Here is a 56434-nt window from a genome sequence, read left to right as displayed (position 1 = left end):
CTAGCTTTGCTATACTTGATTTACATTTCAAAAAGGAGATTGCCATGAGATCTTCACGCTGGTTACTCGCGTTTCTGTTGGCCGGAGCCGCCGCGCCCGCGCTGGCGGCACCTGACTCATGTGAACGTGTCAGGAGTGATATTCAACAAAAAATCATCAACAACGGCGTTGCCGAAAGCGCATTTTCACTGGATATCGTGCCAAACGATCAGGCGGACCAGCCAGGCGCTCAGGTTGTCGGCCACTGCGCCAACGACACCTTTAAAATTATCTATACCCGCAGCGACAACGCCCCTTCCAGCGACGCACAATAAAATCGTAGCTGTCATCAAATATTATCCCTGGTTTGACCAGGGATAATTCTTTCCTACTCCTTAATATGTATGATCCGCTCACCATTAGCCGGTATTTAATTTCACTTTGAAATTAATTAAACAAAATAATAATGGAGTGAGCGATGTCAACAACGGAATCTCCCGCCGGGATAAGCCGGCGGACGCTTATCAAATCCTCAGCCGCAGGCTCACTGGCCCTGGTCGCGGGGGGATTATCTCTTCCTTTTGCCTTACATCCTGCCGCCGCCGCAGTTTCATCCGCAAATCAGCCCGAAGACAAAGTCGTTTGGGGCGCCTGCTCCGTCAACTGCGGCAGCCGCTGCGCTTTACGTCTGCACGTGCGCGATGACGAAGTGTACTGGGTTGAAACGGATAACACCGGTGATGATGTGTATGGCGATCACCAGGTACGCGCCTGCCTGCGTGGGCGCTCGATCCGACGCCGAATCAATCATCCGGACCGCCTTAATTACCCCATGAAACGCGTAGGTAAACGCGGAGAAGGTAAATTTGAGCGCATCAGCTGGGATGAAGCGCTGGATACCATCACCAATAGCCTGAAAAAAGTGGTGCATGAATACGGTAACGAAGCGGTGTATATCAACTACACCTCCGGGATCGTCGGCGGCAATATTACCCGTTCCTCCCCCTACGCTTCGTTAGTTGCCCGCCTGATGAACTGCTATGGCGGTTTTCTCAGTCACTATGGCACCTACAGCACCGCTCAAATCGCGGCGGCGATGCCCTACACCTACGGGTCAAACGAAGGCAACAGCACCTCCGATATCGAAAACACCAAACTGGTGGTGATGTTCGGCAATAATCCAGCGGAAACGCGTATGAGCGGCGGCGGGATTACTTATTTTCTTGAACAAGCGCGTGAACGCTCAAATGCGCGCATGATCGTTATCGATCCTCGTTATACCGATACCGCCGCGGGCCGTGAAGATGAGTGGATCCCCATTCGCCCCGGTACCGATGCTGCGCTGGTGGCGGGAATTGCCTGGGTGTTGATTAACGAAAATCTGGTTGATCAGCCTTTCCTTGATAAATATTGCGTCGGTTACGACGAGAAAACACTACCAGAAGATGCGCCTGCGAACGGCCATTATAAGGCATATATTCTCGGCCAGGGCGAGGACGGTATCGCCAAAACCCCGGCGTGGGCCTCGCATATTACCGGCATTCCTGTCGATCGCATTATTAAGCTCGCCCGTGAAATTGGCACGGCTAAACCTGCGTATATTTGCCAGGGCTGGGGGCCACAGCGTCAGGCTAACGGCGAACAAACGTCCCGCGCGATCGCGATGCTTCCCATTCTTACCGGTAATGTGGGCATCAACGGTGGTAACAGCGGCGCGCGAGAATCAACCTACACCATTACCATCGAACGTATGCCATTGCCGGAAAACCCGGTGAAAACGCAAATCTCCTGCTTTAGCTGGACGGATGCCATCGACCACGGCCCGGAAATGACCGCCCTGCGCGATGGTGTACGTGGCAAAGAAAAACTTGATGTGCCTATCAAGTTCATCTGGAACTACGCGGGTAACACCATTACCAATCAGCATTCCGATATCAACCGCACCCATGACATTTTACAGGATGAGTCAAAGTGCGAAATGATTGTGGTTATCGAGAACTTTATGACCTCATCGGCGAAGTACGCCGATATTCTGCTGCCTGACCTGATGACCGTTGAACAGGAAGACATTATTCCCAACGATTACGCCGGGAATATGGGCTACCTGATTTTCATCCAGCCCGCCACCGCGCCAAAATTTGAGCGTAAACCTATCTACTGGATCACCAGCGAAGTCGCAAAGCGTCTGGGCCCGGATATCCACCAGCGCTTCACCGAAGGGCGCACTCAGGAAGAGTGGCTACGCTATCTTTACGCCAAAATGGAAGCCAAAGACCCTGCGCTACCCTCTTATAATGCGCTGAAAAAGATGGGGATCTATAAGCGTAAAGATCCGAACGGCCATTTTGTTGCGTATAAAGCCTTCCGCGACGATCCGCAAGCGAACCCGCTGAAAACGCCGTCCGGAAAAATTGAGATTTACTCCAGCCGTCTGGCGAAAATCGCCAACAGCTGGGAGCTGCAAAAAGATGAGGTCATCAGCCCGCTTCCCGTTTATGCCTCCACCTTCGAAGGTTGGGACGACCCGAAACGCAGCCAGTTCCCGCTTCAGCTGTTCGGTTTCCACTATAAAGCCCGCACGCACTCCAGCTACGGCAACGTGGATGTATTACAAGCCGCCTGCCGTCAGGAAGTGTGGATTAACCCGGTCGACGCGCAGCCGCGCGGGATCGCTAACGGCGATATGGTGCGCGTCTTTAACGATCGTGGTGAAGTGCGTCTTCCTGCAAAAGTCACCCCCACGCATTCTGCCTGGCGTCAGCGCCATGGGCCAGGGCGCGTGGCATGATGCCAATATGACGGGCGATAAAATCGACCACGGCGGCTGCGTCAACACCCTCACCACTCAGCGCCCCTCCCCGCTGGCGAAAGGTAATCCACAGCACACCAATCTGGTACAAGTCGAAAAGGTATAACGCGTTTTGCCCGAGTGTCTTTTGGCTCGGGCGTTTTAATTATGGAAAAGCAAATAAGTGAGTCACTATGAAAATCATCGCGCCTGAGGCGCTTATGACGGCGAAGATTAGCCGCCGAAATCTGGTGAAAACCTCCGCGATAGGCGGCCTGGCCGCCGCCAGCAGCGCCTTCACACTGCCATTTACCCGCATCGCAAATGCGGCGGATAAACTGGCGCCGGTGGAGGAAAAAGCAGTCTGGAGTTCGTGTACCGTAAACTGCGGCAGTCGCTGCCTGTTACGGCTTCACGTCAAAGACGACAGCGTTTATTGGGTGGAATCAGACACCACTGGCGAAGATATCTACGGCAACCATCAGGTTCGCGCCTGTCTGCGCGGGCGCTCGATTCGCCGCCGAATGAATCACCCGGATCGCCTGAAATACCCGATGAAACGCGTCGGTAAGCGTGGTGAAGGCAAATTCGAGCGTATTTCGTGGGATGAAGCGCTGGACACCATCGGCGATAACCTGAAACGCATTCTGAAAGATTACGGTAACGAAGCGGTGCACGTGCTCTACGGCACCGGCGTCGACGGCGGCAACATCACCAACTCTAACGTGCCTTATCGCCTGATGAACTCATGCGGCGGTTACCTGAGCCGTTACGGCAGCTACAGTACCGCACAAATCAGCGCCGCCATGAGCTACATGTTCGGCAGCAACGATGGCAATAGCCCGGACGATATCGCTAACACCAAACTGGTGGTGATGTTCGGCAACAACCCGGCGGAAACGCGCATGAGCGGCGGCGGCGTCACTTATTATGTGGAACAGGCGCGCGAACGCTCGAATGCCCGCATGATAGTCATCGACCCGCGCTATAACGACACCGCTGCCGGACGTGAAGATGAGTGGCTGCCGATTCGCCCTGGCACCGACGGCGCGCTGGCCGCGGCAATCGCCTGGGTGTTAATCACTGAAAACCTTGTCGACCAACCTTTCCTCGATAAATACTGCGTCGGCTACGACGAAAAAACACTGCCCGCCAGCGCCCCGCGTAATGCGCACTACAAAGCCTATATTCTGGGTGATGGCCCCGATGGCATCGCGAAAACGCCTGAATGGGCGGCGCAAATTACCAGCATTCCGGCGGATAAAATCATTAAGCTGGCGCGTGAAATCGGTAGCGCAAAACCGGCCTACATCTGCCAGGGCTGGGGGCCGCAGCGTCACTCAAACGGCGAGCAAAACGCCCGCGCCATCGCCATGCTGTCCATTTTAACGGGCAACGTCGGCATCAACGGCGGGAACTCCGGCGTGCGTGAAGGTACCTGGGATCTCGGCGTGGAGTGGTTCTCGATGCTCGATAACCCGGTGAAGACACAAATCTCTGTCTTCACCTGGCCGGACGCTATTGACCACGGCGAGAAGATGACCGCCATCCACGACGGCGTGCGCGGGAAAGATAAACTCGACGTGCCGATTAAGTTCATGTGGTGCTATGCCAGCAATACGCTTATCAACCAGAACGGTAATATCAGCCGCACCCATGAGATTTTGCAGGACGACAGCAAGTGCGAAATGATTGTCGGCATCGAACATTTCATGACGGCGTCGGCAAAATATTGCGACATTCTGCTGCCCGATCTCATGCCGACCGAGCAGGAAGATCTGATTTCTCATGAATCCGCCGGGAACATGGGTTACGTCATCCTCGGTCAACCGGCAACCAGCCGGAAGTTCGAACGTCGTCCGATTTATGAGATTCTTTCTGAAATCGCCAAACGTCTGGGCCCGGATGTGTATCAAACCTTCACCGAAGGCCGCTCGCAGCATGAATGGGTTCAGTATCTGCACGCCAAAACCAAAGAACGTAACCCGGAAATGCCGTCTTATGAGGAGATGAAAACTCTCGGCATCTTCAAGAAAAAATGTCCGGAAGAACACTATGTTGCCTTCCGCGATTTCCGTGAAAATCCGGCGGCGAATCCGCTGAAAACGCCATCAGGGAAAATCGAGATCTACTCTGAACGGCTGGCAGATATCGCTAAAACCTGGGAGCTGAAAGAGGATGAAATCATTCACCCGCTGCCGGCCTATGCGCCAGGCTTCGACGGCGTGAGCGACCCTGCACGGAAAACCTATCCGCTGCAGTTAACCGGTTTCCACTATAAAGCGCGTACCCACTCCAGCTACGGCAATATTGACGTGCTGCAACAGGCCTGCCCGCAGGAAATCTGGATCAACCCGGTCGATGCGCAGCCGCGCGGCATTGCTAATGGCGATACCGTTCGTGTCTCCAGCCAGCACGGCCAGATGCTAATCCCAGCGAAAGTCACGCCGCGCATTTTGCCAGGCGTCACCGCCATCGGACAAGGCGCATGGCTGAAAGCCGATATGTTCGGCGATCGTCTCGATCACGGCGGCAGTATCAACATTCTCACCTCTCACCGTCCATCACCGCTGGCGCAATGGCACTCTCAGTTGCTGATTCCCGTCGCCGTGAAAACGCTGTATCGATAATGTCCGTCGTGCCGGATAGTGGCGTAAAAACGCCTTATCCGGTCACTTTAATTGTGACAACGTCACTTCAAACAATGACTTTTAAGACTATTCTATATCCCCCCCGCAAACCGTTCTCCCGTATAGCCAACTCACTGATTTCGCTCAAAAGCTGCACAAAATAAATACCCCTATTTCTGGAATACCTGACCATGCATTGCTATAGGTCAAATGCGTCACTGTGAATATGACGCGTTAATAAAAACCTATAACAGGGAGAAACACAGCAATGCAGGCTTCCCCCCTTATGCGCTTTCTGGGCTTTACAGGCGCGATTGTTCTTGTTCTGGCGCTCCTCGCCTGGGGTATCGGACTGGACACGATAAAAGCCCGTCAGGTTGACCTGATCTATCTGGGTCAACAACACCTTAAACTCGTCTTTATCTCGATGTTTTTTGCCCTGCTGGTCGGCATTCCCAGCGGTATCCTGCTGAGTCGCCCTGCGGCGAAAGGGATTGCCGAATATGTGATGCAGATTTTCAACGTTGGTAACACGCTGCCGCCGCTGGCAGTACTGGCGCTGGCGATGGTTGTCATCGGGATTGGTGATATCCCTGCTATCGTGGCGCTTTTCCTCGCCTCGTTACTGCCAATTGTGCGTAACACCTACTCCGGCCTGAAGTCGGTCCCGCCTTCGCTGATTGAAGCGGCGAACGGTATTGGCATGACGAAGTTGCAACGGCTTTGGCAGGTCGAACTGCCTAACGCCTGGCCGGTGATGCTGTCAGGGATTCGCATCGCAACCGCTATCAACGTCGGTACGGCCCCGCTCGCCTTCCTGATCGGTGCCAGCAGCTACGGCGAACTGATTTTCCCGGGTATCTACCTTAACGACTTCCCAACCCTGATTTTAGGCGCAACGGCCACCGCCCTGTTTGCCCTGATTCTTGATTCTCTGCTCGCCTGGCTTGGACGCGTGCTTAGCCCCCATACAGCCTGAACATAAGGAGCGTGACATGACTTTTAAAAAACAGCTGCTGGGGTGGTTTAGTGCCACGTTACTGTTTGCCGGAACCGTACAGGCCGCGCCGATTACCCTGGCCACCAAAAGTTTTACCGAACAGCATATTTTATCGGCGATGACCGTGCAGTATCTGCAAAAGAAAGGGTTCCAGGTACAGCCGCAAACCAATATCGCGACCGTTATCTCGCGTAACGCGATGATCAACAAACAGATTGATATGACGTGGGAGTACACCGGTACCTCACTGATTATCTTTAATCACATCAACAAACGAATGAGCCCGCAGGAGTCTTACGACACGGTAAAACGGCTGGATGCCAAACTGGGCCTGGTGTGGCTTAAACCAGCGGATATGAACAACACCTATGCCTTCGCCATGCAGCGTAAGCGCGCGGAAGCAGAAGGCATTACCACCATGTCGCAAATGGTGGAGAAGATTGAGCATATCCGCCAGACCGACCCGGATAAAAACTGGCGTCTGGGGCTGGACCTCGAATTCGCCGGGCGCAGTGACGGCATGAAACCGTTGCAGGAAGCCTACAACATGCCGCTTGATCGCCCGCAGATCCGCCAGATGGACCCAGGTCTGGTCTATAACGCGGTACGAGATGGTTTTGTCGATGCCGGGCTTATCTACACCACCGATGGTCGCGTGAAAGGCTTCGACCTGAAAGTGCTGGAGGATGACAAAGGTTTCTTCCCGAGTTACGCCGTGACGCCGGTGGTGCGTAAAGACGTGCTGGAGGCCAATCCGGGTCTTGAAGAGGCGCTGGATACCCTCTCCGGCCTGCTCAATAACGATGTGATCGCCACGCTCAACGCGCAGGTGGATATCGACCATCAAACCCCGCAGCAGGTGGCCCGTAAATTCCTGCAAGACAAAGGCATGCTGTAAGGAGCGCTTATGGACACGTTGCATTACATGATGGACAACGCAGGGTACCTTGCTACGCTCACCCTTCAGCACCTGTGGCTGGTGGCGCTGGCAGTGGGCCTTGCGATTATTATTGGCGTACCGCTCGGCATTCTCATCGTGCGCCATAAGTGGCTGGCGACGCCGGTACTGAGTGTCGCGACACTGCTGCTGACCATTCCGTCTATCGCCCTTTTTGGCCTCATGATCCCGCTATTTTCGCTGATCGGTCACGGGATTGGCGTATTGCCCGCCGTCACCGCCGTTTTTCTCTATTCACTGCTGCCGATTGTACGCAACACGCATACGGCGCTGGACGCCCTGCCGCCGGGCCTGCGTGAAGCAGGACGTGGGATCGGCATGACCTTCTGGCAGCGTCTGCGCTGGGTAGAAATTCCGATGGCATTACCGGTGATTTTCGGTGGTATTCGCACCGCCGTGGTGATGAACATTGGCGTGATGGCAATTGCGGCCGTCATTGGCGCAGGCGGGCTGGGATTACTGTTACTGAACGGCATCGGCGGAAGTGACATCCGCATGTTGATCGCTGGCGCACTGATGATTTGCTTACTGGCGATTGTGCTCGACTGGCTGCTGCATCGCCTGCAAATCGCTCTGACACCGAAGGGGATACGATAATGATAAAACTGGAAAACCTCACTAAACAATTTTCACAGAAAAACGGTCAACCGTTAAAGGCCGTTGATAACGTGAACCTGAATGTGCCAGAAGGCGAAATGTGCGTATTGCTGGGGCCGTCCGGCTGTGGCAAAACCACCACCCTGAAGATGATTAACCGCCTGATTAAACCGAGCAGCGGGACCATCCTCATCAACGGGCAAAATACCGATGAGATGGATACAGTAACGCTGCGTCGCAACATTGGCTATGTTATCCAGCAAATTGGTCTGTTCCCGAATATGACCATTGAAGAAAACATCACCGTGGTGCCACGCATGTTGGGCTGGGATAAATCCCGCTGCAAAACCCGTGCACAGGAACTGATGGAAATGGTGGCGCTGGATTCGAAAAAATTCCTTCATCGCTACCCCAAAGAGATGTCCGGCGGCCAGCAACAGCGTATTGGCGTGATCCGCGCGCTGGCGGCGGATCCGCCGGTGCTGCTGATGGATGAACCTTTCGGCGCAGTCGACCCCATCAACCGTGAAGTGATTCAGAACCAGTTCCTGGAGATGCAGCGAGCCCTGAAGAAAACGGTCATGCTGGTGAGTCATGATATCGATGAAGCACTGAAACTGGGCGACCGTATCGCGGTATTCCGACAGGGGCGTATTGTTCAGTGCGCCAGCCCGGATGAGTTGCTGGCGAAACCGGCTAATGAATTCGTCGGCTCATTTGTCGGCCAGGATCGCACGCTGAAGCGCCTGCTCCTGGTCTCGGCAGGCGATGTTACCGACCAGCAACCGACGATCACCGCCCGCAGTTCAACGCCGCTTGCCGAAGCGTTCGGTATTATGGATGACAACGACATTCGTGCACTGACCGTGGTGGATGAGGAAGGCAAACCGCTCGGATTTGTGAAGCGCCGCGAAGCGCGTCAGGCGAGCGGCGTATGTTCTGACTTGATTCACCCGTTCCGCGTCACCGGCAAGGCAGAAGATAACCTGCGCGTGGTGCTGTCGAAACTCTATGAGAGCAACACCAGCTGGATGCCGATTGTCGATGAGGACGGGCGCTATAACGGCGAGATATCGCAGGATTACATTGCCGATTACCTCAGCTCCGGACGTACGCGTCGGGCGCTGAATATTTATAGCGAGAACTAAGCCCTCACCCCGGCCCTCTCCCACAGGGAGAGGGAGAAAACCGCACACACTTAACCACTGGCACGAACGGTCCCCTCTCCCTGTGGGAGAGGGTTAGGGTGAGGGGGATCCGCACCCACAGCTTTTGCATCTCCCCTGCTTTCCCCGCAAAATAGCCGCCTGAACTTCTTTGTGTTGAAACCGCTCATGCAACGTCTTCACGCTTATCCCGATCTGCGCACCATGCTACGTCGTCTGCTGTTTGCCGCCATTACTGGCGTACTTGCCGCATTGGCCGTCGCAGGGTTTCGCCATGCCATGCTGTTTCTGGAGTGGCTTTTCCTCAGCAACGATACCGGCAGTCTCGTTAACGCCGCGACGGGGCTTTCCGCCTGGCGGCGCGTGCTGACGCCTGCACTCGGTGGATTTGCGGCGGGAATGCTCTTGTGGGGCTGGCAGCGACGGAATCAACAACGGCCTCACGCGCCCACGGACTACATGGAAGCGCTGCGCACCGACGGGCAATTTGATTATGGCGCCAGCCTGGTCAAATCCCTGGCATCGTTACTGGTGGTGGTCAGCGGCAGCGCCATTGGCCGTGAAGGTGCGATGATCCTGCTGGCGGCACTGGCGGCGTCGTGGTTTGCTCAACGATTTACCGCACACGACGAATGGAAATTGTGGATTGCCTGTGGTGCCGCCGCCGGGATGGCGAGCGCCTACCACGCACCGCTGGCAGGCAGCCTGTTTATCGCTGAAATTCTGTTTGGCACGCTGATTCTGGCCTCGCTTGGCCCGGTCGTGGTGTCTGCTGTTGTCGCGTTGCTGACCACACATATTATTGGTGGCGGCAGCGAACCTCTATACACCGTCAACCTACCGGCAACGCTCAGCGTAACAGCCTACGTGTTAATTATCGCCACCGGTCTGCTGGCGGGCGTATGTGGCCCGTTATTGATGTGGTTAATGAATGCCACGCACAACCTCTTTTTGCGCCTGAAACTCTCTCCGCCCTGGCAACTGGCGCTCGGCGGGTTGATTGTTGGCCTGCTGTCGCTACTGACGCCTGCGGTCTGGGGAAATGGCTACAGCGTGGTGCATGCCTCCTTGCTCTCTCCGCCGTTGCTTGCCGCTATTACAGGGATATTCATCTGTAAACTATTGGCGATCCTCGCCAGTAGCGGTTCCGGCGCACCGGGCGGTGTGTTTACGCCAACGCTGTTTCTGGGAATGGCAGTGGGTATGCTGTTTGCGCAGCTGTGTGGGATTTGGCTACCCGATCAGCCGTTAATGGCTGTCCTACTGGGGATGAGCGGAATGGCGACGCTGCTGGCGGCAACCACACATGCGCCGATCATGTCGACATTGATGATTTGTGAAATGACCGGGCAATATAGCGTTCTGCCCGGTTTATTGATTGCCTGCGTGCTGGCGTCAGTGCTGTCGCGAACCTTACGCCAGGATTCTATCTACCGTGAGCACACTACTCAGCATGGATAAGTCAATGTAATGGCTCAATTCACGTTGTTCAGGACGCGGCAGATACGGTAACTCACCTATCAGCGGCCCGGGCAGTTTTTTACTCAGCACATCAATGATTTCAGCATAATGCGCCAGACCGGGGTTGATGCGGTTCGCCACCCAGCCAATGAGCGGCAGGCCGTCGTTAGCGATGGCCTGAGCCGTCAGCAGCGCATGATTGATGCACCCTTCCTGAATCCCGACCACCATCACAACCGGCAATTGCTCCTGAACCACCCATTCAGAAAGCGGGCGCAGGTCATTCATCAGACTGCGCCAGCCGCCGGTCCCTTCAACGACCACGTTGTCCACTTTCTCGCTCAGGCTGGCGAGCCCGTTTGACAACAGTGTGTAGTTAATTGGGCAGCTGTGCGCGACGCTGCTCTCTTCTTCACTCAGGGCAATCGGGTTCACCGCATCGTACGGCAGTTCCAGCGATGACACGCTTTGCAGCACCAGCGCATCTTTGTTGCGTAACCCTTCAGGGGTCTCTTTGCTGCCTTTTGCCACAGGTTTGTACCCGGCTACTCGTTTCCCGCTGGCTGCCAGCGCCTGCAGTAGCGCACGGGAAACCACCGTCTTGCCGACAGAAGTATCAGTACCAGTAATAAAGAAACGGTTAAGCATTACTAACTCCACAGTTATGCCGGTGAAATATACAGACCAGTAATAATTTAAAGTGGTGAAAGTCTACGTGATGAACCAGAAACCCGGCTTGAGATAGCGCAATTTTTTGCGCGACAGTGAAAAAATGTTAACCCTGTAACAGTCGAATTAGCAGCGATCCGTTATAGAGCGCATCTTTGACCAGCGCCGCCCCGGCCATCGTGCCACGGTTTGAGAACTGAGTCTGTTCAACGGAGATATGCTTGCTGTAAGCCGGAAGTGACTGCTGACGAATACAGTCGCTGATCGCCGGGAAGAGGATATCGGCAGCCTGATTAAACGGCGAACCGATAAGTATTTTTTGTGGATTGAATAAATTCACCATGATGGCCAGGATGCGCCCGACGTTGGTGCCAACGCTGGTGATGATATCTTTTGCCAGTAAATCGCCCTTAACTGCCGCCAGACACAGCGACTCCACCGTCAGCGGCTGCTGATGCAGCATCGAACTCATCGACTGATGCATTCGCACCTGCGCCAGCTCCAGTACGCTCTCAACGCTGGCGATGGTTTCCAGGCAGCCGTGGTTACCGCAGTAACAACGTTTTCCGTAAGGATCGACCTGCGTATGGCCAATCTCCACCAGGCTACTGCTGCCCGCATGAAGCAGACGACCGTCGGTGATCACCCCCGCGCCCACGTTATGATCAATCACCACCTGAATGACATCCCGCGCCCCGCGTGATGCACCAAACAGCGCCTCAGCCATGGTCCATGCACTGATATCATGCTGAATATAAACAGGTACGCCCGTATGCGCCGCCAGGGTTTCCCCAAGCGGCATATCTTTCACATCCTCGTAAAAAGGCATCCGGTGAATGATTCCGCTTTCCGTATCAATGATTCCGGGAAGCGTAATGGCGATAGCCGTTAAACGCTCCAGCTTGCCCTGATGGCGAATAAAGAACTGATCGATTTGCGTGATAATGCGGTTCAAAAGCGGTTGTGGGTCCTGAAGCGCCAGTTCGAGACGCTCTTCGACCACCAGCTTACTGCTGAGATCGCGAAGCGCGAGGTGAATTTCCCCCCGGCTGATACGCAGCGCCAGATAGTGCCAGGCTTCCGTTTCCACCATCAAACCGACGGCTGGACGCCCCCTGCTGCCGGGTTCCTGAATTTCAGTTTCCTGCACCAGGTGCGCTTCGAGCATTTCACGTACAATTTTGGTAATACTGGCCGGTGCCAGTTGCGCCAGCCGGGAGAGGTCGATACGCGACACCGGGCCAAGCTGATCAATCAGGCGATACACCGCGCCCGCATTGGTCTGCTTTATTTGATCGATATGGCCTGGCTGACTGTCCGCTACCACCGTAGACTCCCTTTATTTTCGCGCTTCGAAATAATCTCAGGGCTATGGTGAAGGACTTCAATGGGGTACGCCAAATTTTTCCTTAGCCTTGTGATTCGCCGCACATTTTTTCATGCTTTTTCGTCAGAAGTGCTTATCTTTGCCGCAGCCAGTAGCTGTTGCTTAAAGCGCTGGGCAGCCTGACTAAGTTCATGATGTTTAGACCACACCAGCCACATTTCTGAAACGGCATCCTTTTCAATGATGGGCACCCAGCGCATTTCCATGAGCTGCACACGCCGAAACGACGCCGGGAGTATTGATACCCCGAGCCCGGACGCCACCAGGCCAATAATGGTCATCGCCTCGCCCACTTCCTGGGTCATACGCGGCGTCACATCATAGCGACGCAGCAAGCCCAGGATATCGTCATACAGGCCCGTTCCCACGTGTGGATCGAAGAAGACAAAAGGCTCATCAGCCAGCTCTGTCAGACTTACTGCCCGCTGATTCGCTAACGGATGCTCATGATGAATCATCGCCAGCAGCGGCTCATGCAGGATCACCTCCCACTCCAGCGTGTCAGGAAGCTGCGTATTTCGCATCAAACCGAGATCCAGCGAACCTTCGGTTAGCGGCGAAATCTGCTCACGGGTATTGGTTTCGCGCGTCTGGATATGGACATCGGGATAGCGACGACGAAAGGTCGAGAGCGTATCGGATACCGCCTTAATAAAGGGGGCCGATGAGGTAAAGCCAATATTCAACTCACCCGTTTCGCCATGATGCAAACGCCCTGCGCGGGCGGCGGCGTCTTCAACCAGCAGCATGATTTGGCGGCTATCGGCAAGAAACTGCTTTCCCGCCGCCGTGAGATTTACGCTGCGGTTGGTACGGGCAAACAGACGGGCGCCGATTTGCTGTTCAAGTATCTGAATTTGCTGACTTAGCGGCGGCTGAGAAATATTAAGCCGGGCAGCGGCGCGACCAAAATGGAGCTCTTCCGCTACCGCAATAAAGTAGCGCAGATGACGCAACTCGATATTCATATTTGTTACATATCAATTGAGATTATTAATATATTAGACAGAATATTCGCGTTTTCCTACTCTAATTATGTGACCTACATCTCTATTACCTTTTGTTTTTACGCAAGGATCTCCCCGTGAGCCGTACAACCACCGCAGACAACGAACCGGCTATCGACGTCCGCGACAATGCCCCATCCAGGCCGAACCAGTTTATTACTCGCGGCACACCTCAATTTATTCGGGTTACCCTCGCACTTTTCTCCGCCGGGCTGGCGACCTTTGCCCTGCTCTACTGCGTTCAGCCGATTCTGCCGGTACTGTCACATAAGTTTGGTATCTCGCCCGCGGGAAGCAGTATTTCTCTGTCAATTTCCACAGCGATGCTGGCGATAGGGCTGCTCTTTACCGGGCCGCTTTCCGATGCCATTGGCCGCAAACAGGTTATGGTAACGGCGCTGCTGCTGGCATCGTGTTGCTCTCTCCTCTCCACGATGATGACCAGCTGGCACGGCATTCTGATCATGCGCGCGCTGATTGGTTTATCACTCAGCGGCGTGGCGGCGGTTGGCATGACCTACCTCAGTGAAGAGATTCACCCGAGTTTCGTCGCCTTCTCTATGGGCCTCTATATTAGCGGCAACTCAATAGGCGGGATGAGCGGACGCCTGCTCACCGGGGTTTTCACCGACTTCTTCGGCTGGCGTATCGCTCTGGCGGTGATCAGCGCCTTCGCGCTGGCTTCAGCAATTATGTTCTGGAAGATCCTCCCTGAATCGCGCCATTTCCGCCCGTCCTCCCTGCGCCCGAAAACGCTGCTGCTCAATTTCCGTCTGCACTGGCACGATCGCGGCCTGCCGCTGCTGTTTGTCGAAGGCTTCCTGCTGATGGGCGCGTTCGTTACCTTGTTTAACTATATCGGCTACCGCCTGATGCTCTCGCCCTGGTCGCTGAATCAGGCCGTGGTTGGCCTGCTCTCCGTCGCTTATCTCACGGGAACCTGGAGTTCACCGAAAGCTGGCATGATGACGGCCCGCTACGGTCGCGGCCCGGTGATGATCTTTTTCACAGGCGTCATGCTGCTCGGCCTGCTGCTGACGCTCTTCTCGCCGCTGTGGGTCATCTTCCCCGGCATGTTACTGTTTTCCGCAGGCTTCTTTGCCGCGCACTCGGTTGCCAGTAGCTGGATAGGCCCACGTGCACGACGTGCCAGAGGTCAGGCATCATCGCTTTATCTCTTCAGCTACTACCTGGGTTCCAGCATCGCCGGTACGCTGGGCGGCGTGTTCTGGCATCGTTACGGCTGGAATGGCGTCGGCGCGTTTATCGCCCTACTGCTGGTTGCGGCATTACTGGTTGGAACGTTGCTGCATAAGCGATTGCATTGATGGCGACGGGCGCGAATTTTTTGCGCCCGCTTATCGCCCTGTGATAGATCTGAATCTATCGGCGCGTGTCGCCTTCTCTCTTATAGAAAACAGGGCACTATGGAAAACAAAAACTACCAACACCTCACCCGCACCTTCCAGCGTCTCTCCCGTTTTTCACACCTTTCCGCCATCGCGGGCTGGGATATGTTTGCCATGATGCCGCCAGGCGGCAGCAACGTGCGTAGCGAAGCGCTGGCTGAACTTGGCGTGTTGCAGCACCAGATTCTGACCGATAAGCAGGTTGGTGAATGGCTGCGCAACGCGGAACAGGAAAATCTTAACGATCTCGAACAGGCTAACCTGCGTGAAATGGCACGTCATTATCAGCAGGCGGCCCTGTTGCCGGAAAGCCTGGTAGAAGCGAAATCGCTGGCCGGTAGCCGCTGCGAGCACGCCTGGCGAACGCAGCGCCCGAATAACGACTGGCAGGGCTTCGCGGAAAATCTAAAAGACGTGGTTAAACTCAGCCGGGAAGAAGCGCGTATCCGTGCGCAGGCCAAAGGTTGCTCACCCTATGATGCCCTGCTGGATATTTTTGAGCCTGACATGACCAGCGCTCGTCTGGACGTGTTGTTTGGCGATCTCAAATCCTGGCTGCCAGAACTGTTAACCAGCGCGGTAGAAAAACAGGCCAGCAAAACGCTAATTGCCCCGCAAGGCCCGTTCCCGGTTGAAAATCAGCGCCAGTTGGGGCTGGAAACGATGAAGCGCCTCGGCTTTGATTTTAACGCCGGTCGTCTGGACGTCAGCGCGCATCCTTTCTGCGGCGGCGTACCGGAAGATGTCCGCATCACTACCCGTTATAACGAGCATGATCTGTTAAGCGCCTTGTTTGGCGTGATCCACGAAACCGGACATGCGCGCTATGAGCAGAATCTGCCGCGGAACTGGCTGGGTCAGCCCATTTCTCACGCTCGATCTACTGCCATTCACGAATCGCAAAGTCTCTTTTTTGAGATGCAACTGGCGCGCAGTGACGCCTTCCTTCAGCATCTGCTTCCGGCCGTTGTTGAACAGTTTGGCCCGCAGCCCGCTTTTGAGGCCTCAAACTTTGTTGCCTGGAATCAGCGCGTGAAACCGGGCTTTATCCGTATTGATGCCGATGAAGTGAGTTACCCGGCGCACGTAATCCTGCGTTACGAAATTGAACGCGCGTTGATTGATGGCGAGATTGAAGTGGATGATATTCCCGCCCTGTGGGATGAAAAAATGCGTCACTGGCTGGGGCTCTCGACGGAAGGGAACTACCGCGATGGTTGTATGCAGGATATTCACTGGACCGACGGCGGCTTCGGTTATTTCCCTTCCTACACGCTGGGCGCGATGTACGCCGCGCAATTGATGCATGCGGCGCGTAATGCAATGCCGGATCTCGAATCACGTATTGCCAGCGGTGATTTCAGCACGTTGTTCGAGTGGCTGCGTCAGAATATCTGGCAGCACGGTAGCCGCTTCGGAACCTCGCAGCTTATTCAGCAGGCGACTGGCGAAGACCTCAATAGCCGCTATTTCCGCGAACATCTAACCGCCCGCTATCTGTAATTCCTCTCACGCCGGGGGGCTCTCCTCCGGCGTTGTACATTCCGTTACACGCCGATACCAATCACTCACGGAAAGCCTGATAACTCAGGGATATAGTTCTTTCAACGGCCCCGCAGTGGGGTTGAATGAAAAAACCAATTCGAGGGTATGAGAATGAAAAAAGTATTAGCTCTGGTTGTTGCCGCTGCTATGGGTCTGTCATCTGCTGCATTCGCTGCTGAAACTACTGCTGCTCCGGCACCGGCTGCTACCGCAACCGCTAAAGCTGCACCGGCAAAAACCATGCATCACAAAAAACATCAGAAAGCCGCCGCAGAACAGAAAGCGCAGGCTGCAAAAAAACACCACAAAAAAGCGGCTAAAACCGAAGCGACCAAACCGGTAGAACAGAAAGCGCAAGCTGCTAAGAAACATAAAAAACATGAAGCCGCAAAACCGGCTGCTGCTGAGCAGAAAGCCCAGGCAGCAAAAAAACATCATAAAAAAGCAGTAAAACACGAAGCCGCTAAACCAGCCGCTCAGCCTGCTGCCTAATCGTCACCGTTCGTATCGTTCCGATGACAAATCGGCGCTGTTTCAGCGCCGATTTTTTCCTGGAGAGCAATGATGTTGCGGCGCTATCGTTTCGAGCTCATCCTGGCTTTACTCATCGTCTGCGCACTGATCGCAACGCGATTTTTCCTTTACTGAGCGTAGTTCGCTGATTTTACTCCCCCTTTTCATTTGTCCCGTCTATAGTAATCACATTGGGTTTAACTTTTTATAATCATAATTACCCCACCAGAGAGTGATATGCGTAGAGCTGTTTTCGTTTTACTGGGATCGTTGAGCGCGCTGTCGATGGCTGTACATGCGGATGACGGCGATAGCGGCATGAGCGCGAAAGATGTCAAAACGCTGTTTTTCGGTCAGGACGATCGCACCCTTGTGACCGATTCAACAGACTCCCCCTGGGATGCTATCGGTCAACTGGAAACCGTCAGTGGTAACCTGTGCACCGCCACCCTCATTTCGCCCCATCTGGCGTTAACCGCCGGACATTGTTTGCTGACGCCTCCTAATGGCAAGCCGGATAAAGCGGTCGCGTTGCGTTTTGTGTCCCAGAAAGGCGTCTGGCGTTATGAAATTCACGGCATTGAAGGCCGTGTTGATCCTTCGCTTGGTAAACGCCTGAAACCCGATGGCGATGGCTGGATTGTTCCGTCTGCCGCCGCGCCGTGGGATTTTGGCTTAATTATTTTACGTTACCCGCCGGGAGGTATTACGCCGCTGCCGCTGTTCGAGGGCGATAAAGCCGCGCTCACCGCCGCATTGAAGGCCGCGGACCGTAAAGTGACACAATCGGGCTACCCGGAAGATCACCTTGATTCGCTGTACAGCCATCAAGACTGCGTGGTCACCGGATGGGCGCAAACGTCGGTGCTCTCGCATCAGTGCGATACGCTACCGGGCGATAGCGGTTCGCCATTAATGTTAAAGACCGATAACGGCTGGCAATTGATTGCGGTACAGAGTTCGGCACCAGGGCCGAAAGATCGCTGGCGCGCGGATAACCGGGCCATTTCGGTGACGGGTTTTCGTGATAAGCTGGAAGCACTGGCGACAGAGTAATCTTTGCGCCGGGTGGCGCTACGCTTACCTGGCCTACAACGCTTGCGCATTTCTTAGGCCTGATAAACGTAGCGCCCTGCCATCAGGCCATTTTAATCAGCACCATGCCGACTATCAGCAGACCGAGGCCCATCCAGCCTTTGTTATTCAGGCGTTGACCAAACAGGATCCAGCCCGCCGCCAGCGTAGCCATAATCCCGAAGGCCCCCCATAACGCATAGGCTACGGATAAATCAATACCTTTTACCGCCTGCGACAAGGCGCTAAACGCGGCCAGTACTGCGGAGATGGAAAGCACGCCATAGAATTTGCGGCGAAAACCGTCCGAGAACTTCAGAAAGATATTCGCGATAATTTCCAGTACGATTGCCAGCCCCAGCCAGGCGGCATGAACCCACTCAAACTGTTGCATGGTGAGCCTCCACCGGCTGAGATTTCACTTTGCGGGTACCGGATTTAATCAACACAATCCCCACCACCAGCGTCGCCAGACCGGCAATCTTCATCGCCGACAGGGCTTCATCAAACAACATGACGCTGAACAGCGTAATGAGCAAAATACCAATACCTTCCCACAAGGCATAGGCCACACCCAGCGCGATTTTTTTAACCGCGAAGGCGAGAAAAATATAAGAGATGGCAATCATTACCAGCATCAAAATAAAGCCAGCAGAACCGTGACTGACAGCGGCCCATTTCATAGACAGCGTGCCGATAATTTCAGCGACGATCGCAAGGGATAAAAGAATCCAGTAAAACATGTTATTTCTCCTGCTTGAGAATATATTCCGTTGCGGCTCACAGCGAGGTGCAAACCGTAAAATCCAGGTTGTAATGAGTCCTGACGGCGAGCGTCAGTTCAGGCAGAAGAAATAGACTAAAGCGCGTTGCGCCAGTGTTGCTCTGCACAGAGCAAGGAAGAGGTAGGTAAAGCTGTAGTGTGAGTAGAAATGGAAGTTTCGAACTGATTGTCCATAAAAATACAATTATCCGCGGTATTGCTTCTCTTCGTTGCGGAAAAAAATTGTCCTCGGTAGTTAAACACAGCTAATTTTTAGCACAACCTTCTGATTAACTCAAAATATTTTCAGATCTTTACCATAAATATTAGATCTAAGTGATTTCCTTCTCAGACCGTTCGCAATTATGATATTCAGGCTGGTTGTACACTTTTTCAGGAACCCTTATGGCTAAGCCCATCATTACGCTTAATGGATTAAAAATTGTCATCATGCTGGGCATGCTGGTCATCATTTTGACGGGTATTCGTTTTGCGGCGGATATCATCGTTCCCTTCGTGCTGGCGCTGTTTATCGCCGTGGTGCTTAACCCGGTCGTGCAGTTGATGACCCGCTGGCGCATTCCCCGCGTGCTGGCTATCTCTTTACTGATCTGCCTGATTATTATGGTTGCCGTCCTGCTGCTGGCGTCACTCGGCACTTCGCTTAATGAGCTGGCGCGCACATTGCCGCAGTACCGTTCGTCCCTACAGGTGCCGCTACAGAATATTCAGCCCTGGCTGGAGCGCTTTGGCGTGACAGTCTCGGCAGATGAGTTGATTAAATATATCGACCCCAACGCCGCGATGACCTTTGTCACCAGCCTGTTGACACAGCTCTCTAACGCGATGTCTTCGATTTTTCTTCTGTTGTTAACCGTGGTGTTTATGCTGCTGGAAGTGCCGCAGCTTCCGGCCAAACTCCAGCAACTGATGGTCAAACCGACAGAAGGAATGGCGGCGATCCAGCGGGCGATCGACAGCGTTTCACATTATCTGGTGCTGAAAACGGCAATAAGCCTGGTGACCGGCCTGGTGGCGTGGGGCATGCTCGAAGCGCTGGGCGTACGTTTCGCGTTTGTCTGGGGGCTGCTCGCCTTCGCGCTGAACTATATCCCTAACATCGGTTCCGTGCTGGCGGCGATCCCGCCGATTTTACAGGTGCTGGTTTTTGGCGGGTTTTATCAGGCGCTGATTGTGCTGGCAGGATATCTGCTGATCAACCTGCTGTTCGGTAATATCCTCGAACCGCGCATTATGGGACGCGGGCTCGGGCTGTCAACGCTGGTGGTCTTTCTGTCGTTGATCTTCTGGGGATGGTTGCTTGGGCCCGTGGGGATGCTGCTTTCGGTACCGCTCACCATTGTGGTCAAGATTGCCCTTGAGCAAACCATCGGCGGCAGGAGTATTGCCGTGCTGTTGAGCGATCTCAGCGATAAGTGACAATGTCACATAATGCTGCCGACATCTTGTCGGCAGCATTCCTTCTTTTACGTTCTCCCCGCTTTTGCCAGACTAAACCACATCCCAACCGCCAGCAGTAACAGCATCATCCCGGCACTGCTTAACGCGACGCTGTGCGAGAAGGTAAACGCGGTACGTGCGGCATTAATCGTGGCCTCGGCAAGCGTCGGCGTCAGGGTTTGCGCCGCTTTAACCGCTTCGCCAATCGACGACGAGGCGCGCGCCGCGATATCCCCCGTCAGCCCTTCCGGCAGAATAATCGACCCGGAAAAACTGCGGCTCAGCAGTAAGCCAAAGACGGCAATGCCTAACCCCGCGCCCAGTTCATACGCCATGGTTTCAATTGCCCCGGCGGCCGCCGCTTTTTCCTTCGGCGCTGCGGCCATAATCGCCGCCGTTGACGCCAGCAAGGCGCTGGCGGCGCTAAACCCGAGTAAGACCATCAGCCCCCACGCCTGCCACTGTTGTGTGCTGAAATCCAGCATCGACAGCCCGAGGAAGCTCAGTGCACTCAGTGCCATGCCGCTCGTTGCCACAGTACGCAGGCCAAGTCGCGCGACCAGCACACCCGCTATCGGGCCGCTGAAACCACTGGCCACCATCAGCGGCAGCATAAACTTCCCGGCTTCGAACGGCGTGAAACCATGTACAAACTGCAGTTCCTGCGCCATCAGCAGCTCAAAACCGACCAGCGCAATCATTGCCGTCATCGCCATCACCACGCCACTCAAAATAATGCGGTGGCTGAACAGACGCATATCGATCATCGGCTTCACCGCACGAAGCTGGATACGAACAAACATCGTTAATAACAGTGCGCCGGTGACGAACGCCCCGCCGATAATCCACGGCGTAACCAGCCCTTTCATCGCGGTTTTGGCGCTATACACCAGCAGCAGGATCGCCACAATCAGCATAATGGCGTGACTCAGGTTTAACGGCTGATCGCGTCGGCCTGGCTGCTGCGGCACGAAGCGCGCGGAAAGCGCCATCACCAGCAACACGATGGGGACGTTAATCAGGAATACCGAGCCCCAGTAGAAGTGCTCCAGCAACATGCCGCCAATCAATGGGCCAAAGGCTGCCCCACCGGAACCGACCGCAGCCCAGACGCCAAGCGCAATGTTACGATGACGCGCATCAATAAACAGCGTGCGGATCCCGGCAAGAGTCGCCGGAACGATCATTGCCGCACCAATCGCCAGTACGGCGCGCGCCGCAATCAGCCAACCTGCATCGGGCGCAAACGCGGCTGCCAGCGACGCCAGGCCAAACAATCCGCTGCCGAGCAACAGCAGGCGTTTAAAACCGATGCGGTCGCCCAGCGCCCCCATCGGCAGTACCATTCCCGCCATCACCAGCGAGTAGATATCAATGATCCACAGTAACTCGTTGCCGCTTGCCCCAAGCGTCATACTCAACGTCGGCGCCGCCACATGCAGCACCGTCGCATCGATGGCGACCGGAATATAGACCAGCACGATAATCACTAACGCTAACCACTGACGAAACATAATTCTCCCTCATTTATTAAAGTTGGACATCCGTCCAGAACGCGATCCTACGGAAAGTTGAACAACTGTCCAGCTTTTTGTTAAACTCGTTACGCGATTATTGAGGATGAAAAATTATGGGTTATCTGAGTAAGGACGAACGACGGGAAGAAATTATGCAGGCGGCGATGCGCGTGGCGCTGGCCGAAGGTTTTCCCGCCATGACCGTCAGGCGGATCGCCACGGAAGCCAACGTTGCCACAGGCCAGGTCCATCACCATTTTGCTTCGGCGGGCGAACTCAAAGCCCAGGCGTTTATTCGCTTAACCCGTACTCTGCTGGATGCTAATCCATTGCCAGAAAGCGCCACGTGGCGTGAACGTTTATGCTCGATGCTCGGCAGCGATGATGGCGGGTTTGAGCCCTATATTCGCCTCTGGCGGGAAGCGCAGCTGATTGCCGCGAAAGATCCTGATATCAAGGCGGCTTATATTTTCACTATGCATATCTGGCATGACGAAACCACGGCGATTATCCGCCAGGGCCACGCAGCGCAGGAGTTTACCCTGCGCGACAGCCCAGAGCACATCGCCTGGCGGCTGATTGCGCTGGTTTGCGGACTGGATGGCATGTACGCACTGGGAATGACGGATATTGATGACGACGCCTTTAACCGGCATGTGGACGCCGCGATCGCCCTGGAGCTGTTTTCACTACCGCGCACACACAATATCTGACATGCGCGTGGTATAGCGCGGTGAGAGCAGTTCCCGTTTCATCTGCCACGGCTGCGCGATACCCTGCCCGGCAAAATAGAGCGTCCCGCGCCCGCTCTTGTGATTAATGGCATCTAACACGCTCATTAACGCTTCGCTGTCCGCGCGCGGGGCATTGTCATCAAACAGATTCAGCTGCGCAACGCCCTGGCTGAAAAAATCCCCCAACATTACGCCCGCTTTCTGATAGCGTCGCCCTTCTTTCCAGATAACCTCCAGACAGCGCGTTGCGGCCTGAATAATATCGCGGCTATCCTGAGTAGGTGTCAGCAGTTTTACCGATGCACTATTGCCGTAGTAAGGCTGCCCGGCGGCAAACGGAGATGTTTTAATAAATGCCGAAATAAACCGGCAATACTGATGTTCAAGACGCAGCTTCTCTGCCGCCCGGCACGCATATTCACAAATGGCCTGACGCATATCGTCGTAATCCGTTACCGGCGCGCCAAAGGAACGGGAACTGATAATCTCCTGCTTCACCGGCACAAACTCTTCCAGTTCAAGACACGTCTCGCCGCGCAGCTCGCGCACCGTGCGTTCCAGTACCACGCTAAAATGTTTACGGATGAAGCGAATATCTGTATCCGCGAGATCCAGCACGGTATGAATACCCATCGCTTCCAGCTTTTTGCTGATCCGCCGGCCGATGCCCCACACTTCACTGACCGGGAATGCCGCCATCAGTTTACGCTGTTTTTCGAGGCTGGAGAGATCAACCACGCCGCCCGTTTGATGCTGCCATTTTTTTGCCGCATGGTTCGCCAGCTTGGCGAGGGTTTTGGTTTGCGCGATCCCCACCCCGACGGTTAAATGCATGTGTTGACTGATTGTTTCGCGAATTTCACGACCGAAATCGGTCAAATCACGGCAATTTCTGACACCAGTAAGATCGCAAAACGCTTCGTCGATACTGTAGATTTCCACTCTCGGAGCCAGCGCTTCCAGGGTCGTCATCACGCGTTCTGACATATCCGCGTAAAGCTCATAATTGCTGCTAAACGCTATCACGCCGTGACGGCGGAACTGCTCCTTTTGCTTAAAATAGGGTTCTCCCATCGCGACCAGTGACTTCGCCTCTGCGCTACGGGCAATGACGCAACCATCGTTATTCGACAGCACCACCACCGGTTTGCCTTTGAGATCCGGCCTGAACACCGTTTCGCAGGAGGCATAAAAACTGTTCACATCCACCAGCGCAAACATGATCAGCAGGCCGCTTTCACGATAAACGTCACCACGCCGAAGATATCCAGCGGCACATCTTCGTTGATGCGGATAGGCACATATGCCGGGTTACAGGGCACCAATTGGATGATCGGACGCAGTTGCAGGCGCTTGACGGTAAATTCGCCATCAACCGCGGCAATAACAATATCGCCATGCCCGGCAGTTCTGGCGCTATCGACCACCAGCAAGTCGCCATTGCCGATACCGGCGTCGATCATGGAATCACCCGCCGCGCGGACAAAATAGGTCGCACTGGGGTGCGCCACCATAAACTCGTTGAGATCGATACCGCGCTCAACGTAGTCGCGTGCCGGGCTGGGAAAACCACATGCCACTAAGTCACTGAAAAGAGGCGTAATTACGCTCTCGCGTTGTTCTGCAAGTTTGTACATCATAACTGTAAACACCACATACTGTATTTATATACAGTATTATGGATTTCAGGAATGAATCAAGCCACTTTTCACGGAGAAAGAAAAACGCGTTGAAGTGTAGAGGAATTTAATTTGCCCGCTATTTGCTGCCCTCAGGCGGAGCAGCAGGCGGCATGTACCAGTTCTCTTTGGCAACCATCACCGTCCTCTCAGGCTGCATCACAAAGTTTGGCGACATAATCTGCACGTTGAATTCGTTAAAGACATCCTGAATATTGCTAAACAGTGCGTTTCGGGCGGCGGCAAGGGACTGGCCCGGCTGCAATCGCACCTGAAGTTCATAGGCAATATACCAGTCCATCAGGCTCAACTGGCGCACCAGTGGCGCGATAGTCAGGTCAATCCCTTTTGCCCGTTTTGCCGCCAGTTCCAGCATCGCATGAACCTGACGCCAGGGCGTGTCGTAACCGATCGTCACACCCACGGTTAAGTTGATACCACCATCCGCACTCTGCACGCTAAGGTTAGTGATTTTCCCACTCACCACCACCGCGTTGGGAACGGTCACTACGTAATTTTCACGGGTGATAATTTTTGTCGCCAGCATACCGATTTCACTGACCAGACCTTCGTTATCCGCCACTCGAATGACATCGCCTTTGCGTAGCGCGCGTGAATAAATCAGCACTAACCCGCTCATGGCCTGGTTCATCACGCCCGCCGAGCCTGGCGTGAGCATTAACCCAAAGAAGACGCTAATCCCTTTAAAGGCAACACCATAACCGATAGCGCCCCGGTGACGCGATCACCGGGGCGTTTTGTCATTTCAGACCGGGATTAACATTGGCGATGACTATTTTTCGGCAATATTAATGACCACCCGGCGATCCGCAGACAAACAGGTGATCAGTTGATTACCCGACTGCCCGTCACAACGATTTCCGGTGACGGGTTCACTTTCACCTCGCCCTTCAGCTGAGATATTTTGTGCCGGGAATCCCTGGGCAATCAGTTCGTCGGCAACGGACTGGGCGCGACGTGCAGACAGCTGCTGGTTGTAATTGGCACTGCCAATACGATCGCTATAACCAACCACAACTGTCGTTTTATCATTGGCTGGCTGTACACCCGGCGCATGGTAAAGCTGATTGATTGCGGCTTTCCCTTGCGCAGAAAGCTGAGCTGAGTTGTAGCCAAACAGCACATCAGATTTGAGAGTAAACTGCTGTGGTTCAGGCGCAGGCAACGGTGCGGCAACCGGCGTATTAACAACAGATTCATCATCATGCTGACCAAAACGGTATGAAATACCTGCCGTTACCGAACTGACATCGCTGCTCACGCCAATCTGATTAGCATTCCCGACATTACTGACCCATTGATACTCTAAGCGCCCTGCCCAGTTTTTATTAAACGCATATTCCGTACCGACAGCCGCAAGCGGTCTGACGCCCGTTTCAAAGCGATTGTGCCCACCGATATCAGACTCTGCACGATACCCCATCGCCCCTGCCCGGCCATAAATATCCCATTTACTGGTTAACCCGTAACTGGCTTTAAGCGACATTTGTAAGCCCTGGCTTTTCATTTTCGCCCCGGACGCACCATGATTACCCTGAATTTGCATATTCCCCAGGTAATCATATCCGCCTTCGACCGCTAACCACGGTGTAATCTGATAACCGGTAAAGACGCCGCCGCCCACGTTATCACGATCAAAATCAAATTGATCGCCATTGTGCGCGTTATCGCCCTGTTCCTGATCGGTATGAGAGTCAAAATAGTGTGACCACCCAAATTTAGTGCCACCGTACCAGGTACCCGCATCCGCCGCTGCAAAAGCCGTTGAGGCCGTAAACGCATTGACGATAATCAGAGTAATGAGAGTCTTTTTCATATATATCCCGTTATGAGCTTGCTTAAATTAATGCTGTATCTGTTTAAGTGCGCTCACAATAAATCCAAAATCTCACTCTGATAATCTATTTATTGTTTATTTTTGGACAATGGCTCAACACGCCTCATCATTAAGATGCACAGGCTATCAAAAATTCTCCGGGAGATTATTAACCGCCGTCAGATAACCCCCTCTTTTAAATGAGATATATTCACCTTTACTCAATGCGGAAATAACGTTCAAAATGCTACTGCGCGATAAAAGCGTACGGTCCTGAATATACTCAAGGATAGAGGTGCGCATCCGCGTAGCATCGGGTAACAGAATCATCTCCAGTAAATGGCTTCGGATGACAGAGTATGTTCGCTGCTGCACCACCAGCGCATCCCGATAAAAAAGATATGCCGTATGGTAGGAAAGTAATGCCGCAACGTCCGCCCACAGACCTTCTTTAGTAAAAATCTCGGTAGCCTTTGTTGCATCGACGCGCAACATTGTCGATTCGGTTTCAACCCGGAAAATATGTCCACGAACCGGTTGGATCATTTCTGCGATGCCAAAAAGATGCGGATCATAGACGGTAACAATCAGCAAGCCATCTGACGCCCGCAATATAGAGAGCTCACCCTCCATAAAAATATAGAGTTGTTGCTTGCCTTTATGCGTCCATGTCATACGCTTGCGTGGCGGAATACTTACGCTTTCAGCGACAGGGGCCAGGGCTGCCGTCAAGCGTTGTATACTGGCCTCTGGTCGAACGGGAGACAATATATTCATTGTGATTCCTGATAATAATAATGACTGGAGTATAGCTTACCGCTATCTCAGTGCAATGCACTAAAAATGGCATTATCCCTTACGCTGCTGAAGGCGGGCAGAATTTATATTTAAACAAATTCAGTTCACCTTCAAATCCGTGTTCAACCTATACTGATGTAAATCTTTTTGTGATACCCGCCATTCCCTACCCCCGTCACAACACACTGACAAAATTTTCAGGCAGCAAAATACGATGAAAAAAAACATTCTATTATTAACCTGCATAGCCGTTATCTGCCCTACGCACGCCGCAGGATTATATCTTTATGAGATAGCCACTGAAGACACTGGCTTAGCTTCCGCCGGGCAAGCGGCTCGTGCGCAGGATGCTTCAACGCTCGCCACTAATCCCGCAGGAATGACACGATTACCCGACCGTATGGTTACTGGCGGCTTACAGATGCTTTATGGCGATGCAAATTACAGAATGGACAACGATGCCGGGCTACAGGGAAAAAGCCCGGGCAATATTATCGGATGGTTTCCAGGAGCCAGTGCATTTTATACGCAAAGAATAAATAACGATGTCACCGTCGGAATAGGTATGTACGGCAATTATGGTCTGGGGCTGGATTTTGGCAATTGGGCGGGTTCGCGTTTAATCAGTAAAAGTACATTACTCGGGCTGACCATTAGCCCTGCTGTGGCCTGGAAAGTGAATGACCGTCTTTCAGTTGGCCTGGCACCCGGCATCAATTACGGTTACCTCTCCCTGACGCGTCAGGTTGATGGCCAGGATGAAAACCAGGCTGACCACGACTGGGCGATGAATTATCGCCTTGGTATGTTGTTCGACATCACGAAACAAACTCGCGCGGGGCTAACGTGGCAAAGTAAGACCGACTACCATTTTTCAATTAACGCCACCGCCCGACTGCCACAGGCTGGTAATACCGCCGACTTCACACTGCCCATGTCTGCACAGGTTAATGCTCCGCAGCAGGTTATGTTTAGTCTGGTGCATGATGTTAATAGCCAATGGTCCGTTATGGGTAATCTTGGTTGGCAGGACTGGAGTGCCTACAACACTAATCAAATAGCCGTCAATGGCAACCCGGTTGAGCATAATAATCGACTAAAGGATACCTGGCATACCGCATTAGGCGTGCAATACAGGCCGAACGAAAAATGGCGACTGAATACCGGTGTCGCGTGGGACAGCAGCTTTTATCGCACACAAGGCGATACTGCGTTGACCATGCCATCAGGGCAGGCCTGGCGATGGGGTATTGGCGGGCAATATCAAATTACGCCGAACAGTAACATTGGTGTCGCAGTAGAGTACTTAAAAATGGCATCGGCAAAAGTCTCTACACCCGCCATCAAAGGGGAATTTACGCGTCCTTCAATTCTATTTTTAAGTGCTAACTACAGCTATACCTTTTAAAAGGTACAACGTTTATTTTTAAACAATCTAACGTTATGCCGTTTTTCTCGACAGTGATATTCTTATGGCTATTGAACACCTTAAACCAATTAACTCACACACTGAGATGGTTACTGACTTTCAATAACACGAAGGTATTGTAATCACTATTATTTATCAAAATAAACCATTCATTGAGGACATATGAAACTCAATAAAATTACAGGCTATATTGTTTTAACCAGTCTGCTATCAACATCACTATTTTCCTTTTCTGCCATGGCACAGGAAAATACTAAAGTGGCCACTGAATACACTAAAAGCGCAAATGAAGCGCTTTATAATCAATTACCCTTCTCTGACGCCACAGATTTTTCCAACGCGCATAAAGGGTTCATCGCTGCATTACCGTCAAATGTCATAACCGGTGACAAAGGAAACGTCGTATGGAATCCACAGCAATATGATTTCATCAAAGAAGGAACCAAAGCGCCTGACACGGTCAATCCCAGCCTCTGGCGCCAGGCCCAGTTAATAAATATTGGCGGTCTGTTTAACGTCACCGATGGCGTATATCAAATTCGTAATCTTGATCTCTCGAATATGACCATTATTGAGGGTAAAACCGGGATTACTGTTATCGACCCTCTCGTTTCGGCAGAAACAGCGAAAGTCGGGATGGATCTTTACTATAAAAATCGGGGCAAAAAACCGGTGGTTGCGGTGATATTTACCCATAGCCACGTTGACCATTATGGCGGTGTAAGAGGCGTCGTTAACGAAGCTGATGTTGCCAGCGGAAAGGTTAAAATCTATGCGCCAGCCGGCTTTATGAAAGAAGCCGTATCCGAAAACATTATGGCCGGGAATGCCATGAGCCGCAGGGCCAGCTATATGTACGGTAATCTTCTGAAGCCGGACGTTAAAGGTCAGGTTGGTGCAGGATTAGGCACCACGACATCAGCCGGTACAGTTACGCTGATTGAGCCAACAAATTATATTACTGAAACCGGACAACAGGAGAATATTGACGGCCTGATCTATGACTTTATGATGGCTCCCGGTTCTGAAGCGCCCTCTGAGATGTTGTGGTACGTAAAAGAGAAAAAAATGATTGAAGCTGCTGAGGATGTCACCCATACCCTGCATAATACCTACTCTTTACGCGGCGCCAAAATTCGTGATCCTCTGGCCTGGTCAAAATATATTAATGATGTTATCAACCGCTGGGGCGGTGATGCTGAGATTATCATCGCACAGCATCACTGGCCGACATGGGGTAATAATAACGTCGTTAATCTGATGAAAAGCCAGCGTGATATGTACCGTTATATCAACGATCAGACATTACGCCTGGCAAATAAAGGGCTTACGCGTGATGAAATTGCCGATAACTTTAAACTCCCTTCCGGGTTAGCTAATTCCTGGGCAAGCCGTGGCTATTACGGTTCCGTTAGCCATGATGTGAAAGCCACCTATGTATTTTATCTTGGCTGGTTTGATGGCAACCCGGCAACCCTCGATGAATTACCGCCTGAAGCCTCGGCGAAAAAGTTTGTTGAGTATATGGGCGGTGCCGATGCGATTATGCAGAAAGCGAAAGCCGATTATGCGCAGGGTCATTATCGCTGGGTGGCACAGGTCACCAGCAAAATAGTCTTTGCCAACCCAGATAATCAGGCGGCCCGTCATCTGGAAGCGGATGCCCTGGAGCAACTGGGTTATCAAGCCGAATCAGGCCCGTGGCGTAACTTCTACCTCACCGGCGCGCAGGAGTTGCGTAACGGTGTGGTGAAAGGCCCAACGCCAAATACCGCCAGCCCGGATACGGTGCGGGCAATGTCCCCGGAGATGTTCTTTGATTATCTCGCGGTCCATATTAATGGTGAAAAAGCCGCCAATGCGAAAGCCATTTTCAATGTCGATTTAGGAAACGATGGCGGTAAATATAAACTGGAGCTTGAAAACGGGGTGCTGAATCATACAGCGAACGTACAGGCAGATAATGCGGATGCGACGATTACACTGAATCGCACGACGCTGAATAAAATTATTCTGCAAGAAGAGACGCTGAAGCAAGCCCAGACGAAGGGTGAAGTGAATATTACGGGAGACAGTACAAAACTCGATCAGATGCTAAGTTATATGGATAAATTCGAGTTCTGGTTCAATATTGTGACACCATAAAATCGAACGCCTTCTGTCATTGCCTGGCAGAAGGCGTTCTACGACTATTTACTGCTGCGGCGGGAGACATAATCCCGTTGCGTTTCGCCGGTATAAATCTGGCGCGGACGGTAGATAGTCAGCGGGGACTGATGCATCTCGTTCCAGTGTGCCACCCAACCCAGCGTACGGCCCACCGCAGCCACCACCACAAACATGGAAGATGGCAGGCCCATCGCTTTCAGGATCACCGCCGTGTAGAAATCTACGCTCGGCGACAGTCCATTTTCAACAAACCAGGGATCGGTCAACGCCACCTCTTCGAGGGCCATCGCAACCTGTAGCAGGCTGTCAGACATGCCCTGCTCCTTCAGCACACGATGACAGGTATCGCGCAGGATCGTCGCACGAGGATCAAGATTGCGGTAACGCGAGTTACCAAACCCCAAACGGCGGAACGCCTGCGGATCTCGCTTCGCATTGCGAAGGAACGCCGGTACCTGATCGACCGTTTCAATCTCTTCCAGCATGCGCATGCTGGCTTCATTCGCACCACCGTGCATCGGGCCCCACAACGAGGCCAGTCCTGCCGCCACGCAGGCGAACAGATTCGCTCCCGATGACCCCGCCGCGCGAACCGTTGTGGTCGACGCGCACTGGCCGTGATCGGCGTGCAGCACCAGAATCTGGTTCATCGCCTGTTCAATCACCGGATTAAGCTGATATTTCTCCGCGGGTATCGCAAACAGCATGTGCAGGAAATTGCCCGCATAGGAGAGATCGTTACGCGGGTATTGCGCGGGTTGTTCGATGCTAAATTTATAGCTCATTGCCGCCAGTGTCGGCATTTTTGACAGTAATCGCGTCGCCGCCAGCGCCCGGTGTTCAGGGTTTTCCACATCCAGCACATCGTGATAGAACGCCGCCAGCGCCCCCACCATGGCGCACATCAGCGCCATCGGATGCGAGTCGCGACGAAAACCGCTGCACATCTTTGACATCTGTTCATGCACAAGCGTATGTCGCGTAATGTTTTGCCGAAAGGCTTGATAACGGGATTCGTCCGGTGCATGGCCTTCCAGCAAAATGTAAGCCACTTCCAGAAAATCGCACTGACTGGCCAGTTGCTCAACCGGATAACCACGGTGTAGCAGAATGCTTTTATCCGTATCGATGTAGGAAATCGCTGACTGACAGCCCGCCGTGTTAGAAAAACCGGGATCAAAGCCGCATAAACCAGACTGGTTCAGCGCCCGAATGTCCATACCATCGTGCCCAAGCGTTGCTGACACGCGGTCCAGCATTACTGGCGCCTGCCCGTCCAAAGAAAGCGTTAGTGGTTTAGCACCCATCAGTAAGTATCCCCTGTGCAATACGAAGCCATAACCTGAGGTAATGTTTCAGGCAGAAAAACCAACATAACCAGAGCGATGGGGCGATTCTTTGATGTAAACGGCTAAAACGACGATAAAACGTGCGATGGATAAAAAACGGAGGTTTTTTATGGCTGCTTGTTCAAAAACTCAAAAAAAAGGGTGCATTGAAGATACCTGCCTGCACATGAGATTGGCGGGGATAACTCCCCGCCTTGTCTCTTACTGTTTAGAGTCACACGCGGTGAAAACAGCAACCTCCGTTTGGTTTGTCCGGAAGTGGACCTCACAGAGATCCTTCCGCATCGCCAACACCGCAAAAATCACGGTGATACAGATGATAACCAGGGCAATTAAGCCCGAACGCTGCCGTTTCATAGCCTGCTTCTCCTTGACCCGAGGGTCTGTAAGAGGCTAATCTTATGTTGCTAGGCATAGATATGGCCTCAGATTAATGTTTAACGTCTTGCCGGACGTTGAATATGTCTGGGGCTTTTTTCTATCTGCCTTTTGGCCAATGCCTGAGACAGATAGCCTCAAGCACCCGACGCAATATTACCTCTTCTTCTCTCTACTCCCGCAGTCTGAAAGCGGACCTGCCGTACTGTTCATTGGCGTTAATCCTGGCTTTCAACGCTGAAGAAACGGTTGAAGAACCAGCAATCAGGGAGATTCTGTGAAGATTACCGCTCGTTGCGATCCTGATATATAGACCTGTGTTATACATGCCGCGTTCAATTGAAGAATGTATCAGGAAGCGTTATGAAAAAATTTGCGATGATCTTTGCCATTATTCTGGCGACGGCAACCGTCAGCGGTTGCGCACCATGGTGGGGACCGGGTGGACACGGTGGCCCTGGCGGGCATGGTGGCCAACATTCAGGCGGACCAGGCAATGGTCAAGGTGGCCCAGGCGGTCGTTAATCAATATGATTGCCCAGCCCAATCGTTCTGGGGATTGCAAAATACACCGCCCGAAGGCGGTGTATGCCAGGTTTGTTAGTGATGTACTAATTCACCAGAGCTGTGTTTTGGCCCGAGCCGTCCCGCCTCTTTTAAGATTTCCTCAATGAGTTCCTCAAGGCACTCTTTGCCATGATGGTCGCATACCAGATGCACCTGCCGCGATATTTCTTCCGTCTGCATACCGTCACACAATGCCGATTTAAGCATCACCGCTGCCCAGCGTTTCGCTTCAGAGTGAGTTAACATAACCCCTCCCGATTCAGGATACCTTTCTAAGCGTAGCCCTCCGCATGCAAATAGCCAGCATGAGAATAATCACCAAGAGAAACAAATTATGTCAGATGAATTTATTCCTGATACATCAGTGCGGTCCACTCATATTAATTGCTTACATTGATTATTAATTAAAACTGGATTAGTCTGCATCAGAAAAATCGCAACTGGATAATAAGTAATGAAGAAGAAAATGATAGCTCTGTTTGTCATCAGCCTGGCCGGGTGTAGTGCAAATAGTGTACAAAGTAATGCGGCCCACGTCAGAGTGACAAATAATGAACCAGGCCGTGAGTGTAAATTTCTGGGCGATGTAACGGGAAGTCAGGGTAACTTCTTTACAGGTGGATGGACATCGAACAGTAATCTCGAAACTGGCGCGCGTAATGACCTGAAAAATAAAGCCGTAGATATGGGTGGCAATGTGGTGGCAATCATTACCCAGAGAGCGGGCCAAACAGGCAGTGCTTATGGTGGTACAGGTTCTTCTGAACAGACCAACGTAACATTATCCGGCAATGTTTATCGCTGCCCGGAATAATAGCCAGGCCCAGCAATGGGCCTTTAAATTAAGTGCTAATTTAATAATAAAACACCCTGCAATTCTCAATCTTCAGAAAATCCTTCAAAGAGAAAATTCTCATAATAATTTACACGCGAAAAATTAAACTAGAATTAATCTTGAGGTTTTCATCAACGTGAAATGGAGGATTGATCATTGTCTATTCAACACGACGAAAAAGGCCAAATTGTTATTGGAGAGGCTGCCCTCGCGCTTGCACTTAGCGAGAGAGAAATTAGTCTGAATACACTCATCATGCAGCTATCCCGGATGGAAGCTGGCTGCGTAACGAATGAGCGCATACAGTCTATCGTCAAAGCCAGAAACTGGCTGATGAGCTTCGAACATCCACAGGATGCCGCGGCATGTCTGCCCTACCTTAACAGTTAAGATTTACCGTCTTTATCTCGAGTAGAAGCATATTCATGGACGTAATCCGGTTTTCACCGGAAAACGGCGAAGACAACCTCAACGGTTACGCGTAAGCGTTTTCCGGCTGGAATATCTGTCAGGGATGACACCTCATTAACTTTATACAGTTATTCTCATCATTAAGCTGACACGACCATATTAATCAGATTTTTCCTGCGAAAGCATACCTCTCATTAATCTACACTGAATATTTATACTTGCGAAAATATTTAATTCCGTCCTGATAACCAGGAGACCAAATGGCTGATTTAAATGAACGCATTGAAACCCTTGAGAAAACGCTTGCTGATCTAAGGCTTGATCTTCAGGCATCCGGGATTGCTATCACCGTATTAACGCATGTAATTAATAAGATGAGTGGCGACCCAGGCTACGTAGCAAGTCTGTATGAGGAAAAAAATAGTTCGGCTCCTTTGGTTAAGTTTAACCATCCGGAGCAGGATGGTTATGAGGAAAAACTTACGGACAAAGTGCTGGCGCTGATTGCTAAAACACAATGATTCAGATATCTATAAAGGAAATGGCTGAATAAAATCAGCCATTTCCCTGCCCTTAATGCTTCACCATCACATGCCGCACGACCGTATAATCTTCCAGCCCATACAGCGACATATCCTTGCCGTATCCCGACAGTTTCTGCCCTCCGTGCGGCATTTCACTTACCAGCATAAAGTGGGTGTTGACCCAGGTGCAGCCATATTGCAACCGTGCGCTGACGCGATGCGCGCGGCCGACATCCTGCGTCCACACGGAGGACGCCAGCCCATACTGTGAGTCGTTCGCCCACGCCAGCACCTGGGCTTCATCATCAAATGCGGTCACACTCACCACCGGGCCGAAAACTTCACGCTGTACAATGTCATCCTGCTGCCTTGCGCCCGCTAACAGCGTTGGCAGAAAGTAATACCCTTTCCTCTCCGCTTTTTGACCGCCGGCGATCACCTTGACGTGGGGCAGCGCTTTCGCTTTGTCTACCGCCGCGCTAACACGTTCAAGGTGGGCAATCGAACTCAGTGGCCCCAGTTCAGTACTCTCATCATTCGGATCGCCGATTTTCAGGCTGGACACTGCCGCGCCGAGTTTTTCGACTAACCGCTCATAGATCCCTTTCTGCGCATAGATGCGACAAGCGGCGGTACAATCCTGTCCGGCATTGTAGAAACCGAAGGTGCGCACGCCCTCAACCACGGCATCAATATCCGCATCATCAAAGACAATCACCGGCGCTTTCCCGCCCAGTTCCATATGCGTGCGTTTTACCGAGGATGCAGTATGCGCAATAATATGCTCCCCGGTAGCGATTGAACCGGTCAGTGACACCATACGAACTTTAGGGTGTCCAGTCAGCGGGTCGCCGACGGTTTTCCCTCGCCCAAACAGCACGTTCAACACGCCTGCCGGGAAGATATCTTTCGCCAGTTCAGCCAGCGCCAGCGCGGTGAGCGGCGTGATCTCGGACGGTTTGATCACCACGCAGTTGCCTGCCGCCAGCGCCGGAGCCAGTTTCCAGGCCGCCATCATCAGCGGATAGTTCCACGGGGCAATAGAGGCAACAACACCGACCGGATCGCGTCGGATCATGGACGTGTGCCCTTCCAGATATTCTCCCGCCGCCAGGCCATTGAGACAGCGTGCCGCACCGGCAAAGAAGCGGAAAACATCAACAATGGCCGGAATCTCATCATTGAGTACGCAGTGTAATGGTTTACCGCAGTTTAATGACTCCAGCTTTGCCAGCGTTTCGGCATGCGCTTCGATGGTATCCGCCAGCGTTAACAGGCATTCCGCACGGTGCTTCGGCGTGGTTTGCCCCCACTCAACGAAGGCACGGTCGGCCGCCTCCACGGCCGCGTTCACCTGCTGAGGAGACGCCTCGGCTATCTCCAGCAATACCGCGCCCGTTGCCGGGTTGTACACAGGCTGCGTTTCACCTTCACCCGCTACCAGCTCCCCATTAATCAATAAGTTATGTTGCATCGCTGTATCCTGTCTGATTGAGTTATTTACCACCGCTGGCCGCTGTCTCATCATCACGAGTCAGCCACCATGCCCCTAAAATTGGTATTGCTGTAATCATCATCACCAGAAGCGCCACAACATTGGTAACCGGAACATCACGCGGCCTGCCAAGCTGATTTAACAACCAAAGCGGCAACGTGCGCTCATGGCCTGCCGTAAAGGTCGTCACGATGATTTCATCAAACGACAGCGCGAAAGCCAACATTCCGCCCGCCAGCAGTGCGGAGCCCAGATTCGGCAGAATGACATAGCGGAAGGTTTGCCAACCGCTGGCCCCAAGATCCATCGACGCCTCGATCAGGCTCCAGGAGGTCCGGCGAAAACGCGCAATCACATTATTGAATACCACCACCACGCAAAACGTGGCGTGCCCTATCACTATCGTCAGCAAACCGGGTTCAAGCTCCACCGTTTTGAAGGCGCTGAGCAGCGCCAGGCCCGTCACAATACCCGGCAAAGCAATCGGTAACAGCAGCAGCAACGAAATAGCGTTTTTGCCAAAAAACTCACTGCGCCAGAGCGCAGCGGCGGCCAACGTTCCCAGAACCAGCGCGATAGCCGTCGATAACGAGGCAATTTTAAGTGACAGTGTCACCGCATCAAAGATATCGCTGCGCCCGGCGGCTTCACTAAACCAGCGTAGCGTGAGCCCTTGCGGCGGGAAGCTAAACGCGGCGTCCTCGGTGTTGAAGGCGTAGATAGCGATGATCAGCAGCGGGAAGTGAAGAAATATCACGCCGCCCCAGGCCGCGATACGAACGAACAACGGTGCGCGATTAAAGTGCATCGAAGGCTCCCAGGCGTTTCACAAACGCCAGATAAAGCGCGATCAGCACAATGGGGACCAGCGTAAACGCGGCGGCCATTGGCATATTGCCTATCGCCCCCTGCTGGGAATAGACCATGTTGCCGATAAAATAGCCCGGCGGCCCCACCAGCTGCGGAACGATAAAGTCGCCGAGCGTCAGTGAAAAGGTAAAGATGGAGCCTGCCGCCACGCCGGGAATCGCCAGCGGCAATACCACATAGCGAAACGTCTGACGCGGGTGCGCGCCCAAATCGGCGGAAGCCTGCATCAACGACGGCGGAAGACGCTCCAGCGCCGCCTGAATCGGCAGAATCATAAAGGGCAGCCAGATATAGACGAACACCAGAAAGCGCCCCAGCCCCGAGGTGGATAGCGTATTTCCGCCGACACCTGGCACGGTCAAAATCACGCTTAACACACCGCCGAGCCCCATATGGTTGAGAAACCACTGCGCCACGCCATCTTTCGCCAACAGCAGCGTCCAGGCATACGCCTTAACGATATAACTGGCCCACATCGGCAGCATCACGGCGATGTAGAAAAACGCCTTCATCTTGCCCGAGGTGTAGCGCGCCATGTACCACGCCATCGGAAATGCCAGAATGGCGCTGGCAATCGTCACCGCGATTGCCATGGTGAGCGTACGCAAAATGATGTCATAGTTGGCCGGGTTAAACAGCGCCTGAAGATTCGCCAGGGTGAGATCCGGCGTTACTGACATGGTGAAATCGTCGAAGGTATAGAACCCCTGCCACAACAGCGTCAGCAGCGATCCAAAGTAAACAACGCCGAACCACATCAACGGCCCCAGCAACACTAAAAAGAGCCCGAGCGCGGGTTTACGCCAGAACAGACCGGAAAGCCACGCGGAACCGGCGGAAGGGCTGGATTTGCTGATACTCATCTCCATTTACCTCCCTCCATCCAGTGGCACCATCGCGTCACGCGACCACGATGCCAGCACTGTCTGTCCGGTTTGCGGGCCGCCGGGAGTCAGTTCCGAAGAAAAGTTGGCTTCACTGACCAGCAGTTTTCCGCCGCCTTCCAGTCGCAGTTCAAAACGCGTGGCGGCCCCCTGATATTGCACCGACTGCACGACGCCGCGGGCCTGAATTTCCCCTGGCGTATTCAGACGAATATGTTCCGGTCGCAGCGACCAGTTGCCGCTCATTCCGCAAAGTGTTGTCGTCTGTTCAGAATCAAAGACGTTCGAGGTGCCGACAAACCCGGCGACAAACGGCGTGCGTGGGCGCAAATAGAGTTCTCGCGGCGTGTCCACCTGCTCAATCCGACCATTATTGAACACCGCGACCCGATCGGACATCGACAGCGCTTCGCCCTGATCGTGGGTGATAAAAATAAAGGTGATCCCAAGTTCCTGTTGCAGCTTTTTCAACTCAACCTGCATCTGTTCACGCAGTTTGAGATCCAGCGCGCCCAGCGGTTCATCCAGCAGCAGAACGCGCGGCTGATTGACCAGCGCACGCGCGATTGCCACACGTTGACGTTGTCCGCCGGAAAGCTGTGACGGTTTACGATCCCACGCAAATCCCAGGGCCACCTGGTCCAACGCCTCTCGCGCCCGGGCATGACGTGCTTTCTTCGCCATGCCTTTTACCATCAAGCCATACGCGACATTGTCGAGAATCGACATATGCGGAAACAGCGCGTAATCCTGGAACACGGTGTTCACATCACGCTCCCACGGCGGGAGCTCACTGGCCTGACGGCCAAAAATAGAAATCGTGCCGCCTGAAAGCTGTTCAAAACCGGCAATCAACCGCAGGCAGGTGGTTTTGCCAGAGCCCGAAGGCCCCAGCATCGAAAAGAACTCCCCGTCGTGGATAGCAATACTGACGCCATCCACCGCACGAACCTCACCATACAGACGGGAGACATCATGAAACTCTACTGCGTACGTCATGTTTCACTCCCGGGCGATCAGCGGCCACCCATAATGGCGATATAATCCTGCGTCCAGCGGCTGTAAGGCACATATTTCCCACCTTCCGCCACCGGCGTTTTCCAGAATGCAATTTTGTCGAAGAAGTTATAGCCGTTGGTTTCACAGCCTTTGTCGCCCAGCAGCGGGCTGGCTTTACAACCTTCTGCCACCACCGGCAGCGAGCCGAACCAGGCCGCCACGTCACCCTGAACTTTTGGCGTCAACGACCAGTTCATCCATTTGTACGCACAAACCGGATGTTTCGCCTCAGCATGAAGCATGGTGGTATCCGCCCAGCCAGTGACGCCTTCTTTCGGGAAAACCGTGGCAATCGGCTGGCCTTCGCCTTTCAGGCCGTTAGCCTGATACGGCCACGCGCTGGACGCCACCACGCCTTCGTTTTTAAAGTCGCTCATCTGGACGGTGGTGTCGTGCCAGTAGCGGTGGACTAACCCATGCTGATCGCGCAGTACTTTCAGCACCGCCTGATACTGTTCTTCGGTCAGTTGATAAGGATCGTCAATACCCAGCGCCGGTTGCGTGGCTTTCACAAACAACGCCGCATCGGCGATATAAATCGGGCCATCGTAGGCCTGAACGCGGCCCTGGTTGGATTTGCCATCCGACAGATTTTGTTTCACAAAGACAACGTTCCAGGAGTCCGGCGGCGTCGGGAATATTTTGGTGTTATACATCAGCAGGTTTGGCCCCCACTGATACGGCGTACCGTAGACTTTGCCACCGACGTTAAACCAGGCGCCTTTTTCCAGACGCGGATCGAGGGTTTTCCAGTTAGCGATCAGATTAGGGTTAATCGGCTGCACGCGTTTGCCCATAATCAGGCGCAGCGAGGCGTCGCCAGACGCGGTGACAAGGTCATAGCCGCCCTTCGCCATCAGGCTCACCATTTCATCTGACGTCGCGGCGGTTTTAACGTTAATTTTGCAGCCGCTCTCTTTTTCAAACTGGCTCACCCAATCGTACTGTTTATCCGTTTCGCCCCGTTCGATGTAACCCGGCCAGGCGATAATATCCAAACGCCCTTCTCCTTTATCGAGTGATTCAGGCGGTTCGGCGGCGTGCGCCACAGCGATAGTCATCCCGAGCGCGCACAGGCTGCTGCAGGCAAATTTCTTGCTCATAAAGATTTACTCCTGTCACAATGAAATTGAGCGGCAGCCGTGCCGTAAAAATATCTCCCTCATTTAAAATAGATGGCGTAACTCAAGGCCTCGCGGGCGCGCGAAGAAATTTGTGCAGGTTGTGACAAAGTACGCATTCCGCGTATCTGAACGGGTGACCTGCTTAGAATATGGATTATAGACAAGGAGTTAGGGCGTGATGCGGCTATGCGAATTTCCTATGACCGCGGCGGAATAAAATAACCCACGGCCATTGTTCAAACATAACGAAAATTAATTCAGAAGCTGACGAATGAGTTTACCGAGTATTTCCACTGCGCGATCTTCTCGCTCTCCCCAGCCCCACGCGGTATTAAAACGGAAAAAGGATGCCCAGTTATCGGTGGTGGAAAACATTTTGCCCGGTGCAATGCTGATGTGATGTTCAAGCGCCATTGCACTAAGCACGCCCGCATCAATTCCGGCGGGCAACTCCAGCCATAGGAAATAGCCGCTGTCGTTATGGTGAATTTTGACTTCCGGCGGCAGATGACGCAGCAACGCCTGCCACGCCTGCTGTTTACGCTCAGCCAGTTGGCGGCGCAGACGCCGCAAATGCGCGTCATATCGTTTGGTGGCGAGATAATCCACCAGCGCCATCTGCATCGGCGAGCTGGTTGAGAGCGTGCTCATCAACTGCAAATGCTGAATACGCCGGGCGTGCTTGCCTGCAGCCACCCAGCCAATCCGAAAACCCGGCACCAGACACTTGGAAAAAGAGCTACAGTGCAGCGTCATATCGTTGCGGTCCCACGCTTTCGCGGGGAGGGGTTTATCGCGACCAAAGTAGAGCTCGCTGTACACATCATCTTCGATCAGGGTTACATTGTGCGACGTCAGTAAAGTCACAAGCTGTGCCTTCTTCTCTGGAGATAGCGTGAAACCCAGCGGGTTCTGGCTGTTGGTCATCAGCCAGCAGGCTTTCACCGGATAATTTTGCAGCGCCTGCGCCAGCGCATCGAGATCGATCCCTTCTTTCACATCCGTCGCCACCGAAAGCGCTTTGAGTTTCAATCGCTCCAGCGCCTGCAATGCACCGTAGAAACAGGGGTTTTCAACGATCACCCAATCACCCGGCTCGGTCACCGCCTGCAGGCTGAGATTCAGCGCTTCAAGCGCCCCGGCGGTGATCACTATCTCATCAGGAGAAACGGTTATGCCCTGCAACGCATAACGTCGGGCGATGGCGTGACGCAGTTCATCATTGCCCGGTGGCAGGTTTTCAATCACGCTCATCGCCGTCGCGGTTTTACTTACCTGCGCCAGTGAGCGGTTTAACTGTGGCAGGGGAAACAGCCGTGGGTCAGGAAACGCCGAGGCAAAAGGCAACACAGACGCATCACGGCTGGCCTGTAACACCTCGAAAATGTAGGTGTTGATATCAACGGCTTCATCACGCATTACCTGCGCAGGCGGACGGCTGGGCCGTTGCACGACCGGACGCGGCGCAACGTAATAGCCAGATTGCGGACGGGCGATGATTCGTCCCTGACTTTCCAGCAACTGATAAGCGTGGCTCACGGTCATAAAACTCATGCCGCTGTTCACCACCTGCTCGCGCAGCGACGGCAACCTGTCGCCAGATTGCCAGACGCCATTCTCTATCTGATCCGTCATCTGTTGCGCAAGCCGCTGGTATTTTTTCATCGTTTTGTCCGATTTACGATTGAGCAACCTGCATCTTATAACAGTTTTACAAAAACTTCATTTTCGTGTAACTGTTATGAATAGTCCGAAAGTGCGTTTTTTCTGAAGTACGTATTAGACATAAACGCGACGAACAATAATCATGAGTATATTCGACTGCTACCCATCATGGGGAATGGTCAATTACCGCTGTAACAATAACACTGTGTGAAAGCGTACGGATTTGTAAAAAGTATTAAGAATCAGCCAGGAATGAAATCCAGACTGGAATAGATGCGCTGATGAGACAGGAATTATAGAGGACGGTAATATGGCGTTAAGGAGCGTTATGCAGGATCACACCTATTTATGCCCGGACTGCGACGAACCTATATTTAAACCGGGTACAGTCATTTACACCCCGGAAGAGATAAGCAACTGTCGCTGCCAGGAATGTGGCCGCGCGTACACGCCTGAAGATGTGATCAACCAGGCGCGTAAAGCTGCCGCAGACCTGCTACGCAACGCTCTGCACTACCACGAGTGAACGCCAATGCTGATGCTTAGCGCCAGTAAGTATGTCTTTTCTTGATTGGCCCACGGAATAACGAGGGAGCGGCTTTCTTACTGCGAGTCAATAACATAAGCAGCACACACATAAAGCTAATAAAACCTAAAAAAACGCCCTGACCTGCGGCGATCATTAGGTGCATTAAAGATGTATATTCAACGATCATATCAGCCAGACTTCTTTATACTCTTACTGCCCACTGCGTGTGGTTAAAAATTCAGCAAAAGAAAATGTGTAATTATCAGAAAAGGGGTTTATTAGCCGACGAAGGAAATGACACGTCGGTTAACCGGCGCAAATTATATGACAGGATGCAGTAAAAACGGAACTGCTAATTATGGCAATCGCGCGATGCGTCACAGGAAAAAGATTGCAAAATGTTAAGTAAAAACTCAATCGCCCATTTACCGCAATGCTGCAATTTTGTTAACTCATAACATCAGATTAGCCGCCGTTCCCTCGATAGCCCCTACCCATGCGCAGGAGAAACAAGAGGCAGGATGCCTCTATCAAGTCACCCAAAATGTGGACCGCCATCGAGGCCTCGAACCCCGTCCCTTCCAATCGAAAATCGTCTGCTCTTCCAGTTGAGCTAATGGCGGTTTGTACCTACATGCTAAACAACGAGCGGCAGAGTAATCCTCTCTACTTCAATGAAAGTTAAACAAAAATTTGGAACCGAAAAAACTTAACGTTCCTTACATTTCGCTCAGTCATTCGCACGACGAATCTCCTCCGGATGTATAACAGTTAACGCAACTGTTATCTAAAAACATCGCTTTGCTGTACATGTCACCGAATTGTTACGCACCTTACAATTTGACCGAACAAAAATTGATGCGGAGTTTTGCATGTTTGGTCTTGATGCGTTTCACCTGGCGCGAATACAGTTCGCCTTCACCGTCTCCTTTCACATTATCTTTCCCGCCATTACTATCGGGCTTGCAAGCTATCTGGCGGTGCTCGAAGGGTTATGGCTTAAAACCCGTCAACCGATCTGGCGCTCGCTCTACCATTTCTGGTCGAAGATTTTTGCCGTTAACTTTGGGATGGGCGTCGTTTCCGGGCTGGTAATGGCCTACCAGTTTGGCACTAACTGGAGCGGTTTCTCACAATTTGCAGGCAGTATTACCGGCCCGCTGCTGACCTATGAAGTATTAACTGCCTTTTTCCTCGAAGCAGGCTTCCTCGGCGTGATGCTTTTTGGCTGGAATAAAGTCGGGCCGGGATTACACTTCTTCGCCACCTGTATGGTGGCGCTGGGCACGCTTATCTCGACATTCTGGATCCTCGCGTCAAACAGCTGGATGCAAACACCGCAGGGCTTCGAAATAGTGAACGGTCAGGTAGTCCCGGTTGACTGGTTCGCGGTGGTCTTCAACCCTTCATTCCCCTATCGCCTGTTGCATATGACGGTGGCGGCTTTCCTGAGCAGCGCTCTGTTTGTCGGCGCGTCTGCGGCCTGGCATCTGCTGCGCGGTAATAACACGCCGGCTATCCGCACCATGTTTTCGATGGCCCTGTGGATGACGCTTATCGTCGCGCCCATTCAGGCCATGATTGGTGATATGCATGGTTTGAATACACTGAAACATCAGCCGGCAAAAATAGCCGCCATTGAAGGTCACTGGGAGAATCCGCCGGGCGAGCCTACGCCACTGCTGCTGTTTGGCTGGCCCGATATGGCGCAGGAGCGCACCCGCTATGGCCTTGAGATCCCCGCGTTGGGAAGCCTGATCCTCACCCATAGCCTCGACAAGCAGGTTCCGGCGCTGAAAGAGTTTGCCAAAGAGGACCGCCCTAACTCCACCATCGTCTTCTGGTCATTTCGCATTATGGCGGGTCTTGGCATGCTGATGCTGCTGTTAGGCGTGGCCGCGCTGTGGTTACGAAAAAAGCAGCGTATCTATGTTTCGCGCCCCTTCTTATGGTTTGCGCTGCTGATGGGGCCATCTGGTTTAATCGCCATACTGGCCGGATGGGTGACCACTGAAGTGGGGCGTCAGCCGTGGGTCGTTTATGGCCTACAGCGCACGGCGGATGCGGTTTCCGCGCACGGTGATTTGCATATGAGCATCAGTCTGCTGACGTTTTTTGTGGTCTACAGCTCGGTCTTCGGCGTCGGATACAGCTACATGGTGCGCCTGATCCGCAAAGGGCCGCAGGATTTCACCCCGCCTACTGATGGTACGCCTGCGCGTCCTCTTTCCGCGGCGATTACCCCCTCTCATTCACAGGAGCAGCACTGATGGGCGTCGACCTCTCTATTATCTGGTTTGTAATTATCGTCTTCGCCACCCTGATGTACATCGTGATGGATGGCTTTGATTTGGGGATCGGTATTTTGTTCCCGTTCACCCGTAACGCCGCCGACCGTGACGTGATGGTAAACAGCGTTGCCCCGGTGTGGGACGGCAACGAAACCTGGCTGGTGTTGGGCGGCGCGGCGTTGTTTGGTGCATTTCCGCTGGCCTATGCGGTGATCATCGACGCGCTGACTATCCCGTTATCGTTGATGCTGATCGGCCTGATTTTTCGCGGCGTGGCATTTGAATTTCGCTTTAACGCGACGCCATCGCATCGCCCTTTCTGGGATAACGCTTTTCTCTGTGGCTCAATTCTGGCGACGTTCAGCCAGGGCGTGGTGGTCGGTGCGGTACTGAACGGTTTTCCGGTGGTTAACCGTACCTTCGCCGGTGGCCCGTTCGACTGGCTGACGCCGTTTACGCTGTTCTGTGGAGTGGGCCTGGTCGTGGCCTACGCCCTGCTGGGCGCAACCTGGCTGGTCATGAAGAGTGAAGATCCATTGCAACGTATTATGCGCCGCCATGCTCGTGGGTTATTGATGGCACTGTTGGCGGTGGTTGCGGTGATTAGCGCGTGGACACCGCTGGCGCATCCAGCCATTGCGCAGCGCTGGTTTACGCTACCTAACCTGTGGTTCCTGTTACCGGTTCCGGTGCTGGTGATGGCCCTAAGCCTTGTCATCTGGCGCGCGCTGGCCCGCCCGGAATCCCATGCCCAGCCGTTTGTCTTAACGCTGGTACTGATTTTCCTCGGTTTTAGCGGGCTTGGGATCAGCATCTGGCCGCACATTATTCCGCCCGATATCACCCTGTGGCAGGCGGCTGCGCCGACGCAGAGTCAGGGCTTTATGCTGATTGGCTCCCTGCTGATTATTCCCATTATTCTGGTTTATACCTTCTGGAGCTACTACGTCTTCCGAGGGAAGGTTCAACATGGCGAGGGGTATCACTGATGCAAAAATCATGGCTTCAGCGGCTATTCTGGCTGGTCGCAATCTGGGGCGGCAGCGTATTAACGCTGGCAGTAGTGGGATATTTATTTCGTTTAATGATGACCGCCGCCGGATTTAAATCCGGATAATACGCTACAACAATGGCAATACAATGCCAGCGCAGCCGCGTTAATTCAGGCACAATCGGTCCCCTCTCCCTGTGGGAGAGGGTTACGCTGAGGAATGAGCGCTTACTTGCGCTTCGGCAACGTCTTCAGCAACTCTTCCGGGCTGACCGACCCGACCACGCTTCCCGGCAACGGCATTTTCAGGATGTGATTCTTGATTTTCCCGACGACGTGCATTTCACACGGGCGACAATCAAACTTCAGCGTCAGCACCTCATCACCGTGAACAAGCTGCATCGGCGTGGCGCGCCAGCTCTTAATTGACCCTTTCGCCTGTTTCGGGCACAAATTAAAGGCAAAACGCAGGCAGTGTTTGGTGATCATCACCGGCACATCGCCCTTCTCTTCATGCGCTTCATACGCCGCATCAATAAGCTTCACGCCAAAGGTCTGATAGAATTCGCGCGCTTTGTGGTTGTAGACGTTTGCCAGGAAACTAAGGTGCGTTTCCGGATACACCGGCGCTGGCGTACTGACCGGTTTACGGCTGCCGCGTTGATACGCCGCCAGTCGCGCCGTTTCAAGCATTTCTACAGTTTCACGACGCAGCTGATTCAGCACGCTGTTTGGGACAAACAACGCTTCCGCTAACTGCACGTCGGCGCGGCGCGGGTAATAGCGGGTCTGCCCCAGCTTGGCGATGCCGTCCTGCAACTGGCTCAACGCTTTCTCCGCATTGTTGGCCGGGGCGAATTCGCCATCCAGCGTATGGGTCACGCTGACGCCATCCTCGCTGGTCATGGTTAATACCAGTTGCTCCTGCCAGCCCGACAGTTCAACGTCCACACCGATGCGGCGCTCGCTGGAGGTTTTCAGCAACGCCTGCTGCCAGTTATGGTCAAGGTTACGGTTAAGGACGTGATTCGGACGCACCTTGTACAGTTCGGCAGGCATTTCGTTTGGCCAGACGCGATAACGGTTTGCACCGGTTTTCTCAACCGTATTCGCACGGAAGCCCACCACTTCGCGTTTAATCAGCACGTTCAGGCCATCGCCATTGGCTAACGGTTCGGTCACTTCCACGTCCAGGTGATCTTTGCTGACTTTCAGCACTTCACCGACCGGCAGACCAACGAACTTCGGCGAATCAAAAGCACCAATATCGCCTTTACGGGCGTTAACGAAATAGTCGGTGCTACCGCGATGGAACGTTTTATCGGTGGACGGAATAAAGAAATGCTCAGTACGCCCCGCTGAAGCACGCGCCAGGTCGCCACGTTCTTCGATAATCGCATCAAGCATCTGCCGATAATGGGCGGTGATATTTTTCACGTAGCTCATGTCTTTGTAGCGCCCTTCAATTTTGAAGGAGCGTACGCCCGCATCAATCAACGCGCCAAGGTTGGCGGTTTGATCGTTATCTTTCATCGACAGCAAATGTTTTTCGAACGCCACCACGCGCCCCTGATCGTCCTTCAGGGTATACGGCAGACGACAAGCCTGTGAGCAATCACCACGGTTGGCGCTGCGCCCGGTCTGGGCATGGGAGATATTGCACTGACCGGAATAGGCCACACACAGCGCGCCATGAATAAAGAATTCGATGGTTGCATCGGTGCTTTCATGGATTGCCTGAATCTGTTGCAGGTTCAGCTCGCGCGCCAGCACAATCTGACTGAAGCCCACATCAGAAAGGAATTTCGCTTTCTCAACGCTGCGAATATCGCACTGTGTACTGGCGTGCAACTCAATGGGCGGGATATCCAGCTGCAATATGCCCATATCCTGCACAATCAATGCATCCACGCCGGTCTCGTAGAGATCGGTAATCAGCTTCTGCGCGGGCTCCAGCTCATCATCATGAAGAATGGTATTAAGGGTGATAAAAATCTTCGCACCGTAGCGATGGGCGAAAGGCACCAGTTCGGCAATATCACTCAGGCTGTTGCTGGCATTATGGCGAGCACCAAAGCCAGGGCCGCCGATATAAACCGCGTCTGCACCGTGAAGAATGGCTTCGCGGGCAATCGCCGTATCTCGGGCCGGGCTCAGTAATTCAAGATGATGGTTTTGCAGGCGCATACTGTCGTTGTTATCCGTTGGGGTCAAAATGGCGGCTATTGTAGTCAGATCCTGGCGCAGACCAAACACTTTTCCACCCCGTCTGCGCGGTCAATTTCTCTTTTCCGGCAAAGTATCGAAGAATTAACTATTTCCACGCGCTCACCGGGCCGATTACAGTAGGCACGTATTCCGGATTTCCTCGTCACGTTATTGATGATTACTGTCTTTATGACGCACCGCAAGCTCGCTTGCGGTTTTTTCTTTTGGGTAGTGAATCAGCGAATGAAAATGCACGGGCTGGTCGCCACTGTTGCGATAAGCATGGGCTTCATCACCCGCGAAACGTAACCCTTCCCCTGGCGTCAGGCTGCGCCACACACCCGCCACGCACATATCGAGGGTACCGCTGATGGCAACGACGTGCTCAATGACACCTTTTTCATGCGGCGTCGATTCACTCAACGCGCCCGGAGCCAGCACGATGGAAAAATGATCGAAGCACAGTTCCGGGTCCCACGGAAAAACGGGCGTAACGACCATCGCCTGCTGCTGTGGATCAAACGCACCTGGGGCCTCAACCTGCGGTGGCGTAATAAAGACTGAAAACGGCACATTCAAGCCGGTGGCGATTTTCCATAGCGTCGCCACCGTGGGGCTGGATTCATTACGCTCGATTTGCCCAAGCATCGCTTTGGACACGCCTGTCTCTTCCGCCAGCCTCGACAGACTCCACTCGCGCTGCTGGCGCAGCATTTTCAGCGTGGCTGACAGATGTTGTGCAATATTCATATCACCTCTCCAGTGCAGAAACGGCTTTATTATATCAAAGGTTTACTGAACAGCCTGTGCTAATCATCACTACTTGTGCGTTATAGCGCACAGTGCTACAGTTCTTTTGGACGCTATAACGCACAAGAGGTCAATATGTTCACTCGTTTTTGCCCGTTCCCGACGCTGTTGGCCGGGTTTGTCGCGGTGCTGGTGGGCTACGCCAGCTCAGCGGCCATCATCTGGCAGGCTGCTGCCGCTGCCGGGGCAACTGCCACGCAAATCGCCGGATGGATGACGGCATTGGGGCTGGCAATGGGGATCAGCACGCTGGCGCTGACGCTATGGAAAAAAGCACCCATTTTAACGGCCTGGTCAACGCCCGGCGCGGCGCTACTGGTGGGCGGCTTAGAGGGCGCAACGCTCAACGAGGCGGTAGGGATTTTTATTTTCGCGAACGCGCTGATTGTACTGTGCGGGGTAACCGGGTTATTTGCCCGGCTAATGAAATGGGTTCCGCATTCACTGGCGGCGGCAATGCTGGCGGGGATCTTACTGCGTTTCGGGTTACAGGCGTTTTCCAGCCTGCAAAATCACCTTATCCTCTGCGGTAGCATGCTGCTTGCCTGGCTTCTCAGTAAAGTCTTCGCGCCACGTTATGCGGTCGTGGCCGCCTTGATAGTCGGTAGTCTGGTGGCCTGGCTGGGTGGTGAGCTGCAGTACAATACGCTTTCATTCGCCCTCGCTGCGCCTGAATTTATCCCGCCACATTTTTCTCCCGCGCTGCTGTTAAGCGTGGGTATCCCTTTTTTCCTGGTCACCATGGCCTCGCAGAATGCACCGGGATTTGCCACATTACAGGCTTCGGGCTATCACATTCCCGCCTCCCCGTTGATCGTTTTTACCGGGGCGCTGGCGTTACTGTTCGCGCCGTTCGGCGTTTACTCCGTTTGTATCGCCGCGATTACTGCGGCTATTTGCCAGAGCCCCGATGCCCATCCGCAAGCCGCGCAACGCTGGCGTGCCGCCGCCGCTGCTGGCGTATTTTATCTGTTGGCAGGCCTATTTGGCGGGTCGATCACGGCGTTGATGGCATCGCTTCCCGCCGCCTGGATTGAAATGCTGGCAGGGCTGGCACTCCTGGGAACCCTGAGCGGCAGCCTGTATCAGGCGCTGCAACAGGCCAATGAACGTGACGCGGCAATGGTTACTTTTTTGGTCACCGCCAGCGGGCTTTCGCTCGCCGGCGTCGGCTCAGCGTTCTGGGGATTAATACTGGGTGGCGCAAGTTATGCGCTGCTATCGCAGGTGCGACGCGCGTAGTTGCGATGGCGTAACGCCCTGCACGCGTTTAAAGCGATTGCTGAAATGGCTGGCCGAGCTAAATCCGCAGGCCAGCGCGATATCGGTCAGGGGCAATGCCGTATTCTGCACCAATTGCTCTGCGTGATGCATACGTCGTTGCATCACATACTGATGCGGCGCAAGGCCGGTTGACTGACGAAACATACGCGCAAAATGGTATTCGCTGAGCGCGGCCTGCGCAGCCAGATCCGCAAGCGTCAGCGGCTGCGACAAGTTGGCGTCTATCCACGCCAGCACATTGCGCAGCACCGACGGCGCAAGACCGCCGGTCACCGAGGGCAGTCGCCACTGAACAGAGGCGTAATTCTGGATAAGATGCGTCAGCAGCAGTGTACTGGCGCTGCTCAACGTCAACTGGTTCGCAGGTTGCTGCCAGTCGCAGCTCAGCAGGAACTGACGATAAAGCGCAGTGATTTTAGCGTCATCGGCAAAGGATTTTTCCTCAAGCTGAATGGCTACCGGGCTTCGGTCCCAGATCTGCTCGCCAATGCGTTTCAGATGCTGGTCTGTGCAATAAAGATGAACGAAAGAGAGGTCACCGCGAATATCCCACGTTGATTCACAGGATTGCGGCATCAGGCAGAAGCGATCCGGGCCCCCGCCGTTTTTCCAACCCTGCGGCGTTTTCTGATAACTTTCATAGCCATCCGCCACATAAAGGCTCAGCGTATGATGATCGCTTTCAACGGTGACAGTGTCACAATTATTATACCAGGCCGCAAGCTGGATACCTGAGTTAAGCACAACCGTTTCACGCAGCACGGCGTTCTGACTTTGCAGGCGTTCCAGAGTAGCGTAGGAATGTGTCATTGGCGGTCTGTATCACGATGATTCATAGACCTAGTCTATGTAGCGATGCCCATGATTGCCAGAGTTGTTCGACCCTGCTCACAAAAAATCCGCAAGAATTTGCAAGTCTGTGGCAAGACGCTGCAAGCGCCATCCAGCGAGCCCCGTCAAACTGGATTTTTCTGAGTCATTGAGGAACGCGCATGAACGCACTGCTCTACATATTGGTTGTCGCCATCTGGGGCACAACGTGGATCGCCATTTTTTTACAACAAGGCCCGGTACCGGCAACCGTGTCTATCTTCTGGCGCTTCGCAATCGCCAGCGTCACCATGCTGACGATTCTGCTCCTGACTCGCCGTCTGCGCCGCCTCGCCTTACGCGACCATCTTTTTTGCATCTTGCAGGGTTGCTGTGTATTCGGCTTTAACTTCTGGTGTTTTTACACCGCCGCAAGCTGGATTAACACCGGGCTGGAATCGGTGATTTTCTCTATGGCGGTGCTGTTTAACGCCATCAACAGTTTTCTCTTTTTTCGCCAGACGCCGCCAGGGCGCTTTTTCCTTGCGGCACTGCTGGGACTGGTCGGGATTATCACCCTGTTCTGGGACGATCTTCAGGTCTCCGGGCTCAGCAGTACGATGCTGCCGGGCATTCTGTTGAGCGCGCTTGGCACGTATGGCTTCTCGCTGGGGAATATGCTCAGCATCCGCCACCAGCGACGCGGGCTGGAAACGCTGACCACCAATGGCTGGGCGATGCTCTACGGCACGTTGATCATCGGCGCAATCGCTCTGTTACGCGGCGAAAGCTTTACGCCACAGTGGACCATGAGCTATCTCGGTGCCCTGTTCTACCTGGCTATTTTTGGCTCGGTGATTGCCTTTGGCGCTTACTTCACCCTGGTAGGCAGAATCGGTGCCAGCAACGCGGCGTACAGCACATTACTGTTTCCACTGGTCGCGCTGACGCTCTCGACGTTGTATGAAGGTTATCAGTGGCATGTCAACGCCATTATCGGGCTGGTACTGATTTTGGTCGGGAATCTGGTGATGTTTGCGCGAATACCCGCGTGGCTTTTGAGAACGCGCCTTAAAATGAAACAGGCGTAAAAAATCGGGTGGCCTGGGCCACCCGATTTCCGTTTATTTCATTGCCGGGTCAAATTTGACGGCATCCACCGCCATATCGTCGATAGTTTGCTTCAGGGTTTGCAGGGTCATCGGGGTATTCTCATTGTTGAGGTCTTTCCCTTCGCCTTTACGTACCACTTTCACCACCGGTTTATTGGTTGCCGCATCGATCAACTCGCCCTCGAAGAAGAGATGGGTATCCATGGTACGGTGACCCGTCGCCATTTGGGTACCCGCAACCACCAACGCGACAGGGACTACCTCATAGAACTGAAGCCCTTCGTTGCTGGAGTTTACCGCCGTAATCGCGCCGCGGAAAATCAGGCTATGCGGGCCAGGTTGGGTCACGATTTTTTTATGTTGAGAGACAGCCTGTTTAATCTGTTGATCGGTGTAGTTACGAATATCATCCAGCGCTTTCTGACCAATTTGGGTGCTGGGTTTTGGCGTCGGATAATAAGTCACCGGGTTATAGACAATACTGTCATAGTTTTTCGGATTGTAATTAGGATCCACCCAACGCAGGGTCGGTTTGCCCGTTGCGGAGGTGGTTTCCTGCAGATTCGAATAATCTTTTAAAAAGCCGGAATACTGCGTAGGTTCCGCGACTTTCGATGCACAACCAGACAGAGCAATAACACCGGCAAGGGCCGCAACTTTGAAGAACGTATGAGTACGCATGGGTTTGATCCTGATAGAGGTACGATTTCAAAAGAGTTATAGCAAAGGAATGAGCCCGGTGTTGTTGCAAAAATGGTTGTCGCTCGCAATTTATAGAAAAAAAATAATTAGTTAGCAGGCGAATAAAAAATTACCGGCGTAATTTTTAGCCGGTAATTTATGATATGAAAAAGCTAATAGTGGGACTTTTAGCCGTTATGCCGTTTTTTGCGCCAGCATCGTGGCAAAACGCAGTCTAATACGATTGCCATTGGCATCAGTACGGTGCAGTTCACCTGGATTCTCGTTATATTTAAGTAAGTTCCAGCCTGCATAGTAGTGACGAAGTTCATCAGTTTTAAACGCAAAAGGGAAACCCACGGTACAAGGATAGTCTTCAGTATCCATCGCTGCGACAATCAGGTTATATCCGCCGGGCTGCGTACAACGCTGCATATTCGCAATCAACCCAGGAATCGTTTCCGGTTGCAGGAACATCATCACTACGGTCGAAAGAATAAAGTCGTATTCCCCGTCAAAGCTCAGTGTGTTGAGATCTTTAATCGCCGATTGCACATTCTCCAGCCCTTCTTCACGACGGATCGATTCCAGGTTAGTGATGCTTGCCGGATTCTTATCCCATGCCGTAACGTCAAAACCGTTTGCAGCAAGGTAAAGCGTGTTACGCCCGTTACCGCAGCCGAGATCCAACGTTTTGCCAGGCTTAATCACTTTCGCCGCCTCCAGCACCTCGGAATGCGTACGGGTCAGACCATATTTTTCACTGAAGTAGTTTTCATCACGAATCGTCATCATCAATCCTTACTTTTCTCTAAAACAGAACGGTCGACACGGACCAGCAGTTTCCCCTGAAGCAATAACACCAGCGTGCGTATCAATAACAGGCCAATAATGAAATTGGTAAAGATAAACATCGGCAACGCCAGGTGATGGTAGAAACCGACGCCACTGGCATGGCCGAGATGCAGCGCCGTCGTGGCAAGCGCGGAGATACCAAACGAGAAACTCCAGAACGACGCATTAAAAGCCTGACGCAGATACCAGGGCATCAGGCGTAGCATAAACAGCAGTTGAAGCAGGCCATAACCAAACAGCATTTTGGCGAAGACATCCGCGTGCCCGCCGTTGACGCTCAGCCATGCGCTACAGGCCACCAGCGCCGGAGCAAGTTGAATACCCAAAGAGGTACGCAGCGGCACCGGTAATTCGCCACCGCTACGCAAGCGCTGAACGATAGCCGGTTCGAGCGTGATCCATGAAATTACGCCCGCCCCCAGAAACGCCAGCCCGGCGTCGTTAAAACCCAGCGCGCCGCAGGCCATGGTGCTGATAAAGTTATTCGCCACAGTCGGTAAATAAAGCCCCGGCGTGGTGGCGCCTTCGGGATGTTCTCCGCGCCACAGCCCCGCGGTTTGCCAGGCGGCGTAAGCCAGTTGCAGCGTCACCCCCACGGAAAACAGCACCAGCGCAATCGGCCTGTCCCACGGCGTGACGCCAATTGACACCAGCATCGTTGTTGCCGGAAACAGGCTGACAAAACTGCTGGCAATCGGATGTCGCATTTCATCGATAACGCTATGTGGAAAGTGTATCGCCCGGCTGATAAACGCCAGCGCCAGCAAGCTCCACATCACGATCGCCAGAATCACCAGACCGTCGCCAATCGCCCGGTTCACTGGCCAAATCGTGCTGGCATAACGCCAGGCAAACCCCATCCCGATGGTCCCCAACACCATGCCAAAATAGCCAGCGGGTAAATTCAACACCTTGCTCTCACACTTCGAATTCTTCATTTTGTTTATAATATCAACTAAATTTGAAGATGCATTTTAAAGTAATCTTTAAATGCCCGCTACCTGCAATATTTGCTACGTTTATCTTAGTGCGAAGCAATGAGAATAACCGATGAAAAAATACCGCCTTAGCGAACAGACCCGCACACACTCGTTTACGGAAAATGGCGATAAACGCAACGTTGTGGTGCGGCAAATCATTGCCCTGCGTGACTTTGCCGATGTCACCGCAGGCAGCGCGGGCGGTTGGATAGACGACGAAAGAGCGCTTAGTCAGCAAGGCGATTGTTGGATATACGATGAAAACAGTGTGGTATTTGCAGGCGCGTATATCGAAGGAAACGCCCGCCTGACGCAACCTTGCGAAGTCAGCCATCATGCGCAGATTCGCGGAGAGGCCTGGATCGATGGCAGTAAAATCACTCATTACGCTCGTATAAGTGACAATGTCACCGTACAGGCATCCATCGTTCGCGGATATTGTCACCTGTTTGGCAACGCGCGCATTTTACACCATAGCCAGGTGATTGCCGCCCGGGGACTGACGCCTGATAACGATCAAGTGCTTCAGATTTACGACCACGCGACGGTGAGCCGCTCGCGAATTGTTCACCAGGCACAAATTTATGGTGAAGCGATTGTGAATCATGCCTTTGTTGAACACCGGGCTGAGATCTTCGAACGCGCCCTGCTGGAAGGCAACGAAGAAAACGACGTCTGGGTCTGCGACTGCGCGAAAGTGTATGGCAACGCTCGGGTGGTAGCCGGGGCCGGAGAAGACGCCATCCCCACTCTACGCTACAGCTCGCAGGTAGCTGAAAACGCGGTCATTGAAGGTAATTGCCTGTTGAAACATCACGTGCGCGTCGGCGGTAACGCAGTACTCCAGGGCGGCCCGATTCTGCTTGACGATAACGTGTTGATTTACGGGCATGCGCGTATTCGCGGCGATGTGGTGATCGAGCATCATGTTGAGATTGAAGGTGATGCCGTCGTCGAAGCCTTTGGGGATGACGTGATTCATTTGCGCGGACGCGCGGTGATTCGCGGCGAGCAGCGGATTACGCGCACGCCGCTATTAGGATCACTTTGAGGCGTTGTCGATAATTCGTGCGTAAATATTTTGATCGTAATAATTACCGTTGAGAAATTCCGCCTGCTTCAGACAGCCTTCGAGGCTAAACCCGTTACGTAAGGCAACCTGATTGCTACGCGCGTTATCTACGCGGCATTTGATGACAAAGCGGCGTACCTCGCCGCGTTGCGCAAAGTAATCAATAAACGCCTGCAACGAGGCAGATAGAATACCTTTACCCTGCTCAGCCTCATCAAGCCAGTAACCGATGTAACCGGTCTAGTTGGTCGGTTCAATTTGATTAAACGACAGTACGCCCACCAGCGTTTCATGCTCGAAAATCATAAACATTTTCACGATGCCGCGCTGATGCAGCATCATATTGCCCAGCACATGCTGATGCGTATCCTGCTCGTGGGTGACCAGCAGCGGCCAGTTCATTGACGCAGAAAGCCAGTCTCTGTTTTTAATAACCAACTGATGCAGCGCCGGAACGTGGCTTTCATCGACGGCGTGGAGGCTCAATATATGGCTAACCGGGATAATCTCCTGCGAAGACATGGCGTTTCCTCAATAAAAAAGCCGGATGGTGCTTCGCTTATCCGGCCTACAGGTTACAGTTTTATTCGATTACTTCATCACGCGGTCGTCAACGTACTGACGTTTATCCGGCGCAGGCGGGAAATACTGATACAACCAGGTTTCACTGATAGCATCCCCCTGACAGCGCAGGAACATACGCATATCAACCGGGTCGGTTGAGTCGGAGGTCGGATACCAGTCAAAGAGAATACGGTAGCCGTCGAACGGTTCCACGTAGAGGATCTCAACCTGTTTGGCTTCCCCACTGGAGAGTGTAATGACCGGCTCGATACCTTTCGGCGCAGCCGCTTTCAGATCGCCGCCAACGAAATCGATAGCAAATCGACGTGACCATTTTTCCGGGTAATGCTCGCCCGGCGCCCAGCCTTCCGGGAAACTGCCCATACCGGTCCGGGTCGCCATCACGCGTGCCAGCGGTGAACGTACCGGCGGCATCGCGCTCCAGTAGAGGCGATAGCTGAAGTTAAGCGTATCGCCTGCTTTCACCGGTTTTTCCGGCTGCCAGAAGCAAACAAT

Annotated in this window: 54 protein-coding genes, 1 tRNA gene and 3 pseudogenes (1 of these 58 only partly in view); 28 read left to right on the top strand and 30 right to left on the bottom strand. The window is 53.2% G+C overall.

Annotated features, from left to right (window positions below; genetic code table 11):
* The first annotated feature begins 44 nt into the window (after nucleotides 1-44).
* The 8 genes and pseudogenes from NMC31_RS09190 to clcB all read left to right on the top strand — a co-directional run bounded on the left by NMC31_RS09190 (nucleotide 45) and on the right by clcB (nucleotide 10579).
* Nucleotides 45-314 (top strand): DUF1161 domain-containing protein, encoded by a 270-nt coding sequence (locus NMC31_RS09190; protein WP_253897712.1) that lies wholly within the window; start codon nucleotides 45-47, stop codon nucleotides 312-314.
* A 143-nt stretch (nucleotides 315-457) separates the two neighbouring features.
* Nucleotides 458-2894, top strand: a pseudogene (gene ynfE / locus NMC31_RS09185) (selenate/tellurate reductase subunit YnfE).
* Nucleotides 2895-2961: 67 nt separating this feature from the next.
* Nucleotides 2962-5397: a selenate/tellurate reductase subunit YnfF gene (gene ynfF / locus NMC31_RS09180; RefSeq protein WP_253897711.1), complete on the top strand. Its 2436-nt coding sequence runs from the start codon at nucleotides 2962-2964 to the stop codon at nucleotides 5395-5397.
* A 268-nt stretch (nucleotides 5398-5665) separates the two neighbouring features.
* Nucleotides 5666-6376, top strand: coding sequence for an osmoprotectant ABC transporter permease OsmY (gene osmY / locus NMC31_RS09175; RefSeq protein WP_253897710.1), 711 nt, complete (start codon nucleotides 5666-5668; stop codon nucleotides 6374-6376).
* 16 nt (nucleotides 6377-6392) lie between these two features.
* A complete protein-coding gene (osmX, locus tag NMC31_RS09170) occupies nucleotides 6393-7295 on the top strand; it encodes an osmoprotectant ABC transporter substrate-binding protein OsmX (protein WP_149463847.1) in 903 nt (300 codons plus the stop codon).
* Between the two features lie 9 nt (nucleotides 7296-7304).
* On the top strand, nucleotides 7305-7952 hold the full coding sequence (gene osmW, locus NMC31_RS09165; protein WP_015964466.1) for an osmoprotectant ABC transporter permease OsmW: 648 nt from the start codon (nucleotides 7305-7307) through the stop codon (nucleotides 7950-7952).
* A complete protein-coding gene (osmV, locus tag NMC31_RS09160; protein ID WP_253897709.1) occupies nucleotides 7952-9100 on the top strand; it encodes an osmoprotectant ABC transporter ATP-binding protein OsmV in 1149 nt (382 codons plus the stop codon). Before osmW ends, osmV begins: the two co-directional genes overlap by 1 nt.
* A 186-nt stretch (nucleotides 9101-9286) precedes the next feature.
* Nucleotides 9287-10579: a voltage-gated ClC-type chloride channel ClcB gene (clcB, locus tag NMC31_RS09155; protein WP_253897708.1), complete on the top strand. Its 1293-nt coding sequence runs from the start codon at nucleotides 9287-9289 to the stop codon at nucleotides 10577-10579.
* On the opposite strand, the gene bioD is transcribed toward clcB, so the two are convergent.
* From bioD to ynfL, 3 genes are all read right to left on the bottom strand, one after another.
* Nucleotides 10532-11227 carry a dethiobiotin synthase gene (gene bioD, locus NMC31_RS09150; protein WP_149463844.1) on the bottom strand — a complete coding sequence of 232 codons (696 nt, stop codon included), beginning with the start codon at nucleotides 11225-11227 and terminating at the stop codon, nucleotides 10532-10534. The two genes, clcB and bioD, sit on opposite strands and share 48 nt — an antisense overlap.
* 127 nt (nucleotides 11228-11354) lie before the next feature.
* Nucleotides 11355-12575, bottom strand: coding sequence for a sugar metabolism global transcriptional regulator Mlc (gene mlc / locus NMC31_RS09145; protein ID WP_253897707.1), 1221 nt, complete (start codon nucleotides 12573-12575; stop codon nucleotides 11355-11357).
* 110 nt (nucleotides 12576-12685) lie between these two features.
* On the bottom strand, nucleotides 12686-13603 hold the full coding sequence (gene ynfL / locus NMC31_RS09140; RefSeq protein WP_253897706.1) for a multidrug efflux transcriptional activator YnfL/SxtR(Kp): 918 nt from the start codon (nucleotides 13601-13603) through the stop codon (nucleotides 12686-12688).
* Nucleotides 13604-13719: 116 nt separating this feature from the next.
* On the opposite strand from ynfL, the gene ynfM reads away from it, so the two are divergent.
* The 5 genes from ynfM to NMC31_RS09120 all read left to right on the top strand — a co-directional run bounded on the left by ynfM (nucleotide 13720) and on the right by NMC31_RS09120 (nucleotide 18165).
* Nucleotides 13720-14970: a multidrug efflux MFS transporter YnfM/SxtP(Kp) gene (gene ynfM, locus NMC31_RS09135; protein ID WP_253897705.1), complete on the top strand. Its 1251-nt coding sequence runs from the start codon at nucleotides 13720-13722 to the stop codon at nucleotides 14968-14970.
* Between the two features lie 99 nt (nucleotides 14971-15069).
* A complete protein-coding gene (locus NMC31_RS09130) occupies nucleotides 15070-16554 on the top strand; it encodes a carboxypeptidase M32 (RefSeq protein ID WP_253897704.1) in 1485 nt (494 codons plus the stop codon).
* Between the two features lie 153 nt (nucleotides 16555-16707).
* Nucleotides 16708-17088, top strand: a complete 381-nt coding sequence (gene asr, locus NMC31_RS09125) for an acid resistance repetitive basic protein Asr (RefSeq protein WP_253897703.1) — start codon at nucleotides 16708-16710, stop codon at nucleotides 17086-17088.
* Nucleotides 17089-17157: 69 nt separating this feature from the next.
* Nucleotides 17158-17244: a small membrane protein YdgU gene (gene ydgU / locus NMC31_RS26365; protein WP_456154103.1), complete on the top strand. Its 87-nt coding sequence runs from the start codon at nucleotides 17158-17160 to the stop codon at nucleotides 17242-17244.
* A 102-nt stretch (nucleotides 17245-17346) separates the two neighbouring features.
* Nucleotides 17347-18165 (top strand): trypsin-like serine peptidase, encoded by an 819-nt coding sequence (locus NMC31_RS09120; RefSeq protein WP_253897702.1) that lies wholly within the window; start codon nucleotides 17347-17349, stop codon nucleotides 18163-18165.
* A gap of 82 nt (nucleotides 18166-18247) precedes the next feature.
* On the opposite strand, the gene mdtI is transcribed toward NMC31_RS09120, so the two are convergent.
* From mdtI to NMC31_RS26265, 3 genes are all read right to left on the bottom strand, one after another.
* Entirely contained in the window at nucleotides 18248-18577 is a 330-nt protein-coding gene (gene mdtI, locus NMC31_RS09115; RefSeq protein ID WP_108474202.1) for a multidrug/spermidine efflux SMR transporter subunit MdtI, read from the bottom strand.
* Nucleotides 18564-18926: a multidrug/spermidine efflux SMR transporter subunit MdtJ gene (gene mdtJ / locus NMC31_RS09110; protein WP_253897701.1), complete on the bottom strand. Its 363-nt coding sequence runs from the start codon at nucleotides 18924-18926 to the stop codon at nucleotides 18564-18566. The genes mdtI and mdtJ overlap by 14 nt, the downstream gene beginning before the upstream one ends.
* A 116-nt stretch (nucleotides 18927-19042) precedes the next feature.
* Nucleotides 19043-19141, bottom strand: a complete 99-nt coding sequence (locus NMC31_RS26265) for a protein YdgV (RefSeq protein WP_436649943.1) — start codon at nucleotides 19139-19141, stop codon at nucleotides 19043-19045.
* Nucleotides 19142-19351: 210 nt separating this feature from the next.
* Between NMC31_RS26265 and NMC31_RS09105 the strand changes: the two genes are divergently transcribed.
* Nucleotides 19352-20386 carry an AI-2E family transporter gene (locus NMC31_RS09105; protein ID WP_108474200.1) on the top strand — a complete coding sequence of 345 codons (1035 nt, stop codon included), beginning with the start codon at nucleotides 19352-19354 and terminating at the stop codon, nucleotides 20384-20386.
* Between the two features lie 47 nt (nucleotides 20387-20433).
* Here the strand turns inward: NMC31_RS09105 and NMC31_RS09100 are convergent, their stop codons facing one another.
* Entirely contained in the window at nucleotides 20434-21921 is a 1488-nt protein-coding gene (locus NMC31_RS09100; protein ID WP_253897700.1) for an MFS transporter, read from the bottom strand.
* Between the two features lie 116 nt (nucleotides 21922-22037).
* On the opposite strand from NMC31_RS09100, the gene NMC31_RS09095 reads away from it, so the two are divergent.
* Nucleotides 22038-22637 (top strand): TetR family transcriptional regulator, encoded by a 600-nt coding sequence (locus tag NMC31_RS09095; protein ID WP_253897699.1) that lies wholly within the window; start codon nucleotides 22038-22040, stop codon nucleotides 22635-22637.
* On the opposite strand, the gene NMC31_RS09090 is transcribed toward NMC31_RS09095, so the two are convergent.
* The 5 genes and pseudogenes from NMC31_RS09090 to NMC31_RS09070 form a co-directional block, all read right to left on the bottom strand.
* Entirely contained in the window at nucleotides 22614-23879 is a 1266-nt protein-coding gene (locus tag NMC31_RS09090) for a Y-family DNA polymerase (protein ID WP_253897698.1), read from the bottom strand. The genes NMC31_RS09095 and NMC31_RS09090 overlap by 24 nt on opposite strands.
* 2 nt (nucleotides 23880-23881) lie before the next feature.
* Nucleotides 23882-24298: a translesion error-prone DNA polymerase V autoproteolytic subunit gene (gene umuD / locus NMC31_RS09085; protein ID WP_149463832.1), complete on the bottom strand. Its 417-nt coding sequence runs from the start codon at nucleotides 24296-24298 to the stop codon at nucleotides 23882-23884.
* Nucleotides 24299-24416: 118 nt separating this feature from the next.
* A pseudogene (locus NMC31_RS09080) lies at nucleotides 24417-25052 on the bottom strand (mechanosensitive ion channel family protein); the annotation flags it as partial.
* 78 nt (nucleotides 25053-25130) lie between these two features.
* Complete coding sequence (gene ompA, locus NMC31_RS09075) at nucleotides 25131-26174, bottom strand: porin OmpA (RefSeq protein WP_253897697.1); 1044 nt, start codon at nucleotides 26172-26174, stop codon at nucleotides 25131-25133.
* Nucleotides 26175-26321: 147 nt separating this feature from the next.
* Nucleotides 26322-26951, bottom strand: a complete 630-nt coding sequence (locus tag NMC31_RS09070; protein ID WP_253897696.1) for a winged helix-turn-helix transcriptional regulator — start codon at nucleotides 26949-26951, stop codon at nucleotides 26322-26324.
* A 235-nt stretch (nucleotides 26952-27186) separates the two neighbouring features.
* Here NMC31_RS09070 and NMC31_RS09065 point away from each other — a divergent pair, with 235 nt between their 5' ends.
* Nucleotides 27187-28380 (top strand): OmpP1/FadL family transporter, encoded by a 1194-nt coding sequence (locus NMC31_RS09065; protein ID WP_253897695.1) that lies wholly within the window; start codon nucleotides 27187-27189, stop codon nucleotides 28378-28380.
* A 183-nt stretch (nucleotides 28381-28563) separates the two neighbouring features.
* A complete protein-coding gene (locus tag NMC31_RS09060; RefSeq protein ID WP_253897694.1) occupies nucleotides 28564-30546 on the top strand; it encodes an alkyl/aryl-sulfatase in 1983 nt (660 codons plus the stop codon).
* Between the two features lie 44 nt (nucleotides 30547-30590).
* Here NMC31_RS09060 and NMC31_RS09055 read toward each other — a convergent pair whose 3' ends face one another.
* A complete protein-coding gene (locus NMC31_RS09055; protein WP_253897693.1) occupies nucleotides 30591-31877 on the bottom strand; it encodes a citrate synthase in 1287 nt (428 codons plus the stop codon).
* 243 nt (nucleotides 31878-32120) lie between these two features.
* Nucleotides 32121-32276 carry a Hok/Gef family protein gene (locus NMC31_RS09050; RefSeq protein ID WP_149465145.1) on the bottom strand — a complete coding sequence of 52 codons (156 nt, stop codon included), beginning with the start codon at nucleotides 32274-32276 and terminating at the stop codon, nucleotides 32121-32123.
* Nucleotides 32277-32660: 384 nt separating this feature from the next.
* On the opposite strand from NMC31_RS09050, the gene NMC31_RS09045 reads away from it, so the two are divergent.
* The gene (locus tag NMC31_RS09045; protein WP_188016914.1) at nucleotides 32661-32822 is read left to right on the top strand and encodes a hypothetical protein; all 162 of its coding nucleotides are present in this window, start codon (nucleotides 32661-32663) and stop codon (nucleotides 32820-32822) included.
* Nucleotides 32823-32897: 75 nt separating this feature from the next.
* Here NMC31_RS09045 and NMC31_RS09040 read toward each other — a convergent pair whose 3' ends face one another.
* Nucleotides 32898-33110, bottom strand: coding sequence for a hypothetical protein (locus NMC31_RS09040; RefSeq protein ID WP_149465146.1), 213 nt, complete (start codon nucleotides 33108-33110; stop codon nucleotides 32898-32900).
* A 208-nt stretch (nucleotides 33111-33318) separates the two neighbouring features.
* On the opposite strand from NMC31_RS09040, the gene NMC31_RS09035 reads away from it, so the two are divergent.
* The 3 genes from NMC31_RS09035 to NMC31_RS09025 all read left to right on the top strand — a co-directional run bounded on the left by NMC31_RS09035 (nucleotide 33319) and on the right by NMC31_RS09025 (nucleotide 34631).
* Nucleotides 33319-33678, top strand: a complete 360-nt coding sequence (locus tag NMC31_RS09035; RefSeq protein ID WP_253897692.1) for a DUF4156 domain-containing protein — start codon at nucleotides 33319-33321, stop codon at nucleotides 33676-33678.
* A 177-nt stretch (nucleotides 33679-33855) separates the two neighbouring features.
* The gene (locus NMC31_RS09030; RefSeq protein WP_253897691.1) at nucleotides 33856-34089 is read left to right on the top strand and encodes a hypothetical protein; all 234 of its coding nucleotides are present in this window, start codon (nucleotides 33856-33858) and stop codon (nucleotides 34087-34089) included.
* A 281-nt stretch (nucleotides 34090-34370) separates the two neighbouring features.
* Complete coding sequence (locus tag NMC31_RS09025; protein WP_253897690.1) at nucleotides 34371-34631, top strand: hypothetical protein; 261 nt, start codon at nucleotides 34371-34373, stop codon at nucleotides 34629-34631.
* Nucleotides 34632-34683: 52 nt separating this feature from the next.
* Here NMC31_RS09025 and patD read toward each other — a convergent pair whose 3' ends face one another.
* From patD to NMC31_RS08995, 6 genes are all read right to left on the bottom strand, one after another.
* A complete protein-coding gene (gene patD, locus NMC31_RS09020; RefSeq protein WP_253897689.1) occupies nucleotides 34684-36108 on the bottom strand; it encodes an aminobutyraldehyde dehydrogenase in 1425 nt (474 codons plus the stop codon).
* Between the two features lie 22 nt (nucleotides 36109-36130).
* Nucleotides 36131-36937, bottom strand: a complete 807-nt coding sequence (locus NMC31_RS09015) for an ABC transporter permease (protein ID WP_253897688.1) — start codon at nucleotides 36935-36937, stop codon at nucleotides 36131-36133.
* Nucleotides 36927-37868 (bottom strand): ABC transporter permease, encoded by a 942-nt coding sequence (locus NMC31_RS09010; RefSeq protein WP_253897687.1) that lies wholly within the window; start codon nucleotides 37866-37868, stop codon nucleotides 36927-36929. Before NMC31_RS09010 ends, NMC31_RS09015 begins: the two co-directional genes overlap by 11 nt.
* On the bottom strand, nucleotides 37869-38882 hold the full coding sequence (locus NMC31_RS09005; RefSeq protein WP_253897686.1) for an ABC transporter ATP-binding protein: 1014 nt from the start codon (nucleotides 38880-38882) through the stop codon (nucleotides 37869-37871).
* A gap of 17 nt (nucleotides 38883-38899) precedes the next feature.
* Complete coding sequence (ydcS, locus tag NMC31_RS09000; protein WP_253897685.1) at nucleotides 38900-40045, bottom strand: putative ABC transporter substrate-binding protein YdcS; 1146 nt, start codon at nucleotides 40043-40045, stop codon at nucleotides 38900-38902.
* Nucleotides 40046-40318: 273 nt separating this feature from the next.
* Nucleotides 40319-41731: an aminotransferase-like domain-containing protein gene (locus NMC31_RS08995; RefSeq protein ID WP_149465155.1), complete on the bottom strand. Its 1413-nt coding sequence runs from the start codon at nucleotides 41729-41731 to the stop codon at nucleotides 40319-40321.
* A 328-nt stretch (nucleotides 41732-42059) separates the two neighbouring features.
* Here NMC31_RS08995 and NMC31_RS08990 point away from each other — a divergent pair, with 328 nt between their 5' ends.
* Nucleotides 42060-42257 (top strand): ECs_2282 family putative zinc-binding protein, encoded by a 198-nt coding sequence (locus tag NMC31_RS08990; protein ID WP_149465156.1) that lies wholly within the window; start codon nucleotides 42060-42062, stop codon nucleotides 42255-42257.
* Nucleotides 42258-42807: 550 nt separating this feature from the next.
* On the opposite strand, the gene NMC31_RS08985 is transcribed toward NMC31_RS08990, so the two are convergent.
* A tRNA-Glu gene (locus NMC31_RS08985) sits at nucleotides 42808-42883 on the bottom strand.
* Between the two features lie 249 nt (nucleotides 42884-43132).
* On the opposite strand from NMC31_RS08985, the gene NMC31_RS08980 reads away from it, so the two are divergent.
* Genes NMC31_RS08980 through NMC31_RS08970 form a run of 3 tightly spaced genes read left to right on the top strand, consistent with a single transcriptional unit; the run spans nucleotide 43133 to nucleotide 45668 of the window.
* The gene (locus tag NMC31_RS08980; RefSeq protein ID WP_253897684.1) at nucleotides 43133-44530 is read left to right on the top strand and encodes a cytochrome ubiquinol oxidase subunit I; all 1398 of its coding nucleotides are present in this window, start codon (nucleotides 43133-43135) and stop codon (nucleotides 44528-44530) included.
* On the top strand, nucleotides 44530-45540 hold the full coding sequence (gene cydB / locus NMC31_RS08975) for a cytochrome d ubiquinol oxidase subunit II (RefSeq protein WP_253897683.1): 1011 nt from the start codon (nucleotides 44530-44532) through the stop codon (nucleotides 45538-45540). Before NMC31_RS08980 ends, cydB begins: the two co-directional genes overlap by 1 nt.
* Nucleotides 45540-45668 carry a DUF2474 domain-containing protein gene (locus tag NMC31_RS08970; RefSeq protein WP_253897682.1) on the top strand — a complete coding sequence of 43 codons (129 nt, stop codon included), beginning with the start codon at nucleotides 45540-45542 and terminating at the stop codon, nucleotides 45666-45668. The genes cydB and NMC31_RS08970 overlap by 1 nt, the downstream gene beginning before the upstream one ends.
* Before the next feature lie 102 nt (nucleotides 45669-45770).
* On the opposite strand, the gene NMC31_RS08965 is transcribed toward NMC31_RS08970, so the two are convergent.
* Both NMC31_RS08965 and NMC31_RS08960 read right to left on the bottom strand, forming a co-directional pair.
* The gene (locus tag NMC31_RS08965) at nucleotides 45771-47729 is read right to left on the bottom strand and encodes a peptidase U32 family protein (protein WP_253897756.1); all 1959 of its coding nucleotides are present in this window, start codon (nucleotides 47727-47729) and stop codon (nucleotides 45771-45773) included.
* 189 nt (nucleotides 47730-47918) lie between these two features.
* Nucleotides 47919-48500, bottom strand: a complete 582-nt coding sequence (locus NMC31_RS08960; RefSeq protein WP_253897681.1) for a helix-turn-helix domain-containing protein — start codon at nucleotides 48498-48500, stop codon at nucleotides 47919-47921.
* 135 nt (nucleotides 48501-48635) lie between these two features.
* Here NMC31_RS08960 and NMC31_RS08955 point away from each other — a divergent pair, with 135 nt between their 5' ends.
* Nucleotides 48636-49802, top strand: coding sequence for a benzoate/H(+) symporter BenE family transporter (locus NMC31_RS08955; RefSeq protein ID WP_253897680.1), 1167 nt, complete (start codon nucleotides 48636-48638; stop codon nucleotides 49800-49802).
* Here NMC31_RS08955 and NMC31_RS08950 read toward each other — a convergent pair.
* A complete protein-coding gene (locus NMC31_RS08950) occupies nucleotides 49779-50654 on the bottom strand; it encodes an AraC family transcriptional regulator (RefSeq protein ID WP_253897679.1) in 876 nt (291 codons plus the stop codon). The two genes, NMC31_RS08955 and NMC31_RS08950, sit on opposite strands and share 24 nt — an antisense overlap.
* 182 nt (nucleotides 50655-50836) lie before the next feature.
* On the opposite strand from NMC31_RS08950, the gene NMC31_RS08945 reads away from it, so the two are divergent.
* Nucleotides 50837-51745 (top strand): DMT family transporter, encoded by a 909-nt coding sequence (locus NMC31_RS08945; RefSeq protein ID WP_253897678.1) that lies wholly within the window; start codon nucleotides 50837-50839, stop codon nucleotides 51743-51745.
* A 33-nt stretch (nucleotides 51746-51778) separates the two neighbouring features.
* Here NMC31_RS08945 and NMC31_RS08940 read toward each other — a convergent pair whose 3' ends face one another.
* The 3 genes from NMC31_RS08940 to tehA all read right to left on the bottom strand — a co-directional run bounded on the left by NMC31_RS08940 (nucleotide 51779) and on the right by tehA (nucleotide 54240).
* Nucleotides 51779-52447, bottom strand: a complete 669-nt coding sequence (locus NMC31_RS08940) for a DUF3313 domain-containing protein (protein WP_253897677.1) — start codon at nucleotides 52445-52447, stop codon at nucleotides 51779-51781.
* A gap of 195 nt (nucleotides 52448-52642) precedes the next feature.
* A complete protein-coding gene (gene tehB / locus NMC31_RS08935) occupies nucleotides 52643-53239 on the bottom strand; it encodes a tellurite resistance methyltransferase TehB (RefSeq protein ID WP_253897755.1) in 597 nt (198 codons plus the stop codon).
* 2 nt (nucleotides 53240-53241) lie between these two features.
* Nucleotides 53242-54240 carry a dicarboxylate transporter/tellurite-resistance protein TehA gene (gene tehA, locus NMC31_RS08930; RefSeq protein WP_253897676.1) on the bottom strand — a complete coding sequence of 333 codons (999 nt, stop codon included), beginning with the start codon at nucleotides 54238-54240 and terminating at the stop codon, nucleotides 53242-53244.
* A 112-nt stretch (nucleotides 54241-54352) separates the two neighbouring features.
* On the opposite strand from tehA, the gene ydcK reads away from it, so the two are divergent.
* Nucleotides 54353-55333, top strand: coding sequence for a YdcK family protein (ydcK, locus tag NMC31_RS08925; protein ID WP_253897675.1), 981 nt, complete (start codon nucleotides 54353-54355; stop codon nucleotides 55331-55333).
* Here the strand turns inward: ydcK and rimL are convergent.
* Together rimL and NMC31_RS08915 are read right to left on the bottom strand one after the other, a co-directional pair.
* Nucleotides 55325-55876: pseudogene (rimL, locus tag NMC31_RS08920) on the bottom strand (50S ribosomal protein L7/L12-serine acetyltransferase). The gene ydcK and the pseudogene rimL sit on opposite strands and share 9 nt — an antisense overlap.
* A gap of 69 nt (nucleotides 55877-55945) precedes the next feature.
* A protein-coding gene (locus NMC31_RS08915; protein WP_253897674.1) for a glucan biosynthesis protein D crosses the window boundary here: on the bottom strand, nucleotides 55946-56434 show its end. 1167 nt of this gene lie beyond the right edge of the window; the window shows 489 of its 1656 coding nt (coding positions 1168-1656); the start codon falls outside the window, past its right edge; it ends in the stop codon at nucleotides 55946-55948.

It is taken from the genome of Pseudocitrobacter vendiensis, assembly GCF_943590815.1.
GTDB classification, from domain to species: domain Bacteria; phylum Pseudomonadota; class Gammaproteobacteria; order Enterobacterales; family Enterobacteriaceae; genus Pseudocitrobacter; species Pseudocitrobacter vendiensis.
The sequence above is the reverse complement of the archived record's forward strand: the minus strand, read 5'-3'. Positions and strand labels throughout refer to the sequence as shown.

Excerpts from the sequence above, each read along its gene's own strand:
- osmY (WP_253897710.1), top strand. The coding sequence starts at position 5,666 with ATGCAGGCTTCCCCCCTTATGCGCTTTCTGGGCTTTACAGGCGCGATT.
- NMC31_RS08960 (WP_253897681.1), bottom strand. The coding sequence starts at position 48,500 with ATGAATATTGCACAACATCTGTCAGCCACGCTGAAAATGCTGCGCCAG.
- NMC31_RS08940 (WP_253897677.1), bottom strand. The coding sequence starts at position 52,447 with ATGCGTACTCATACGTTCTTCAAAGTTGCGGCCCTTGCCGGTGTTATT.
- NMC31_RS09090 (WP_253897698.1), bottom strand. The coding sequence starts at position 23,879 with ATGTTTGCGCTGGTGGATGTGAACAGTTTTTATGCCTCCTGCGAAACG.
- NMC31_RS09015 (WP_253897688.1), bottom strand. The coding sequence starts at position 36,937 with ATGCACTTTAATCGCGCACCGTTGTTCGTTCGTATCGCGGCCTGGGGC.
- NMC31_RS08965 (WP_253897756.1), bottom strand. The coding sequence starts at position 47,729 with ATGCGCCTGCAAAACCATCATCTTGAATTACTGAGCCCGGCCCGAGAT.
- NMC31_RS08995 (WP_149465155.1), bottom strand. The coding sequence starts at position 41,731 with ATGAAAAAATACCAGCGGCTTGCGCAACAGATGACGGATCAGATAGAG.
- NMC31_RS09055 (WP_253897693.1), bottom strand. The coding sequence starts at position 31,877 with ATGGGTGCTAAACCACTAACGCTTTCTTTGGACGGGCAGGCGCCAGTA.
- NMC31_RS09060 (WP_253897694.1), top strand. The coding sequence starts at position 28,564 with ATGAAACTCAATAAAATTACAGGCTATATTGTTTTAACCAGTCTGCTA.
- tehB (WP_253897755.1), bottom strand. The coding sequence starts at position 53,239 with ATGACGATTCGTGATGAAAACTACTTCAGTGAAAAATATGGTCTGACC.
- mdtJ (WP_253897701.1), bottom strand. The coding sequence starts at position 18,926 with ATGTTTTACTGGATTCTTTTATCCCTTGCGATCGTCGCTGAAATTATC.
- NMC31_RS09045 (WP_188016914.1), top strand. The coding sequence starts at position 32,661 with ATGAAAAAATTTGCGATGATCTTTGCCATTATTCTGGCGACGGCAACC.
- NMC31_RS09130 (WP_253897704.1), top strand. The coding sequence starts at position 15,070 with ATGGAAAACAAAAACTACCAACACCTCACCCGCACCTTCCAGCGTCTC.
- osmW (WP_015964466.1), top strand. The coding sequence starts at position 7,305 with ATGGACACGTTGCATTACATGATGGACAACGCAGGGTACCTTGCTACG.
- tehA (WP_253897676.1), bottom strand. The coding sequence starts at position 54,240 with ATGAAGAATTCGAAGTGTGAGAGCAAGGTGTTGAATTTACCCGCTGGC.
- NMC31_RS09190 (WP_253897712.1), top strand. The coding sequence starts at position 45 with ATGAGATCTTCACGCTGGTTACTCGCGTTTCTGTTGGCCGGAGCCGCC.
- NMC31_RS09035 (WP_253897692.1), top strand. The coding sequence starts at position 33,319 with ATGAAGAAGAAAATGATAGCTCTGTTTGTCATCAGCCTGGCCGGGTGT.
- ynfL (WP_253897706.1), bottom strand. The coding sequence starts at position 13,603 with ATGAATATCGAGTTGCGTCATCTGCGCTACTTTATTGCGGTAGCGGAA.
- cydB (WP_253897683.1), top strand. The coding sequence starts at position 44,530 with ATGGGCGTCGACCTCTCTATTATCTGGTTTGTAATTATCGTCTTCGCC.
- NMC31_RS26265 (WP_436649943.1), bottom strand. The coding sequence starts at position 19,141 with ATGGACAATCAGTTCGAAACTTCCATTTCTACTCACACTACAGCTTTA.
- NMC31_RS09120 (WP_253897702.1), top strand. The coding sequence starts at position 17,347 with ATGCGTAGAGCTGTTTTCGTTTTACTGGGATCGTTGAGCGCGCTGTCG.
- ydcS (WP_253897685.1), bottom strand. The coding sequence starts at position 40,045 with ATGAGCAAGAAATTTGCCTGCAGCAGCCTGTGCGCGCTCGGGATGACT.
- NMC31_RS09065 (WP_253897695.1), top strand. The coding sequence starts at position 27,187 with ATGAAAAAAAACATTCTATTATTAACCTGCATAGCCGTTATCTGCCCT.
- NMC31_RS09050 (WP_149465145.1), bottom strand. The coding sequence starts at position 32,276 with ATGAAACGGCAGCGTTCGGGCTTAATTGCCCTGGTTATCATCTGTATC.
- NMC31_RS09005 (WP_253897686.1), bottom strand. The coding sequence starts at position 38,882 with ATGACGTACGCAGTAGAGTTTCATGATGTCTCCCGTCTGTATGGTGAG.
- patD (WP_253897689.1), bottom strand. The coding sequence starts at position 36,108 with ATGCAACATAACTTATTGATTAATGGGGAGCTGGTAGCGGGTGAAGGT.
- NMC31_RS09040 (WP_149465146.1), bottom strand. The coding sequence starts at position 33,110 with ATGTTAACTCACTCTGAAGCGAAACGCTGGGCAGCGGTGATGCTTAAA.
- NMC31_RS08970 (WP_253897682.1), top strand. The coding sequence starts at position 45,540 with ATGCAAAAATCATGGCTTCAGCGGCTATTCTGGCTGGTCGCAATCTGG.
- NMC31_RS08955 (WP_253897680.1), top strand. The coding sequence starts at position 48,636 with ATGTTCACTCGTTTTTGCCCGTTCCCGACGCTGTTGGCCGGGTTTGTC.
- bioD (WP_149463844.1), bottom strand. The coding sequence starts at position 11,227 with ATGCTTAACCGTTTCTTTATTACTGGTACTGATACTTCTGTCGGCAAG.
- NMC31_RS08990 (WP_149465156.1), top strand. The coding sequence starts at position 42,060 with ATGCAGGATCACACCTATTTATGCCCGGACTGCGACGAACCTATATTT.
- ynfF (WP_253897711.1), top strand. The coding sequence starts at position 2,962 with ATGAAAATCATCGCGCCTGAGGCGCTTATGACGGCGAAGATTAGCCGC.
- ydcK (WP_253897675.1), top strand. The coding sequence starts at position 54,353 with ATGAAAAAATACCGCCTTAGCGAACAGACCCGCACACACTCGTTTACG.
- NMC31_RS09105 (WP_108474200.1), top strand. The coding sequence starts at position 19,352 with ATGGCTAAGCCCATCATTACGCTTAATGGATTAAAAATTGTCATCATG.
- NMC31_RS08945 (WP_253897678.1), top strand. The coding sequence starts at position 50,837 with ATGAACGCACTGCTCTACATATTGGTTGTCGCCATCTGGGGCACAACG.
- NMC31_RS09070 (WP_253897696.1), bottom strand. The coding sequence starts at position 26,951 with ATGAATATATTGTCTCCCGTTCGACCAGAGGCCAGTATACAACGCTTG.
- umuD (WP_149463832.1), bottom strand. The coding sequence starts at position 24,298 with ATGATGTACAAACTTGCAGAACAACGCGAGAGCGTAATTACGCCTCTT.
- asr (WP_253897703.1), top strand. The coding sequence starts at position 16,708 with ATGAAAAAAGTATTAGCTCTGGTTGTTGCCGCTGCTATGGGTCTGTCA.
- clcB (WP_253897708.1), top strand. The coding sequence starts at position 9,287 with ATGCAACGTCTTCACGCTTATCCCGATCTGCGCACCATGCTACGTCGT.
- NMC31_RS08980 (WP_253897684.1), top strand. The coding sequence starts at position 43,133 with ATGTTTGGTCTTGATGCGTTTCACCTGGCGCGAATACAGTTCGCCTTC.
- ydgU (WP_456154103.1), top strand. The coding sequence starts at position 17,158 with ATGATGTTGCGGCGCTATCGTTTCGAGCTCATCCTGGCTTTACTCATC.
- osmX (WP_149463847.1), top strand. The coding sequence starts at position 6,393 with ATGACTTTTAAAAAACAGCTGCTGGGGTGGTTTAGTGCCACGTTACTG.
- osmV (WP_253897709.1), top strand. The coding sequence starts at position 7,952 with ATGATAAAACTGGAAAACCTCACTAAACAATTTTCACAGAAAAACGGT.
- NMC31_RS09100 (WP_253897700.1), bottom strand. The coding sequence starts at position 21,921 with ATGTTTCGTCAGTGGTTAGCGTTAGTGATTATCGTGCTGGTCTATATT.
- NMC31_RS08950 (WP_253897679.1), bottom strand. The coding sequence starts at position 50,654 with ATGACACATTCCTACGCTACTCTGGAACGCCTGCAAAGTCAGAACGCC.
- NMC31_RS09095 (WP_253897699.1), top strand. The coding sequence starts at position 22,038 with ATGGGTTATCTGAGTAAGGACGAACGACGGGAAGAAATTATGCAGGCG.
- mdtI (WP_108474202.1), bottom strand. The coding sequence starts at position 18,577 with ATGCAACAGTTTGAGTGGGTTCATGCCGCCTGGCTGGGGCTGGCAATC.
- NMC31_RS09010 (WP_253897687.1), bottom strand. The coding sequence starts at position 37,868 with ATGGAGATGAGTATCAGCAAATCCAGCCCTTCCGCCGGTTCCGCGTGG.
- ompA (WP_253897697.1), bottom strand. The coding sequence starts at position 26,174 with ATGAAAAAGACTCTCATTACTCTGATTATCGTCAATGCGTTTACGGCC.
- NMC31_RS09025 (WP_253897690.1), top strand. The coding sequence starts at position 34,371 with ATGGCTGATTTAAATGAACGCATTGAAACCCTTGAGAAAACGCTTGCT.